The 47262-nt window shown below is 61.9% G+C and carries 43 protein-coding genes (1 of these 43 running past the window's edge); 20 read left to right on the top strand and 23 right to left on the bottom strand.

The genetic code is table 11. The features are described from left to right. The coding region (locus FN060_RS23090; protein WP_280514323.1) for a TCP-1/cpn60 chaperonin family protein at nt 1-218 on the bottom strand (218 nt) is incomplete at its 3' end. 48 nt (nt 219-266) lie between these two features. Then, nucleotides 267-581 (bottom strand): co-chaperone GroES, encoded by a 315-nt coding sequence (groES, locus tag FN060_RS10395; RefSeq protein WP_052642052.1) that lies wholly within the window; start codon nt 579-581, stop codon nt 267-269. A 20-nt stretch (nt 582-601) separates the two neighbouring features. Here groES and FN060_RS10390 point away from each other — a divergent pair, with 20 nt between their 5' ends. Both FN060_RS10390 and FN060_RS10385 read left to right on the top strand, forming a co-directional pair. Then, a complete protein-coding gene (locus tag FN060_RS10390; protein WP_183949641.1) occupies nt 602-757 on the top strand; it encodes a hypothetical protein in 156 nt (51 codons plus the stop codon). 102 nt (nt 758-859) lie between these two features. Next, the gene (locus FN060_RS10385; RefSeq protein ID WP_142587969.1) at nt 860-1132 is read left to right on the top strand and encodes an usg protein; all 273 of its coding nucleotides are present in this window, start codon (nt 860-862) and stop codon (nt 1130-1132) included. 30 nt (nt 1133-1162) lie between these two features. Here FN060_RS10385 and FN060_RS10380 read toward each other — a convergent pair whose 3' ends face one another. Beyond that, a complete protein-coding gene (locus FN060_RS10380; protein ID WP_142587968.1) occupies nt 1163-1465 on the bottom strand; it encodes a DUF982 domain-containing protein in 303 nt (100 codons plus the stop codon). A gap of 348 nt (nt 1466-1813) precedes the next feature. On the opposite strand from FN060_RS10380, the gene FN060_RS10375 reads away from it, so the two are divergent. Then, nucleotides 1814-4702, top strand: a complete 2889-nt coding sequence (locus FN060_RS10375; protein WP_183949649.1) for a hybrid sensor histidine kinase/response regulator — start codon at nt 1814-1816, stop codon at nt 4700-4702. Here the strand turns inward: FN060_RS10375 and FN060_RS10370 are convergent. After that, entirely contained in the window at nt 4699-5193 is a 495-nt protein-coding gene (locus tag FN060_RS10370; RefSeq protein WP_142587966.1) for an MgtC/SapB family protein, read from the bottom strand. The genes FN060_RS10375 and FN060_RS10370 overlap by 4 nt on opposite strands. Before the next feature lie 94 nt (nt 5194-5287). Beyond that, nucleotides 5288-6544 (bottom strand): AGE family epimerase/isomerase, encoded by a 1257-nt coding sequence (locus FN060_RS10365; protein WP_142587965.1) that lies wholly within the window; start codon nt 6542-6544, stop codon nt 5288-5290. Nucleotides 6545-6694: 150 nt separating this feature from the next. Here FN060_RS10365 and metH point away from each other — a divergent pair, with 150 nt between their 5' ends. Continuing rightward, the gene (gene metH / locus FN060_RS10360) at nt 6695-10468 is read left to right on the top strand and encodes a methionine synthase (RefSeq protein WP_142587964.1); all 3774 of its coding nucleotides are present in this window, start codon (nt 6695-6697) and stop codon (nt 10466-10468) included. Between the two features lie 33 nt (nt 10469-10501). Here metH and FN060_RS10355 read toward each other — a convergent pair whose 3' ends face one another. The 5 genes from FN060_RS10355 to FN060_RS10335 all read right to left on the bottom strand — a co-directional run bounded on the left by FN060_RS10355 (nt 10502) and on the right by FN060_RS10335 (nt 15471). Beyond that, nucleotides 10502-11557: an ABC transporter ATP-binding protein gene (locus tag FN060_RS10355; protein ID WP_142587963.1), complete on the bottom strand. Its 1056-nt coding sequence runs from the start codon at nt 11555-11557 to the stop codon at nt 10502-10504. 12 nt (nt 11558-11569) lie between these two features. Beyond that, nucleotides 11570-12361 (bottom strand): ABC transporter permease, encoded by a 792-nt coding sequence (locus FN060_RS10350; RefSeq protein WP_077546657.1) that lies wholly within the window; start codon nt 12359-12361, stop codon nt 11570-11572. Continuing rightward, nucleotides 12358-13233: an ABC transporter permease gene (locus tag FN060_RS10345; RefSeq protein WP_142587962.1), complete on the bottom strand. Its 876-nt coding sequence runs from the start codon at nt 13231-13233 to the stop codon at nt 12358-12360. Before FN060_RS10345 ends, FN060_RS10350 begins: the two co-directional genes overlap by 4 nt. 116 nt (nt 13234-13349) lie before the next feature. Then, nucleotides 13350-14456, bottom strand: coding sequence for an ABC transporter substrate-binding protein (locus FN060_RS10340; protein ID WP_142587961.1), 1107 nt, complete (start codon nt 14454-14456; stop codon nt 13350-13352). A gap of 127 nt (nt 14457-14583) precedes the next feature. Continuing rightward, nucleotides 14584-15471 (bottom strand): MurR/RpiR family transcriptional regulator, encoded by an 888-nt coding sequence (locus FN060_RS10335; RefSeq protein ID WP_142587960.1) that lies wholly within the window; start codon nt 15469-15471, stop codon nt 14584-14586. 163 nt (nt 15472-15634) lie between these two features. Here FN060_RS10335 and FN060_RS10330 point away from each other — a divergent pair, with 163 nt between their 5' ends. The 8 genes from FN060_RS10330 to FN060_RS10295 all read left to right on the top strand — a co-directional run bounded on the left by FN060_RS10330 (nt 15635) and on the right by FN060_RS10295 (nt 24403). Next, nucleotides 15635-16429, top strand: a complete 795-nt coding sequence (locus FN060_RS10330; protein ID WP_142587959.1) for an N-formylglutamate amidohydrolase — start codon at nt 15635-15637, stop codon at nt 16427-16429. Between the two features lie 67 nt (nt 16430-16496). Then, nucleotides 16497-17006 (top strand): TRAP transporter small permease subunit, encoded by a 510-nt coding sequence (locus tag FN060_RS10325; RefSeq protein WP_142587958.1) that lies wholly within the window; start codon nt 16497-16499, stop codon nt 17004-17006. Next, nucleotides 17003-18328, top strand: a complete 1326-nt coding sequence (locus FN060_RS10320) for a TRAP transporter large permease (protein WP_142587957.1) — start codon at nt 17003-17005, stop codon at nt 18326-18328. The genes FN060_RS10325 and FN060_RS10320 overlap by 4 nt, the downstream gene beginning before the upstream one ends. A gap of 102 nt (nt 18329-18430) precedes the next feature. After that, entirely contained in the window at nt 18431-19477 is a 1047-nt protein-coding gene (locus tag FN060_RS10315; RefSeq protein WP_142587956.1) for a TRAP transporter substrate-binding protein, read from the top strand. 69 nt (nt 19478-19546) lie between these two features. Beyond that, entirely contained in the window at nt 19547-20917 is a 1371-nt protein-coding gene (locus FN060_RS10310) for a glutamine synthetase family protein (protein ID WP_142587955.1), read from the top strand. A gap of 40 nt (nt 20918-20957) precedes the next feature. Next, nucleotides 20958-22343: an aldehyde dehydrogenase family protein gene (locus FN060_RS10305; RefSeq protein ID WP_142587954.1), complete on the top strand. Its 1386-nt coding sequence runs from the start codon at nt 20958-20960 to the stop codon at nt 22341-22343. Further along, nucleotides 22340-23485, top strand: coding sequence for an iron-containing alcohol dehydrogenase (locus FN060_RS10300; protein ID WP_142587953.1), 1146 nt, complete (start codon nt 22340-22342; stop codon nt 23483-23485). The genes FN060_RS10305 and FN060_RS10300 overlap by 4 nt, the downstream gene beginning before the upstream one ends. 201 nt (nt 23486-23686) lie before the next feature. Beyond that, nucleotides 23687-24403 carry a ParA family protein gene (locus FN060_RS10295; protein WP_142587952.1) on the top strand — a complete coding sequence of 239 codons (717 nt, stop codon included), beginning with the start codon at nt 23687-23689 and terminating at the stop codon, nt 24401-24403. Between the two features lie 50 nt (nt 24404-24453). Here the strand turns inward: FN060_RS10295 and FN060_RS10290 are convergent, their stop codons facing one another. Then, nucleotides 24454-25845 carry a L,D-transpeptidase gene (locus FN060_RS10290; RefSeq protein WP_142587951.1) on the bottom strand — a complete coding sequence of 464 codons (1392 nt, stop codon included), beginning with the start codon at nt 25843-25845 and terminating at the stop codon, nt 24454-24456. Between the two features lie 164 nt (nt 25846-26009). Between FN060_RS10290 and FN060_RS10285 the strand changes: the two genes are divergently transcribed. The 3 genes from FN060_RS10285 to FN060_RS10275 all read left to right on the top strand — a co-directional run bounded on the left by FN060_RS10285 (nt 26010) and on the right by FN060_RS10275 (nt 27661). After that, complete coding sequence (locus FN060_RS10285; RefSeq protein WP_142587950.1) at nt 26010-26849, top strand: DUF4432 family protein; 840 nt, start codon at nt 26010-26012, stop codon at nt 26847-26849. 74 nt (nt 26850-26923) lie between these two features. Then, on the top strand, nt 26924-27262 hold the full coding sequence (locus FN060_RS10280; RefSeq protein ID WP_142587949.1) for a protein tyrosine phosphatase family protein: 339 nt from the start codon (nt 26924-26926) through the stop codon (nt 27260-27262). A 57-nt stretch (nt 27263-27319) separates the two neighbouring features. Next, nucleotides 27320-27661 carry a RidA family protein gene (locus FN060_RS10275; protein ID WP_142587948.1) on the top strand — a complete coding sequence of 114 codons (342 nt, stop codon included), beginning with the start codon at nt 27320-27322 and terminating at the stop codon, nt 27659-27661. Between the two features lie 59 nt (nt 27662-27720). Here FN060_RS10275 and FN060_RS10270 read toward each other — a convergent pair whose 3' ends face one another. The 4 genes from FN060_RS10270 to FN060_RS10255 form a co-directional block, all read right to left on the bottom strand. Beyond that, nucleotides 27721-29370 carry a thiamine pyrophosphate-binding protein gene (locus tag FN060_RS10270; RefSeq protein ID WP_142587947.1) on the bottom strand — a complete coding sequence of 550 codons (1650 nt, stop codon included), beginning with the start codon at nt 29368-29370 and terminating at the stop codon, nt 27721-27723. Continuing rightward, nucleotides 29367-30572, bottom strand: a complete 1206-nt coding sequence (gene caiB, locus FN060_RS10265) for a succinate--glutarate CoA-transferase (RefSeq protein WP_142587946.1) — start codon at nt 30570-30572, stop codon at nt 29367-29369. Before caiB ends, FN060_RS10270 begins: the two co-directional genes overlap by 4 nt. After that, on the bottom strand, nt 30569-31546 hold the full coding sequence (locus FN060_RS10260; protein ID WP_142587945.1) for a DMT family transporter: 978 nt from the start codon (nt 31544-31546) through the stop codon (nt 30569-30571). The genes caiB and FN060_RS10260 overlap by 4 nt, the downstream gene beginning before the upstream one ends. Before the next feature lie 99 nt (nt 31547-31645). After that, entirely contained in the window at nt 31646-32578 is a 933-nt protein-coding gene (locus FN060_RS10255; protein WP_142587944.1) for an alpha/beta fold hydrolase, read from the bottom strand. An 88-nt stretch (nt 32579-32666) separates the two neighbouring features. Here FN060_RS10255 and ettA point away from each other — a divergent pair, with 88 nt between their 5' ends. From ettA to metF, 3 genes are all read left to right on the top strand, one after another. After that, the gene (gene ettA, locus FN060_RS10250; protein WP_142587943.1) at nt 32667-34316 is read left to right on the top strand and encodes an energy-dependent translational throttle protein EttA; all 1650 of its coding nucleotides are present in this window, start codon (nt 32667-32669) and stop codon (nt 34314-34316) included. Nucleotides 34317-34467: 151 nt separating this feature from the next. Then, nucleotides 34468-35469 carry an ArsR/SmtB family transcription factor gene (locus FN060_RS10245; RefSeq protein ID WP_142587942.1) on the top strand — a complete coding sequence of 334 codons (1002 nt, stop codon included), beginning with the start codon at nt 34468-34470 and terminating at the stop codon, nt 35467-35469. Nucleotides 35470-35482: 13 nt separating this feature from the next. Further along, the gene (metF, locus tag FN060_RS10240) at nt 35483-36376 is read left to right on the top strand and encodes a methylenetetrahydrofolate reductase [NAD(P)H] (RefSeq protein WP_142587941.1); all 894 of its coding nucleotides are present in this window, start codon (nt 35483-35485) and stop codon (nt 36374-36376) included. A 402-nt stretch (nt 36377-36778) separates the two neighbouring features. Here the strand turns inward: metF and FN060_RS10235 are convergent, their stop codons facing one another. The 5 genes from FN060_RS10235 to FN060_RS10215 all read right to left on the bottom strand — a co-directional run bounded on the left by FN060_RS10235 (nt 36779) and on the right by FN060_RS10215 (nt 41866). Beyond that, nucleotides 36779-37711 (bottom strand): DMT family transporter, encoded by a 933-nt coding sequence (locus FN060_RS10235; protein WP_142587940.1) that lies wholly within the window; start codon nt 37709-37711, stop codon nt 36779-36781. Between the two features lie 82 nt (nt 37712-37793). After that, the gene (locus FN060_RS10230; protein ID WP_142587939.1) at nt 37794-38978 is read right to left on the bottom strand and encodes a lytic murein transglycosylase; all 1185 of its coding nucleotides are present in this window, start codon (nt 38976-38978) and stop codon (nt 37794-37796) included. A 91-nt stretch (nt 38979-39069) separates the two neighbouring features. Further along, nucleotides 39070-39852, bottom strand: a complete 783-nt coding sequence (locus FN060_RS10225; RefSeq protein ID WP_142587938.1) for a glycoside hydrolase family 25 protein — start codon at nt 39850-39852, stop codon at nt 39070-39072. Nucleotides 39853-39953: 101 nt separating this feature from the next. After that, complete coding sequence (locus tag FN060_RS10220) at nt 39954-40622, bottom strand: class I SAM-dependent methyltransferase (RefSeq protein ID WP_142587937.1); 669 nt, start codon at nt 40620-40622, stop codon at nt 39954-39956. Then, nucleotides 40619-41866, bottom strand: coding sequence for a BtaA family protein (locus tag FN060_RS10215; RefSeq protein WP_142587936.1), 1248 nt, complete (start codon nt 41864-41866; stop codon nt 40619-40621). The genes FN060_RS10220 and FN060_RS10215 overlap by 4 nt, the downstream gene beginning before the upstream one ends. Nucleotides 41867-42007: 141 nt before the next feature. Here FN060_RS10215 and FN060_RS10210 point away from each other — a divergent pair, with 141 nt between their 5' ends. Continuing rightward, a complete protein-coding gene (locus FN060_RS10210) occupies nt 42008-43345 on the top strand; it encodes a serine hydrolase domain-containing protein (RefSeq protein WP_142587935.1) in 1338 nt (445 codons plus the stop codon). On the opposite strand, the gene FN060_RS10205 is transcribed toward FN060_RS10210, so the two are convergent. The 3 genes from FN060_RS10205 to FN060_RS10195 all read right to left on the bottom strand — a co-directional run bounded on the left by FN060_RS10205 (nt 43346) and on the right by FN060_RS10195 (nt 46365). Beyond that, the gene (locus FN060_RS10205) at nt 43346-44389 is read right to left on the bottom strand and encodes a lytic transglycosylase domain-containing protein (protein WP_142587934.1); all 1044 of its coding nucleotides are present in this window, start codon (nt 44387-44389) and stop codon (nt 43346-43348) included. Nucleotides 44390-44481: 92 nt separating this feature from the next. Continuing rightward, nucleotides 44482-45117: a LysE family translocator gene (locus tag FN060_RS10200; RefSeq protein WP_142587933.1), complete on the bottom strand. Its 636-nt coding sequence runs from the start codon at nt 45115-45117 to the stop codon at nt 44482-44484. Between the two features lie 36 nt (nt 45118-45153). Continuing rightward, nucleotides 45154-46365, bottom strand: a complete 1212-nt coding sequence (locus tag FN060_RS10195; RefSeq protein WP_077546628.1) for a pyrophosphate--fructose-6-phosphate 1-phosphotransferase — start codon at nt 46363-46365, stop codon at nt 45154-45156. Between the two features lie 403 nt (nt 46366-46768). On the opposite strand from FN060_RS10195, the gene FN060_RS10190 reads away from it, so the two are divergent. Continuing rightward, nucleotides 46769-47262, top strand: partial view of a J domain-containing protein gene (locus tag FN060_RS10190; RefSeq protein WP_052638734.1) — the 5' portion only. Its footprint extends 247 nt past the window's final position; the window shows 494 of its 741 coding nt (coding positions 1-494); it begins with the start codon at nt 46769-46771; its stop codon lies off the right edge, out of view.

Here is a 47262-nt window from a genome sequence, read left to right as displayed (position 1 = left end):
ATCTGGGCGCCCATGTTCTCGAACTTGTCTTCCAGTTCGATTTCCTTGGCGACGGAGACGCCGTCCTTCGTGATGCGCGGGGCGCCGAAGGACTTGTCGATCACGACATTACGACCTTTCGGGCCAAGCGTCACCTTCACGGCATTGGCAAGAACATCGACCCCACGCAGCATGCGTTCACGGGCATCGATGTTGAATTTGACGTCTTTAGCAGCCATGGTTCACTCCTCTATAGGCAGCTGGTTATGACTGAAACTACGGCGCCCTCAGGCGGCCTTCTTCTCGGCGACACGCGCCTCGATCACACCCATCACATCGCTTTCCTTCATGATGAGAAGGTCTTCGCCGTCGATCTTGATCTCGGTACCTGACCATTTTCCGAACAGGATGCGGTCGCCGACCTTAACGTCGAGCGCCTGGATCTGACCCTGCTCGTTGCGTGCGCCGGGGCCGACGGCGATCACTTCGCCTTCCTGCGGCTTTTCCTTCGCGGTATCGGGAATGATGATGCCGCCCTTGGTCTTCTCCTCTGAGTCGACGCGGCGCACCAGAATGCGATCATGAAGCGGTCGGAACGTCATGTTTTCCTCCTGGACAAACAATGATGATCAATTTCCCCCTGCCGGACCGGACGACCAATCCGGACAAGTGCCGATCCTCTGCTGTAGCAATCGGCGGCAATCGATTTGGTTGGGCATTTTCAGGGATTCAAGAGGCTTCAACAAAAAAATCAGCACTCGGTGATCGCGGCTGCTAACGCTATGTAAAGGAACGTCTATTCCGTCTGACAGTTACGGTTTCTGTTGATCGGAGGGCGCATTTGCGGCAGCCTGTCATGCAGTTGTAACGGAGATGAAGAATGCGATTTTCGTCTGATCTGGAATACCAGCTGAACGGTTACGGCCTCACCACCGCCCACATCCTCTATCGCCTGCCGGATTTTGGCTCGGTGCTGCAGACGTATGTCTGGCAGGACTACGACCTGGCGCCCGATTTCCCCGAAATGCGCAAGTTCCTCGATTTCTGGGAGAGCAATCTGGAAGGGCCGCTTCATTCGATCCGCTACACTCATAAGCGGCTCATCGGACCTCAGGAGTGGAGACAGATCGACGGCGAGTTTAAGCTGCATTGAACGGAGGGACCGCTCCAGCGGCCCCAGGAATCAGACGGGCTGTCTCGCGTCTGCCGGTGCGTCGGTCAGGATTGCGGGCAGGTGATCGTCTTCGTAGGCGAGCAGTCCATGTCTGCGCGCGAAGGCCATGAAGGCCGTTCGCGCAGTTTCAGCCTCGATCTCACCGGCCAGAGCGGCACGGCAGGCCTTCAGGGCAAGCGAATACAGGCGGTCCCTTTGCCAGGACGGGCGATCGTTCAGGAACGCTGTGGCGCCGAGCACACTCTCGATCTGGGCGGGATAGCCGAGGCCGACGACAATCGGTACAGGGGCAAGAAAGCAAAGGTCACGCATCTCTCCTCCTCGGGTCATCAAGCTTCTATGTCAGCAGGTAACCGGATTGTCTTCCTGCTGGATCGCTGTGCAGTGGTTCCAGTAGGTGGTGGTCGGGGCGTCCCTTCACTAACAGGAGGACGCTCTTGAGCAACGTTGATCTGCGGGCTGCCCAACCCGAATCTACCGCCTGCGGACCCAAACCGCCTGAAAATATCGGATAAAGCCTGATTTTCTTCAAGATCGCGAGCAGACGATTTTAAGATTTTGCCGCTCGAATGAATCGGCAGCTTAGCCATGGTCGGCAGCGCAATTGTCATCCCCGGCGGAAGCTATATAACCAGTACGTAATCTGGCATGGGAATGGGTATGTTTCGGCGGACTGACCTATCGAATTTCGATCTGAACGAGTTGTTCAATCTCTCTCCCAATCCCTACGTCCTCCTGGACCGGGATCTGCGTATGGTCGGTGCGAATAACGCGTATTTGGCGGCAACCGCGCGGTCCGAGGAGGAGGTCATCGGTCACCTCATGTTCGAGGTGTTTCCCAGCGACCCGAATTCCGGGCACGGAAAGATGCTGCGGGATTCCTTCGCCAGGGTGTTGGCAACCGGGGATGTCGACCATCTTCCGATGATCCCTTATCCCATTTCCGGTCCGGATGGACTGATGCAGAACCGGTATTGGAGTGCCACTCACACGCCGATCAAGGATGCCGAAGGCGCCGTGCTCTTCATTCTCCAGCACACGGTCGACGTGACTGAACTGCATACCCTTCGGCAGGGAGCGAGTGCTGCCGAAGACTGGAAGATGCAGACCGACCTGCTGCGCCGGGTGGACGCGGTTCAGGGGCAGAACCGTATTCTGGGGGAGGAGCGCGAGTACCTCCGCAAGCTGTTCGAGCAGGCGCCCGGATTCATGGCAGTGCTGCGTGAACCGGAGCACATCTTTACGATCGCCAATCGCTCCTATCGTGAACTGGTCGGTCGGGAGGACCTGATCGGCAAGGCCGTGCGGGATGCGCTTCCGGACATCAGCGGGCAGGGCTTCTACGAACTGCTCGACCAGGTCTATACGACGGGGGAACCTTATGCCGCCAACGCTGCACGTGTCGTGCTGGATCGGGGGGCGCTTGGGCCGCAGGAGCGCTATCTCGATTTTGTCTACCAGCCGATCCGAGATGCTGACGGCAAAGTGTCTGGCATATTCGTTCAGGGACACGACGTCACCGCCCTGAGACTGGCCCAGGAGACGGCCAAGGAAAACGAGAACCGTTTCCGAACGCTTGCACAATCGCTCCCCAACCAGGTCTGGACGGCGAGACCTAACGGCGAGGTAGAGTGGTGCAACGACCAGGTCTACCGCTACAGCGGTATGCAGAAGCTGCATTTCGATGCCAATAACCGCTCCGCCATGGTCCATCCCGACGATGCCGAGCGAGTCTCGGGTGAATGGCAGCAGTGTCTGCGCACCGGCAAGCTCCTTGAGGTGGAGTTGCGACTGCGCCGCAATGACGGCGTCTACAGGTGGTTCATCAGCCGAGCCGCGCCGTTGACCAACAGCGACGGCGACATCATCCTCTGGGTGGCTACCAACACCGATATCGAGGAACAGAAGCAGACTGAGTCCCATCTCGAATATCTGGCGGAATCGCTTGGTCAGACTATCGAAGCGCGCACCCAGGAGCTCGAACGCACGCAGGAGGCGCTGCGTCAGAGCCAGAAGATGGAGGCGATCGGCAACCTCGCCGGCGGCATCGCCCATGACTTCAACAATCTGCTGCAGGTCATCACAGGCAATCTCCAGCTCCTCGGCCGCGACCTTGCCGGAAACGAGGTTGCCGAAAGACGCGTCTCAGGCGCCCTGGCGGGTGCCGCCCGCGGCGCGCGGCTCGCGTCCCAGTTGCTCTCCTTCGGACGCCGACAGCCGCTTGAGCCGAAGGTCATCAATCTCTCGCGCCTGATCCGCGAGACGGATCAGCTGCTGCGGCGGAGCCTCGGGGAGGCGATCGAGATCGACACCATTGTCGGTGGCGGCCTGTGGAACACGCTGGTGGATCCGAGCAATGTCGAGAACGCCCTTCTCAACCTCGCAATCAACGCCCGGGACGCGATGGATGGAGAGGGCAAGCTGACGATCGAACTGGGCAATGCCTTTCTCGATGACGAATATGCGCGCAACGCCTATGACGTGAAGCCGGGGCAATATGTGATGGTTGCCGTCAGCGACACCGGGTGCGGCATGACGCCGGATATCCTGGAAAAGGTCTTCGATCCCTTCTTCACGACCAAGCCCGATGGCAAGGGCACCGGGCTCGGTCTCTCCATGGTCTATGGCTTCGTCAAGCAATCCGGCGGGCACATCAAGATCTACAGCGAGCCGGGCAACGGAACCACGGTGCGGATCTATCTTCCTCGATCGCTGGAGGCAGAGGATGTGGTTGCCGACAGTCTCGTCGGTCCCGTCACTGGCGGAACGGAAACAGTGCTTGTCGTGGAGGATGACGAGGCGGTACGCGAGGTCGCGGTCGGGCTGCTGACCGAACTCGGCTACAAGGTGCTTCGAGCCAAAGACGCGGACAGCGCACTGGCAATCGTCGAGAGCGGAGTGGCGATCGATCTGCTGTTCACGGATGTGGTGATGCCCGGCCGCCTCAAGAGCCGCGATCTCGCTCGCAAGGCGAAAGAGCGCCTGCCGATGCTCGGCGTACTCTTTACTTCCGGATACACCGAGAATTCCATCGTTCACGGGGGACGGCTCGATCCTGGCGTCAATCTGTTGAGCAAGCCCTATACGCGCGAGGCTCTCGCCAGGAAGCTGAGGCAGGCGATCGAGCAGGGTCGGGAAGAAGGTGCTTTGCGCAACCAAGTGCCGGAACCGAATCCCGCCGCAAAGGATGCTCCGATCAACGTTCTTCTGTGCGAGGACGAGGCGCTCATCCGAATCTCGACCGCGGATTTCCTGCAGGATGCGGGAATGAACGTCATCGAGGCAGGTACTGCAGGCGAAGCGATCGCCGCTGCGGCCGGCCAGCCGATCGACGTGCTGGTCGCGGACGTGCACCTGCCCGACATGAGCGGAGTCGAGCTGGTGCGGGAGGTCAGGCAGCGCTTGCCGACGCTGCCGGTCATATTCGCAACGGGGGACCGCAAGGTGTCGGAAATGGACGGTCTGGAAAACACGGCCCTCATCACCAAGCCCTATGACTATGAGACGCTAGCAAGCCAGATCCGGTCAATGGCGTCGGCACGGGGCTAACCTGTGTCTTCTTCCTTGATGCCGACCGCGATCTCGGTCTTGCGTAGCAGCCAGAGGACAACGAGGCCGGTGATAGTGGCGATGACGGCTACGACCCACATGCCAAGCCCGACCGTAAGTCCCACACCGGCGGAAAGCCACATGCTTGCGCCGGTGGTCAATCCGCGGACGGACCCGCGGGTATAGACGACAACGCCGGCGGCGAGAAATGCCACGCCTGACGTCACTGCTTCCACAAGACGTATCGGATCCATCTGCGTATCGGTATCGCCCGTGCCTATGTTTTGCAGCATGTGCAGCGTCACCAGGGCATAGATGGTGGCGGCAAGGCCAATGAGCATGTTGGTGCGAATGCCGGCGGTATTCTTCCGGATTTCGCGTTCCAGGCCTATAAGACCGCAGAGAAAAAGGGCGCCGAAAATTCGCAGCAACAGGATCCGGATGTCGACGGGTGAAGTGTAGGAGAATTCGGCGGCCAGAACGTCAGTCATCGTGGGCGGTACCCGTCATGCAATCGTCATCCGACAACTGACGATGGGCGGGGAGGTTCCGACGCAAGGGCAGCCGGTCGATGCCGCCTTGGCTCTACAGCCTGCCTCCGGTCTCCTGAATTGCGCGGACCAGGCTGCCGGTCGCGGGAAAGAGCGGGATGAGGCAGGCCTGCAGTGCGTGGTAGATGTCACCCTTGCCCGGGAAGAGGGTATAGGAAGGTTCAAGATCCTCCGAAAGTTCCTCGTGCCAACCTCCGTTTGCGTGGTCGATGAAGCGGTTGGCGATCATGCTCCAGACCAGCCGATAGGTATCTTCGTAGAAATCATCGGCCGGCAGCTGCTCGTTCAGGAAATGCGCAGCTCCTGCCGCCTCGCACATCGGCCACCAGAGCTTGCTGGTCTTGGCCGGCCGGTCGTCCCAGTCAAGCGTGTAGAAGAGCCCGCCACGTTTCTTGTCCCACCCCAGTGACATGGCCTGCACGAAGAGCGAGTTGGCGGCCTCGGGCATCCAGCCATGCAGCTTGCCGCCCAATGACCAAAGCTGCAGCAGAAGCCGCGACCATTCCATCCAGTGACCGGGGGTCGTACCAGCGGGACGGAACATTTCGTTCCGGTGATAGTAGTTCCGGTCGATCTGCCATTCTGCATTGAAATGCTCCGCCACGCGAAAGCCAACGCTTCCAGCGGCGCGGCGGATGACCAGATCGGCAATGCTCTCGGCCTTCTCCAGATAATGTCTCTCGTCGGTGACTTCGAAGGCGGCCATCAGCGCCTCCGTGAGGTGCATGTTGGAATTCTGACCCCGATAGTCTCCGCCATCGATGAGCGACCAGTCGACTCCGAACTCCTCGGCAATCGCCCCATGTCGGCTTTCCCAGAAACGGGTATCGAGGTTTTCCGTTACGTCGGCGAGCATCTGGTCAGCCAGGGGATGGCCGGCAGCCTTTGCGGAAGAGGCCGCAAGCAGAACGAAGGCGTGTCCGTAGCCTTGCTTGGTATCGTCGACGGGCCCATCGTCATTCAACGACCAGAAGTAGCCGCCGTTGCGCTGGTCGCGGTGCTGCTGCCACAGGTAGCGGATGCCGTGATCGATAATGTCTCCGGCACCTGGCCGACCGAGCAGATAGGCGATCGAGTAGCAGTGGACCATGCGGGCCGACGTGTGGATGCCGCGTGTCGCGTTCTGCGGATCAAGGGGAAGACCCTCCGCTGTCAGGTCATGGAAGCCGCCCTTCGGATTGATGGCACGATACTGGAAGAAATCCATGAGCGCATCGGCTTGGCGCAGGAGCCACTGCCGATGGTAGTCGCGCTTCGCCCACGTCTTCGACATCGCCGCCTGATCGCTCATGAAATCCTCCGGAAGCCAAAGATGTGGCCGCGAAGGTATAGCGGGAGCGGGCAGGGCTGTCATCGCGTTTGTAGGCGAAAGATGGTGTCGTCTGTTTGACATAAAGATATCTTTATGCGCTTATGAGGAAAGCCTATAAAGGAGAGATGCATGTTCGACGAGCTTTTCGGTCCGGAGGCTGCACCGCGTGACGGAAAGGAAGTGCTTGCCGCTCTTCAAAAGGCCGCCCGCGAGCGCATCCTGGTTATTGACGGGGCGATGGGCACCCAGATCCAGGGGCTGGGCTTCGACGAGGATCATTTCCGGGGCGAGCTGTTTGCGGGCTGTGCCTGCCATCAGCAGGGCAATAATGACCTGCTGATCCTTACCCAGCCCAAGGCTATCGAGGAGATCCATTACCGCTATGCCATGGCCGGCGCGGACATCCTGGAGACCAATACCTTTTCCTCCACGCGCATCGCCCAGGCTGACTACGAGATGGAGGGGGCCGTCTACGACCTGAACCGCGACGGTGCACGCCTCGCGCGCCGGGCGGCGCTGAGGGCGGAGAAGGAGGATGATCGCCGTCGCTTCGTTGCCGGCGCAATCGGTCCGACGAACCGGACGGCCTCCATTTCACCGGACGTCAACAATCCCGGCTATCGGGCAGTATCGTTCGACGACCTGCGGATCGCCTACGGCGAGCAGATCGACGGCCTGATCGACGGCGGCGCCGACATCATCCTCATCGAGACGATCTTCGACACGCTCAACGCCAAGGCAGCGATCTTTGCCTGCGAGGAGCGCTTCGCAGAGAAGGGCGTCCGCCTGCCGGTGATGATTTCCGGCACGATCACCGACCTCTCCGGGCGAACGCTGTCGGGACAGACCCCGTCGGCATTCTGGTACTCGGTGCGGCACGCCAACCCCTTCACGGTCGGCCTCAACTGCGCGCTCGGCGCCAATGCGATGCTGCCTCACCTGCAGGAACTTTCGGCGGTGGCCGACACCTTCATCTGCGCCTATCCGAATGCAGGCCTTCCAAACGAATTCGGCCAGTATGACGAGTCTCCCGCGGACATGGCCGGGCAGATCGAAGAGTTTGCCCGGGAGGGGCTGATCAACGTCGTCGGCGGTTGCTGCGGCTCGACCCCCGAGCATATTAAGGCCATTGCCGAAACCGTGTCGCGCTATCCTGCCCGCGAGGTACCGAAGCACAGGCCGCTGATGTCGCTGGCCGGGCTCGAGCCCTTCGTGCTGACCAAGGACATCCCCTTCGTCAATGTCGGCGAGCGGACCAATGTCACGGGTTCCGCCAAGTTTCGCAAGCTGATCACAGCCGGCGACTACACGGCGGCGCTGGCCGTTGCCCGCGACCAGGTGGAAAACGGCGCACAGGTCATCGACATCAACATGGACGAGGGGCTGATCGATTCCGGTCGGGCCATGGTGGAGTTCCTCAACCTCATCGCGGCCGAGCCTGACATCGCCAAGGTCCCGGTGATGATCGACTCCTCGAAGTTCGAGATCATCGAGGCCGGTCTGAAATGCGTCCAGGGCAAGGCAATCGTCAACTCCATCTCGCTGAAGGAGGGAGAAGAGAACTTCCTCCACCAGGCCCGACTGATCCGCAACTATGGCGCCGCCGTCGTCATCATGGCGTTCGACGAGGCGGGGCAGGCGGACAGCTACGAGCGCAAGGTCGAGATCTGCCAGCGCGCCTATAAGCTGCTGGTCGAGACGGTGGGCTTCCCACCCGAGGACATCATCTTCGACCCGAACATCTTTGCGGTGGCGACGGGCATTGAGGAACACAACAACTATGGCGTCGACTTCATCGAGGCGACGCGCACCATCCGCGAGAAGATGCCGCTGGTCCACATCTCCGGCGGCGTCTCCAACCTTTCCTTTTCCTTCCGCGGCAACGAGCCCGTGCGCGAGGCGATGCACGCCGTTTTCCTGTACCACGCCATCCAGGCGGGCATGGACATGGGCATCGTCAATGCAGGGCAGCTTGCAATCTACGAGAATATTGACGCCGATCTTCGCGAAGCCTGCGAGGATGTGGTGCTCAACAGGCACGACGACGCGACGGAGCGGCTCCTCGAGATCGCCGAGCGCTATCGCGGCGCTGCCGGCAAGGAGGCGAAGGCACAGGATCTGACCTGGCGTGAATGGCCTGTCGATAAGCGTCTGGCACATGCATTGGTCAACGGCATTACAGACTTCATCGAAGCGGACACGGAAGAGGCGCGTCTGCAGGCCAAGCGCCCACTCGATGTGATCGAAGGGCCGCTGATGGCAGGCATGAACGTCGTCGGCGACCTGTTCGGGTCCGGAAAGATGTTCCTGCCGCAGGTGGTAAAGTCGGCTCGCGTGATGAAGCAGGCGGTCGCGGTGCTCCTGCCTCACATGGAGGAGGAGAAGCGACTGGCCGGGGGCGATCAGCGCCAGTCTGCTGGCAAGGTGCTGATGGCGACCGTGAAGGGTGACGTCCACGACATCGGCAAGAACATTGTCGGCGTTGTTCTCGCCTGCAACAACTACGAGATCATCGATCTTGGCGTGATGGTGCCGGCGACGAAGATTCTGGAAACGGCGGTTGCGGAAAAGGTCGATATCATCGGCCTCTCCGGGCTCATCACGCCGTCTCTCGACGAGATGGTGCATGTGGCGTCCGAGATGGAGCGGCAAGGGTTCGACATCCCGCTGCTGATCGGTGGCGCAACGACCAGCCGCGTCCACACGGCTGTCAAGATCCATCCGCGCTATGAACGTGGGCAGGCGGTCTACGTCACCGATGCCAGCCGTGCGGTCGGCGTGGTGTCTTCGCTGCTCTCGTCTGAAGCGAAGGCCGGCTACGTGGACACCATCCGGGCCGAATATGCCAAGGTCGCGGCTGCCCATGCCCGCAGCGAACTGGAAAAGAAGCGTCTGCCGCTGGCACGGGCGCGCGAAAACGCCGAGAAGCTGGACTGGACGAACTATCGTCCGAAACGCCCGAGCTTCCTTGGGACGCGCAGCTTCGATCACTACGACCTGGCGGAACTGGCCCGCTATATCGACTGGACGCCGTTCTTCCAGACATGGGAGCTGAAGGGACGGTTCCCGGCGATCCTTGAAGACGAGAAGCAGGGCGAGGCGGCCCGCCACCTGTGGGCCGACGCACAGGCGATGCTGGCGAAGATTATCGAGGAGAAATGGTTCAGGCCGCGTGCGGTGATCGGCTTCTGGCCGGCCAATACGGTCGGCGACGACATCCGGCTGTTTACCGACGAGACGCGCGCACAGGAACTCGCGACCTTCTTTACGCTCCGCCAGCAATTGTCGAAGCGCGACGGACGACCGAACGTCGCCCTGTCCGACTTCGTTGCACCCTTGGGCAGCGGTATCGAGGACTATGTCGGTGGTTTCGTGGTCACGGCCGGCTTCGAGGAGATCGCCATCGCCGAGCGTTTCGAGCGGGCGAACGACGATTACTCTTCGATCCTGGTGAAGGCGCTTGCCGACCGATTTGCAGAGGCCTTTGCCGAACGCATGCACGAGCGGGTGCGCCGGGAGTTCTGGGGCTATGCGCCGGACGAGAACTTCACCAATGAGGAACTCGTCAGTGAAGCCTATGGCGGTATCCGGCCGGCACCGGGCTATCCAGCTCAGCCGGACCATACGGAGAAGGATACGCTTTTCCGTATTCTTGACGCCGAAGCCCATACGGGGGTGACCCTGACTGAAGGCTATTCGATGTGGCCCGGTTCATCGGTCTCCGGCCTCTATATCGGTCATCCGGATTCCTACTACTTCGGCGTCGCCAAGGTGGAGCGGGACCAGGTGCGGGACTACGCTGCCCGAAAGGATATGGAGATCGCCGCCGTAGAGCGCTGGCTCGGCCCAGTTCTGAATTATGTGCCGACCGGATCTGGGGAGGCGGAGGACGAGGCAGCCTGATCATCAGCCGGGCCAGGCGGGTGGTGGACGGTCTTAGTCCGCCACCACGAGCAGGTCCTGCGCCGAAAAGTTGAGCGTCACCTGCTCGCCGGGTGCCGGCATTCTGAGATCCGGGGCGTTGAACATGTCGAAGGATATGGCATTGCCGCCGACGTCGATCTTGGTGCGGACGACCGAGCCGAGGAAACTCGATGAGAGGACGGTTCCCTGTAAGGCACTGTCGCCGCCCTCGGAGATCGAGCCGGCTTCGGGGCGCAAGGCGAGCAGGATTGGCTCGCCGGCCTTGTGGTTCCCGGGCATCTCCCGCAGCTTGACGACCTGGTCGCCGATCCGCACCGTCTGCGCCGCCGGATCTTCCACCTTCGCGTCGATCATGTTGAGGGTGCCGACGAAGGAGGCGACGAAGCGAGTGGTCGGGCGATTGTAGATTTCCGAGGGCGTGCCGATCTGGTCGGCGCGGCCGGCGTTCATCACGACGATGCGGTCGGAAATCGACAGGGCCTCTTCCTGGTCGTGCGTCACGAAGACCGTGGTGATGCCGAGCTGCCGCTGGATCTGGCGGATCTCCTCGCGCAGCGAGATGCGGATTTTCGCGTCGAGCGCCGATAGCGGTTCGTCCAGCAGCAGGAGTTGCGGCTTCGGCGCCAGCGCCCGGGCCAGCGCCACGCGCTGCTGCTGACCGCCCGACATCTGGTACGGGTAGCGGTCGGCGAGGTGCTCGAGGCGGATCAGCGCCAGCATTTCCTTCACCCGCGCCTCGATCTGAGCCTTCGGCGTGCCTGCCACCTTGAGCCCGAAGGCGACATTGTCGAAGACGTTCATATTGGGGAACAGCGCGTAAGCCTGGAAGACCATGCCGATATTGCGCTGGTTCGTCTTCAGCCGGCTCTGGTCCCGGCCGTCGATGCTGATCGTTCCGCCGGTCGGCGTTTCGAATCCGGCGATCATGCGCAGGACCGTCGTCTTGCCGCAGCCGGACGGGCCGAGGAAGGAGACGAACTCGCCCTTGTCGATCGACATGTTGAAGTCCTTCACCACCTGCACGGCGCCGAAGCTTTTCTGGAGGTTGTCGAGAACCAGGAACGACATGCAGTAGGATCCTTAGATGCGCGAGGGCGCCGCCTTGCTGAAACGCGACACGAGCTGGATGAGGCCAAGGCAGCCCCAGGTGATGGCGAAGGCAATGACGGACAGGGCGAACGGCTCGTAAGCCTTGTTGGCGCCGATCCGCTGCAGATACGGGCCGAACGCCGGGCGGTCGAGGAGGGCCGCCAGGGTGAACTCGCCGATGACGATCGCAAAGGTGAGGAAGGCACCCGAAAGTACCGCTGGAACCACGTTCGGAAGGATCACCCGGCGAAGGATCGTGAACCAGCCGGCGCCGAGGATCTGCGCGGCTTCCGTCAGGGTGGCGACGTCGATGGTTCTAAGCCCCGTATCGACCGCCCGGTACATGTAGGGCAGCGCCAGGATGGTATAGCCGAAGGCAAGGAGCGCGTTGGTGCCAAACACGGAGCCGGTCAGCGGCAGCCAGCTCGAAGTGTTGTAGAGCCGGATATAGCCAAAGACGACGACGATCGCCGGTATGACGAGCGGCAGGAGCGTGACGAATTCCACATAGGGACGGGCCCAGGGCATCTTCAGACGAACCCAGAATGCCGTCGGCACAACGATCAGGATGCCGATGGCGATCGTCACCAGTGCCATCACCACCGAATAGGTAAATGTCGCCTGGAACTGCGGGTCAGCGAAAACTTGCCGATAGGCATCGAAGGAGTAGACCCCTCGTCGTGCCTTCAAGGAAAACTCGAAGAGGCCGCCGAGCGGCACAAAGAAGTAGAGGAGGCCGAAGATCAGGACCGCCCAGCCGATGATGCGCGCCCCGATACTCATTTCAGCCACCTTTCGGCGCGGATGCGCAGCCAGATGTAGACCACGTTGGCAACGGCCGTGACAACGATCATCCCGAAGGCCATGGCATAGCCGAGGTTCGGATTGCCGAGCACATCCCCCCGAATCTGCGCGAAGAGCTGGATGGGCACAATGTTGAGGCTCGATCCGGTGAGGGCGATGGCGGTCGCGACGGCGCCGAAGGCATTGGCAAAGAGCAGCGCGAAGGTGCCGAGCAGCGACGGAAAGAGGATCGGCAGCGCAACCATCCGCCAGTACTGGAGGGTAGAGGCGCCGAGCACCTGTGCAGCCTCCCGCCATTCCCGGCGCAGCCCCTCCAGGGCGGGGGTGATGATGAGGATCATCAGCGGGATTTGGAAGAAAAGGTAGGTGACGGTCAGGCCCCAGAAGCTCAGGATGTTGAAGCCAAGGTCGCGTTGCAGGACGATCCCGAAGTTCTGGCGGAGCAAGACGGTGACGAGACCAACCGGACCAAAGGTCGCCAGGAAAGCGAAGGCCAGCGGCACTCCGGCGAAGTTGGAGGCGACTCCGGAGAAGGTCATCAGCGGGGAGCGGACCCAGCGAGGCACGGCGCCGAAGACAACGGCGACGGCCATTCCGAAGCCGATGAGGGATCCCAGCGCGGCGGAGGCGGCGGAGATCTTTATCGAGATCCAGTAGCTTGACGGGATTGTCCCGCTGTTGAGGTCGATGATGTTCTGCAGCGTGAACGACCCGTCACGCGTCTGGAAGGCGCCGATCACGATATGCATGGTCGGCATAAGCAGGAACAGCGTTACGAAGACCGCAAAGGGCGCCAGGCCGAGCCAGGTCAGTGGCAGGTGCAGCTGGGTTGCGGGAGAGCTATTGGTCATCGGCGCGGTCGTCTCCCTCGGCTCGGCTGTTGATCTGTGGCGAAAATACGGCGAGTGCCGTTCAAATGGCAAGCCCGGCCCGAATGCTTCGGACCGGGCCAATCAGTGGATGCGGATTACTGGACGTTGGCGCCGACGACGCTGTCCCAACCACCGGTGACGGCGGCCTTATTGGCATTCTGCTCCTCGACCGTCGGGAAGACGGCCGCTTCGTAGCTTTCAGCCGGCGGCAGGGCGTCCATCAGTTCCTGCGGGATTTTGCCGGCCTTTGCCATGGCGTTGAAGCGTGCCGGGTGGCAATAGCCCTTGAGCCAGAGGTTCTGGCCCTCGTCCGAATAGAGGTATTCCATCCAGAGCTTGGCAGCGTTCGGATGCGGCGCATAGGCCGAGATGCCCTGGACGTAGACGCCCGCAAGTACGCCCGTCTTCGGAACGACGACTTCGACCGGCGGATTGTCCTTGAGTTCGTCGCGCCATGCGAGGGCGTTGTAGTCCCAGGCGACCGCGATCGGCGTGGCGCCCTGAGCGATCGTGCCCGCCTTTGCAATGACCGGTACAAAGTTGCCGGCCTTGTTCAGTTCGGCGAAGTACTCGAGACCGGCCTTGCCGGATTCCTCGCCAGCCTTGGCACCTTTGGAAAGACCGGCTGCAAGCACGGCGAGAATGGCCTGGTTGGAGGCGCGCGGGTCACCGGCGAGGGCGACCTGTGCGGCGTAATCCGGCTTCAGGAGGTCGGCCCAGTCCTGCGGCACCGTCTCGACCATGTCCTTGTTCACGATGAAGGAGAGCACGCCGTAATAGTCACCGTACCAGTAGCCTTCGGCATCCTTGATTTCGTCCGGGATTTCGTCCCAGGTGGAGACCTTGTAGGGCTGCAGCAGGCCCTCTTCCTTCATCTGCGGGCCGAAGGCGAGCCCCACATCGATAACGTCAGGGGCCTGCGGGCCCTTGTTGTCCTTGTTTGCCTTGATGGCTTCCACTTCATCGGCCGAACCGGCATCGGGGTTCAGTTCGTTGACCTGGATTTCCGGGTACTTTGCCTTGAAGCCGGCGATGACTTCGCCATAGCCGCACCAGCTGTGGGGCAGCGCGATAGTGGTCAGCATGCCTTCCTTCTTGGCGGCTTCGATCAGTTCCGCACTGGGCTCGGCATAGGCCAGGCTCGTCGAGGCGATGACGACGGCGGTCGTCAGAGAGAGAAAGCGGTGGGTCTTGTTGAGCACGATATCCTCCTGAGGTTTGGTCGTGTGGCGGCGACTCGTAGAGCCGGTTCATGTACGGTATGTGACAGTCTGCACAGGTGAGTATTCGCTGATAAGTGTCCTGCACTGCAGGCTTTTCGCCGGCCGTTCATTCCAGCTTGTGTCGGTGCGGACGGCGGAAAAGTCGCGATTGCTCGAAGAGCTCTTCGAGCGAGGTCATGCGTTCGCGCGTCCTGTCCCAGGTGGCGCTCTGCACGGCTTCGATCAGTGCCTCGACGAGAAAGAGAGTCACGACCGAGGAATCCCAGGCGCTGGGCGCTTCTATCCGGGCGCGGAAAGTGTGTTGGGCATGTTTGGCGACCGGCGAGCCCCAGATGTCGGTGATCAGGATGATCACGACGCCGTTCTGCCTCGCAACTTCCGCCAGGGTTGCCATTTCCTGCTCGTAACGGCGGATGTCGAAGATCACCAGGACATCGCCGCGGTTCATGTTCAGCACATGCTGCGGCCAGGAACTGGAATTGTTCGAGATCAGCGTCGTCCTGGGGCGGATGACCTGCATGTGGGTGAAGAAGTATTCCGCGAGCGCCCCGGTGATGCGACCACCGACGAAGTAGATGCTGCGATCAAGGTCGCCCAGCAGTGCTGCCGCGCCTTCGAATGTCTTGGTATCCAGGTCGGAGAGGGTGTCGCGTAGGTTGGCAGTTACCGCTTCCGCGAAGCGATTGAGGATGTGCGTACCCGGTGCGTTCAGCGCCCATCGATCATGCTTGGTAATCGGATTGGAGATCGTTTCCTCAAGCTCGTGGTGCAGGTGGGACTGGAATTCCGGATATCCCTTGAAGCCGAGCTTCTGCACCATGCGGGCAACTGTGGGCGTGGAAACGCCTGCGTTCTCCGCAATTGTCGTGATGCTCCCGAGGCCGGACACCGGATAATTCTCCAAGATCCTGTCGGCCAGCTGCCTTTCGGCACGCGTCAGGCTGTCGTAGCGGGTGCGGATGACATCCGAGACGGTGCGTGCGGCGGTTGGCACTGATGCTGTTCCCTTCCGGTCTTCGCCGGTTGACAAGATTTAACTCTTCTTTCCGCCGGCGAGTCAATGCGCGTGATGAAGAGAAATTTTCAGAGCTGCATTGACGGAGGAGGGAAGATGAAGAATTCTCTTCGGCGTGTTCCACACTTGCGCTCCGGACGACATGCTGGCCGAAACAACATTCTTCACGGAAAATGACGGCGAGCCAGTCGCAATCGAAAACGCCCGGGGACGGGGCGACGTGCTCCTCGTTTGCGAGCATGCTTCGCGCAGACTGCCGAAACGCTATGGGACGCTCGGCCTATCTGAAGACGCGCTTGTGTCGCACATCGCCTGGGATCCGGGTGCGCTCGCGGTTGCGCGGCTCATGTCGAAGCAGCTTGACGCCACACTGATCTACCAGCGCTTTTCCCGGCTTGTCTATGACTGCAATCGCCCACCGGAATCGCCCGCCGCCATCCGCGACGTCAGCGAAGTCTTCCGCATTCCGGGCAATGAGAACCTGTCGGAGGCGGAGAAGTCGCTGCGCACCACCTCGCTCTACCTGCCTTTTCAGGGCGCGATCCGCGACGAGATTGCGGCGCGACGGGCGAGGGGGCTGCAGACGGTGCTCGTCACGGTTCACAGCTTCACGCGCGTCTATTTTGGGCAGGAGCGGGCAGTGGAAATCGGCATCCTCCACGATACGGACAGCCGTCTGGCCGACAGGATGCTGCAGGCAACCGGAGGGACGTCCCCTTACCGACTGGAACGGAACGAGCCTTATGGCCCGGCAGACGGCGTGACGCACACGCTCGAACTTCATGCCTTGCCTGCCGGACTTTTGAACGTGATGATCGAAGTCCGCAACGACCTGATCGCCGACGAGGCTGGCCAAGGCGCGGCGGCAGACTTCCTCAGCAAACTGCTGAGGGAGAGCATTGGAACGCTGACCAAGAACAACAAGAATGGCGGCTGACGAGGTGGAACGGACTGGGAGAATGAAAGGGTGTACGATCACAACATGCTAGCAGCGGCGGGCGCCGATGCCTGACGTGCTGAAGACTTACGTGCGCGTTGTCGACCGCTTCAATCGCGGGGTCGGCCGCGTGACCATGTACCTTATCTTCGTGATGATGGGCATCCTCCTTTGGTCGTCCATGTCGAAGGCATTTTTCCTGCCTTCGCTCTGGACGCTGGAGATGGCCCAGTTCGTGATGTCGGCCTATTTCCTGCTTGGCGGCGCCTATTCGCTGCAGCTCGACTCGCATGTCAGGATGGACCTTGCCTATGGCCGGTGGTCGCCGCGGACGAAGGCGATTGTCGACGTGGTCACCATCTTCATGCTGTTCACCTACCTGTTCTTCCTCCTCTATGGCGGCATTTCGAGCACCAACTACGCGATCCAGTATAACGAGACCAGCTACTCGTCCTGGTCGCCGTACATGGCGCCGATCAAGATCGTGATGGTGATCGGCATCTTCCTCACCCTCCTGCAGGCGACCTCGATCTTCATAAAGGATCTGGCAGTTGCGCTGGGGAGGCCGCTTACATGAGTGCTGAACTGATCATCCTGTTCATGTTCTCTTCCATGCTGCTCAGCATGCTGACGGGTCAACGCGTCTTTGCCGTGATCGGATTCGTAGGCGTCGTGGCTGCGGCCATTCTGTGGGGCAATGGCGGTTTCGAACTTGGCTTCTCGGCTGCGATGAAGCTGATGAAGTGGTATCCGCTCCTGACGCTGCCGATGTTCATCTTCATGGGCTACCTCCTGTCGGAGTCCGGCATTGCGGAAGACCTCTACAAGGCCTTCCACGTCTGGATGGGCGGTCTTCGCGGCGGCCTCGCCGTCGGCACGATCGGCCTTATGGTCATCATCTCGGCGATGAACGGCCTCTCCGTTGCCGGCATGGCGATCGGCGCGACGATCGCACTGCCGGAACTGCTCAAGCGCGGCTACGACAAGACTATGGTGACCGGCGTCATCCAGGCGGGCAGCTCGCTCGGCATCCTGGTGCCGCCAAGTGTGGTGCTCGTGCTCTACGGAATGATCGCCCGCCAGCCGGTTGGCCAGCTCTGGCTTGCTGGTGCCTTTCCAGGCCTGCTCCTGGCTGCCCTGTTCATCATCTACGTCGTCATCCGCTGCCATCTGAACCCGGCACTGGGTCCAGTGCTCCCCAAGGAAGAGCGGAACATTCCGCTGTCGGAAAAGCTGAAGCTGCTTCGCGCAGGCGTCCTGCCGTTCCTTATCTTCTTCCTGATGATGGGGCTTTTCCTGATGGGCTATACCAGCCTCGTGGAAAGCTCCGCGGTCGGCGCGCTGTCCGCTCTGGTTGTGGCCGCCGTGAAGGGACGGCTCGGCAACGGCGTCTTGACGCGGACGATCGAGCAGACGCTCGGCATCACCTGCATGTTCATGTGGATTATCCTCGCCGCACTCTGCTTCGGCGCGGTCTTCGACGGGCTGGGCGCGGTGCGCGCGATCGAGGGACTGCTGGTCAACGATTGGGGCCTTTCGCCCTGGACGATCCTCATCCTGATGCAGCTGTCGTTCATCCTGATGGGCATGTTCCTCGACGATACGGCCATGCTCGTCATCGTCGCGCCTCTCTACATCCCGCTGGTCGGCAAGCTCGGCTTCGACCTGATCTGGTACGGCGTCCTCTACACGATCACCTGCCAGATCTCCTACATGACGCCGCCGTTCGGCTATAATCTCTTCCTGATGCGCGCCATGGCGCCGCCGGAGGTTTCATTGGGAGACATCTACCGTTCGGTCTGGCCTTTCGTCATCATCATGATGATCGGGCTCGCCATCATCATGGCGTTTCCGCAGATCGCACTCTGGCTGCCGGAGCATGTCAATGTTCGCGGCTAGCGCACTCGGAACATCAACAAGAGAGCCCGGGCAACGGGCCGGCTTCGCACCGGACAACTTGGTGCGGCGTGACTGTATCAATCATCAACAGAGGGAACAGACATGACCAACAGAAGACAATTCCTGAAGACGGCGGGTTTGACCGCCGCGGCAGCCGCACCAGCCATGCTGGCCGCACCACATGTTAAGGCGCAGGCGCCGATCCGCTGGCGGCTGCAGACCTATGCGGGCCCGGCGCTTGCCGAGCACGTGATCAAGCCGGCAATCGACTCCTTCAACAAGATCGCCGAAGGCCAGATGGAGATCGAGCTCTACACGGCCGACCAGCTCGTTCCCACGGGCGAGCTTTTCCGCGCCATGCAGGCCGGCACCATCGATGCTGTCCAGTCCGACGACGATTCGATGAACTCGCCGGTCGATATCAAAGTCTTTGGTGGCTATTTCCCGTTCGCCTCTCGATACAGCCTGGACGTCCCGACGCTGTTCCACCAGTACGGCCTGAACGAGATCTGGGACGAGGCCTATAGCGAAGTCGGTGTGAAGTGGCTTTCTGCCGGTGCCTGGGACCCGTGCAACTTCGCCACCAACAAGCCGCTGAAGAGCCTTGAGGACCTCAAGGGCCTGCGCATCTTCACCTTCCCGACAGCCGGGCAGTTCCTCAACCGCTTCGGCGTCGTCCCGGTCACACTCCCGTGGGAGGACATCCAGGTCGCGATGCAGACCGGCGAGATCGACGGGATCGCCTGGTCCGGCATTACCGAGGACTACACGGTCGGCTGGGCCGACGTGACGAAATACTTCCTCACCAACAACATTTCCGGTGCCTGGTGCGGGTCGTTCTTCGCCAATGCCGATCGCTGGAACGAGGTGCCGGACAATCTGAAGGAGCTCTTCAAGCTCACCATGGATTCCTCGCACTACTACCGCCAGCACTGGTACTGGGGCGGCGAAGCCAAGCTGCGCGTCGAGGGCACGAAGCTTGAGCTGACGACCATTCCCGACGAGGAATGGAAGACGGTCGAGGCGGAAGCCCTGAAATTCTGGGACGAGATCGCCGCGACAAGCCCCCGCGCTGCCAAGGTCGTGGAGATCCTCAAGAAGTATCGCGAGACGATGGAGAAAGCCGGACCTCCGTACCGATATAGCTAAATCAGCCGGGGACGGGGCCGCTGTGGCGGCCCCGTCCCTCCTCCGATCTTCGTCCCGATGGAAGCCTCCATGACCGCCACCTACACATTTGATGACCTGAAACGCGATGTCGCGGATGGTCGGATCGATACCGTACTCGCCTGCCTCGTGGACATGCAGGGCCGCCTGATGGGCAAGCGCTTCCAGGCGCAGTTCTTCGTTGAAGGCGCCTATGAGGAAACCCACAGCTGCAACTATCTGCTCGCCACCGACATGGAGATGGAGACCATTTCCGGCTACAAGGCGACGAGCTGGGAAAAGGGCTATGGCGACTATACGATGAAGCCGGACCTTTCGACGCTGCGGCGCATTCCCTGGCTCGAGGGAACCGCCCTGGTCCTCTGCGACGTTCTCGACCACCACACCCATGAAGAAGTACCGCATTCGCCCCGCGCCATCCTCAAGAAACAGGTGGCCCGGCTCGAGGCCATGGGCATCAAGGCCTTCATGGCGACGGAACTCGAGTTCTTCCTGTTCGACCAGACCTATGAGCAGGCCCACGCGTCCGGCTACCGCAATCTCAAGCTCGCCAGCGCGTACAACGAGGACTACCACATCTTCCAGACGAGCAAGGAAGAGGAGGTGATGCGGGCAATCCGCAACGGGTTGCAGGGCGCCGGCATCCCGGTGGAGAACTCGAAGGGCGAGGCCTCGGCCGGCCAGGAGGAGATCAATGTCCGCTACGCCGATGCACTGACCATGGCCGACCGCCACGTGATCATCAAGAACGGCTGCAAGGAGATCGCCTGGTCGAAAGGCAAGGCGATCACCTTCCTTGCCAAGTGGAACTACAATGCCGCCGGTTCCTCCTCCCACATCCATCAGTCGCTCTGGAGTGCTGACGGCAAGACGCCGCTCTTCTTCGACAAGGATGCCGAGCACGGCATGTCGGAGACGATGAAGCACTACATTGCGGGGCTGCTCGCTCATGCCGGCGAGATCACCTACTTCCTGGCGCCCTACATCAATTCCTACAAGCGCTTCATGGCCGGCACGTTCGCGCCCACCAAGGCGATCTGGTCAAAGGACAACCGCACGGCCGGCTATCGCCTCTGCGGTGACTCGACCAAGGGCATCCGCATCGAATGCCGCGTCGGTGGCTCGGATCTCAATCCTTATCTTGCCATGGCCGCGCTCCTTGCAGCCGGCATCGACGGGATCGAGAACAGAATGGAGCTCGAGCCGGCCTTCGAGGGTGATGCCTATGGCGGTAAGGACATTCGTGAAATTCCGCACACGCTGCGCGACGCGACGGCGCTGATGTCCGGCTCAGCCATGCTGCGCTCCGCCTTCGGTGACGACGTCGTCGACCACTATACCCGCGCCGCCCAGTGGGAGCAGGAAGAATACGATCGTCGCATCACCGATTGGGAAGTGGCGCGTGGCTTCGAAAGGGCCTAGTGCTCGACCGACAAGATCATAAACGACAGGAAGTGTGATCATGACCATGATCCAATGCATTTCGCCGGTCGACGGCTCGGTCTATGCCGAGCGACAGGCCATGGGTTTCGAGGAGGCTGCTGCGGCCGTTGACCGTGCCCGCAAGGCGCAGAAGAGCTGGGCCAAGCGGCCACTCGAGGAACGCGTCCAACTCGTCCTGAAGGGTGTCACCCGGCTGAACGAGATGGCCGAAGAAGTGGTGCCCGAACTCGCCTGGATGATGGGCCGCCCTATCCGCTATGGCGGCGAGTTCAAAGGCTTCAACGAACGCTCCAACTACGTCGCCTCGATCGCCGCCGATGCGCTGGCGCCGATGGTGGTGGAGGAGAGCGCGAGCTTCGAACGCCGCATCGAGCGCGAGCCCCATGGCGTCGTCTTCGTCATCGCCCCCTGGAACTACCCCTACATGACGGCGATCAATACCGTGGCGCCGGCGCTGATGGCCGGTAATACGGTCGTCATCAAGCATGCCTCGCAGACGCTGCTGGTCGGCGAGCGGCTGGTGCGCGCCTTTGTTGAGGCAGGCGTGCCGGGGGACGTCTTCGTCAACCTCTTCCTCGACCATAACACCACCTCGGCACTGATCGCCGCCGGCAAGTTCAACTTCATCAACTTCACCGGCTCGGTGGAAGGCGGACGCTCCATCGAGCGCGCAGCCGCAGGCACCTTCACCGGGCTCGGCCTCGAGCTCGGCGGCAAGGATCCCGGCTACGTCATGGAGGACGCCGATCTCGATGCGGCTGTCGACACGCTGATGGATGGCGCCACCTACAATTCCGGACAGTGCTGCTGCGGTATCGAGCGCATCTATGTGCACGAATCGCTCTACGATCGGTTCGTCGAGAAGTCGGTCGCCTGGGTCTCGAACTACAAGCTCGGCAATCCCCTGGAGCAGGAGACGACGCTCGGGCCGATGGCGAACAAGCGTTTCGCAAAGGTCGTCCGGGAGCAGGTGGCGGATGCCGTTTCGCGCGGCGCGAAGGCGCTGGTCGATCCGAAGCTCTTTCCGGCCGATGACGGCGGCGCCTATCTGGCGCCGCAGGTTCTGGTGGATGTCGATCACTCCATGTCGTTCATGACCGAGGAGACCTTCGGTCCGGCCGTCGGGATCATGAAGGTGAAGACTGACGACGAAGCGATCGCGTTGATGAACGACAGCAAATACGGACTGACGGCATCGCTCTGGACGCAGGATGCGGAAAGGGCGGGGCGGATCGGTCGCGAGATCGAAACTGGTACCGTCTTCATGAACCGCGCCGACTATCTCGATCCGGCGCTTTGCTGGACCGGCGTCAAGGAGACCGGCCGTGGTGGCTCACTCTCCGTCCTCGGCTTCCATAACCTGACCCGACCCAAGTCCTACCATCTGAAGAAAGTCACGAAATGAACATCGTCGCGAACTGGAGCTATCCGACCGCCGTCAAGCTCGGCCGGGGCCGGATCAAGGAACTGGCCGACGCCTGCAAGTCGCTCGGCATGAAGAAGCCGCTTCTGGTCACCGACCGTGGACTTGCTTCAATGGCGATCACCAGTCATGCGCTGGATGTTCTGGAGGAGGCGGGCCTCGGTCGTGCTATTTTCGCCGACGTCGATCCCAATCCGAACGAGAAGAACCTGGAAGCAGGCGTGACGGCGTTTCGCGATGGCGGGCACGATGGCGTGGTGGCCTTCGGCGGCGGTTCGGGCCTCGACCTCGGCAAGGCGGTTGCCTTCATGGTTGGCCAGACGCGGCCAGTCTGGGATTTCGAAGATATCGGTGACTGGTGGACGCGCGCCAGCACCGAGGGCATCGCACCCATCGTTGCGGTACCGACGACCGCCGGCACTGGGTCGGAAGTCGGTCGCGCCTCGGTGATCACCAATTCCGAGACTCATGTGAAGAAGATCATCTTCCACCCGAAGTTCCTGCCCGGCGTCGTGATCGCCGATCCTGAACTGACGGTCGGCATGCCGAAGATGATCACGGCCGGCACCGGCATGGACGCTTTCGCCCACTGCCTGGAAGCCTATTGCTCGCCCTTCTACCACCCGATGAGCCAAGGAATTGCGCTTGAGGGCATGCGGCTGGTCAAGGAATTCCTGCCGCGCGCCTACAGGGACGGGACCGATATCGAGGCGCGCACCAACATGATGTCCGCTGCGGCCATGGGGGCTGTTGCCTTCCAGAAGGGTCTTGGCGCGATCCATTCGCTGTCGCATCCGATCGGTGCCGTTTACAACACGCATCACGGCATGACGAATGCGGTTGTCATGCCGCCGGTGCTGCGCTTCAACCGGTCGGCGATCGAAGAGAAGATTGAGCGTGCGGCCGCCTATCTCGGTATCAGCGGAGGCTTCGACGGCTTCTACGACTATGTCCTGTCGCTCCGGGCGGAACTCGGCGTACCGGAAAACCTGACGGCTATGGGTATCGGTCAGGGTCGAATCGACGAGCTCGCCGCCATGGCGATCGAGGATCCGAGCTGCGGCGGCAATCCTGTGCCGATGACGCTGGAGAACACTCGGCAACTCTTCGTCGACTGCTTCTGAAGCCGATCCGCTTGGCCGATTCGCAAAGCCCCGAAGCCGATGCTTCGGGGCTTTTTCATGCCGCCGCGACAAATCATCCCTTATATCGTCGACTGCTAAATTTACCCTTTGTTAACCATGATTAAGCAAGGTGGCGTCAATGCACCATGCCTCCCAGGTGCGCATCTGAGCGATGCGGCTCATGCCCTTCAAGGATCGAGAATGCCCGTAATTTCCTTTGCCAACGCCAAGGGCGGTGCCGGAAAGACCACCGCAGCACTTTTGCTCGCCACCGAACTGGCCGGTCAGGGCCACCGCGTGGCAATCATCGACTGCGACCCGCAGCAGTGGATCACCCAGTGGGCGGAGATTTCCGGCCCGCTCCATAACCTGGAGGTGATCTCGCAGGTGTCCGTCGCGTCCCTGCAGTGTCATTTGCGAGAAATGCGGGATCAGGTTGATTTCTTCGTTATCGATCTAGCGGGTGCGAGGGACGCACTTGTAACGACCGCGATCGGCCTGTCCGACCATGTCATGATCCCCGTCCAGGGATCGGCAATGGACGCCAAGGGCGCGGCGCAGATTCTCGACCTCTTGGCCATGATGAAGGAAAAGGCCAATCTTGCCATTCCCCATTCCGTTGTCCTCACCCGCGTCACGTCCATGGTCACGACCAAGGCGCTGCTGGCGATCAAGGGGCTTCTTGCGGCCCGCGGCGTGAACGTCCTGAACACGCCCATCGGCGAACGTATCGCCTTCAAGGAGCTCTTCGAGACAGGGGGTACGCTGCGTACCCTAGATGCAGCAAAGGTGAGCAACCTCGACAAGGCGCGGGAGAACGCCGCCGCCTTCGCCCAGGAGGTGGTGCGCCTGATGCCGGCAAGGGTTGTTCGGTCGGGAAAATCGCGGCTGGTCGCCTCAGGACGCTTGGCAGCCTGAACTGACCGTAAGACCTGCTCCCACGAAGAAGGCGCCAGAGGCGCCTTTTTCTATTCCACGAACTCGACGCTGACGCCGGGCTTGACCATCTTGGCCAGTTCGGTTGCGTCCCAGTTGGTCAACCGGATACAGCCGTGGCTGTTGGTCTTGCCGATCTTCGACGGCTCCGGCGTACCATGGATCCCGTAGCTCGGCTTGGAAAGGGCGATCCAGACCGTTCCGACCGGCCCATTCGGGCCAGGCGGAATCTGCAGGATCTTGTCGTTGTTGCCCTGCTTGAAGTTGACCTTGGGATTGTAGGTATAGCCCGGGTCGAGCGCTACGCGTTCCACCGTATGGGTCCCCGTGGGCGAGGGGGTGTCGGTCGAGCCGATCGTGGCCGGATAGGCGGCGATCAGTCCGCCGTCTTCACCATAGGCGAAGACCTGCTTCTTGCTCTTGTCGGCGACGATGCGAGTGACGCTATCCTTCTTCGGCTGTCCGGGATTGACGACCTTGATGATCGTGCCGGGGATAGAGAAGTCCTTGCCCGGATTCAGGGCCTTCAGGTAGCTCTCGTCCATGTGGAACTGCTCGGCGAGCTTTTCGCTGGTCGAGGTATAGGACATGGCTGGCATCTGGGCCTTCTGCCCGTAATCGTCCGGAATGGATGCGACGAAGGGGCCCGCCGCATCGGCAGCGGTGATCGTGTAGTCGACCATCGGCAAGCCGCCGGAATAGGCGAGCCGTTGCAGGATGTCCTCGGAGTTGTTGGGATCGAGCGTTTCGCCCGTCATCTCCTGCCAGGCGGCGATCGCCTTGTTGACGTTGTCGCCGAGATGACCATCGATGACGCCGGGAGAGATGCCTTCCCGGTCGAGGAAGACCTGCAGGGCGGCAATCTCCGCCTGCGGCTTCTTGGTGACCGCGATGATAGGCTTCTCCGTTTCCATAGGCTGGGCCGGTTGCCGATCGCGCTCGATAGACGCGAAGTCATCCTGCGGTTCATCCGGGAAGGGCTGATCCTCAAGAGGTAGCCGGGTAATGGAGCCGCGATCCGGCACCGTGCCGGTTATTTCTCCGGGCTCGCCTGGACGATATTCGCGGTAATCCCGGTATCCTGCTTCGTCGCGGTAGCGGCGATAGTCCGAGGGTGGCGGCGGGTACCGGTCGATGCTGCGCGAACCATAGCCGTCCCGTGACACTTCGGTGGCGATCACCTCGCCATATCGGTCGATGAGTATCCGGCGGCCCGAGCGGTCGCGGGTGATCACGACTTCGCCCTGTTCGGGCACATAGTCCAGGATGCTGCCGTCGGGTGCGACGAGAAGCATATCGCTAGCGTATGGATCGTAGATCACCTGGGCGGAGACCACCGAAGCGCCCTGCGCCACCAAGGCTGCAATACCGAGACCAGCAGTGAGAAGCCGTTTCACGTTGTCACCGACCTTCTTGTTGAACATGAATGAAATCACCGAACAGGATAAACGTTCCGGCCGGTACTTCGCCTGCCACAGACAAGCGAATTTTGACGCTAGTGTGAAAAAGGTGAATTCGTGGTGAACGTGACGTTAACATTCGATCACGTTCTGGTAACGGAGTCGTTCTCGGATCTTGGAGAAGTGAAATGAAGGTCTTTTCCGCAGCTGCTGGTCCTCGCCTCTTTCTCGACGACAGCTCCGTCCTCGACATCGGCTCCTGTTTCATCGGCAAGATTGATGTCGCTCCGGGGCGGGCGATCCCGGATGATGGCGATCCGAGGATAGATCATTCCCTTGAGGGTTTCCTTTTCACCTGCGGCCCCGACCACATCCGCCATCCCGAACCGATCGAGGGTCGAAAGGATGGGAGCAGGTACCCGTTGCATGGCTCCTTCTCCTCGCATCCGGCGCAGATCCTTTTCTGGGATTGCCAGGACGGGGATGCCGAGTGCCGGGCGACGGTTCCGGTCGCTCTTGCCGACGGGGGGCACGCGCTCCTCGAACGTCACTGGCGCATCGACGGCGAGAGCGGAGAGGTATGCCTCTCCGATCGCCTAACCAACACAGGAACAAAGTCGTTTCCGCCGTTCCACATGTATCACATGAATATCGGAGCCTGGCTGTTTGATGGTGAGGTCAGACTGAGCGGCAAGATGCTGGAAAACGACAGCCTTCCGTGGAATTTTGGGGAGGATCCGGGCGGTGTGTTCTGCGTTTCTGCGGCGCAGGATGGAGGAGACTGGGCTGAGATCGCGCTGGGACCGATCGCGGCCATCGGCGGACTCACCCTCAAGGTGAAGTTCCGGACAGACACGCTGCCGTGGCTGCAGATATGGCGCAACCAGCAGGCACCGGCACACGTGCTGGGCATTGAACCGGTCTCGCACCGCTGGGTCGGTCGCCACGAACTGGCAGAGCGCGGGGAACTGCAGCCGCTGAGACCTGGCGAGAGCATCGACTACGGCCTTCGCTTCTGCTTCGCCTGAGCCCGGCTCGATTGACGCCCTGCCGGCTGCGGCGTAAGGGATCACCCAAGACAACGAGCCGGAGGAACGAGCCCATGGATATCCGCCAGATCAACGACGAATACGCCGTGACCGGACAGATCCGGATCGAGGATCTCGAAGAGATCAAGGCGATGGGGTTCAAGTCCATCGTCTGCAATCGGCCGGACGAGGAGGAACCGGGCCAGCCGCGCTTCGCAGATATTGCCGCCAAGGCGGAAGAACTTGGCCTTGAGGTGAAGCACGTACCGGTGGGCCGCATGGGCGTCGACGCGCAGGCGGTTAACGGCATGGTGGACGCGCTCGATGAAATGCCGCGGCCAATGCTTGGCTATTGCCGCTCCGGCGCCCGCTCCACGGCGATCTACGAAAAGAGCCAGCATCTGCGCGGCTAGTCTTCCCGCGGCCGGTTCCTCCGGCCAGTCTTCAGCTCGAAACTTCCAGGAGCATTTATGAGCATCAAGCGCATCGAACAGGGCGCCCGCATGAGCGGCGCTGTCGTCCACGGCAACACCGTCTATCTCTCGGGCCAGGTCGGCGAGGGCGAGACGGTCAAGGAGCAGTGCGAATACGCATTGCGCGAGGTCGATCGCCTGTTGGCTGCCGCAGGCTCCGACAAGTCGAAGATCCTGCAGACGCTGATCTATCTCTCCGACATGTCCTATTTCGCCGAGATGAATGCTGTCTGGGAAGCCTGGGTCGATCCGGCCAATACGCCGGCGCGCGCGACCAGCGAGGCGAAGCTCGCCGCACCGAAGTACAAGGTCGAGTTCACGGTCACCGCCGCCGTCTGAGCCGTGACAATCCGAATCCGGAAGCCGGCGCATCTGTCTGATGCGCCGGCTTTTTCGTATCAGGCCTTTTCGCGGATCTGCGTCAGCGTCCGGGTCGGCGTGATCGCCTCGGCATCCAGCTTGATCTCGATGATCGAAGGTTTGCCGCTCGCCCGCGCGCGTTCGAAGGCTGCAGCGAAGTCTTCGGTCTTCTCGACCAGTTCTCCATGCCCGCCATAGGCCTTGGCAAAGGCGACGAAGTCTGGGTTCACGAGGTCGGTCGCGCTGACGCGACCGGGATATTCACGCTCCTGGTGCATGCGGATCGTGCCGTAGGTGCCGTTGTTCACCAGCACTGTGATGATCGGCAGGTTGTAGCGAACCGCGGTGATGAATTCCTGGCCGTGCATCATGAAGCAGCCGTCCCCGGCAAAGCAGATCACCTCGCGCTCCGGGAAGAGCTGCTTGGCGGCCACCGCGGCAGGCAGGCCATAGCCCATTGACCCGGACGTAGGAGCAGCCTGGGTGTTGAACTTGCGGAAGCGGTGGAAGCGGTGCACCCAGGTGGCGTAGTTGCCGGCGCCGTTGGCAAAGATCGCGTCTTCTGCGGTGTTGGCGTCCAGCCATTCCATGATCGGGCCCATCTGCACCGGTCCTGGTCCTGTCTTCGGCGGTGTCGACCATTTCAGGTAGGCGTCATGCATGGCCGACTTGCGCTCGGCCCAGAGCGGGGCTGCCGGTGGCTCGAGTCCTGCCAGCGCCGCGGTGAACTCCGCAGGCGCAGCGCAGATCGCCAGATCCGGGCGGTAGACGCGACCGAGTTCCTCGGGGTCAGGATAGACATGGACGAGTTTCTGCGCCGGGTAGGGGATATCGATCAGGGTGTAGCTTGACGACGGCATTTCGGACATGCGTGCGCCGACGAGGACGAGCAGGTCGGAGTCCTTGATTTCCTTTGCCAGGGCCGGATTGATGCCGATACCGACATCGCCGGCGTAGCTCGGGTGCAGGTGGTCAAACAGCATCTGGCGCCGGAACGAGCAGCCGACCGGTACCTTGAAGCGGCTGGCGAACTCCTGGAACCCGGCCACGGCTTCCTCGGTCCAGCGCGTGCCGCCGAGGATGAACATCGGTCGCTGCGCTTCCTTCAGCAGGGCGTCGAACTGCTTCATCTGGCTGGGGCCGGGATGGGCCTCCACCGGCATGTAGGGCTGCGCCGCGGGAGCCTCGACCTCATCCACCAGCATGTCTTCCGGCAGGGTCAGCACGACAGGCCCGGGGCGTCCCGAGGTTGCGACGGCGAAGGCACGCGTGACGAATTCCGGGATGCGGCGGGCATCATCGATCTCGCCCACCCATTTGGCGAACTCAGTGAAGGCACGGCGGTACTCAACCTCCTGAAAAGCTTCGCGCTCGCGGGCGTCACGCTGGACCTGTCCGATGAACAGGATCATCGGGATCGAATCTTGCCGGGCGATGTGCAGGCCGGCAGACGCATTGGTGGCGCCCGGACCGCGCGTGACCATGCAGATGCCCGGTTCGCCTGTGAGCCTGCCCCAGCAGTCGGCCATCATCGCAGCGCCGCCTTCCTGACGGCAGACCAGCGTCTCGATGCCGCTTTCATAGAGCGCATCGAGGACCGCCAGGTAGCTTTCCCCCGGCACGCAGGACACGCGCTTGACGCCGTTTGCCTTCAGCGCCTCGACGATCAGTTGGCCACCCGTCTTCATCGTTTCTTCCCCTTCATTTCGATAGAATCCAGTTCCGCCAGCACGGTGGCGGTATGTTCGCCAAGCCCGGGGCTCGGCCGGTCGTAGCGCAGCGGCGTTTCCGATAGCACGATCGGGCTGCGTACGCTCGGGATGACCGTGCCGTCCGCTGCCTGTAGATCAACGCGCAGTCCGCGCGCCTTGATCTGCAGGTCGTCGAACATCTCGGCGATGGTGTTGATCGGACCGGCCGGCACGGCATTTTCGCCGCAGGCTGCAAGCAGGTCGGCCTTGGTCCATTTTTCCGTCTCGGCCAGGAGATTGCGCCGGACCTCGACCCGGTTGGCGACGCGGGCCTTGTTCGTGGCGAAGCGCTCGTCGTCGGCGAGGTGTTCCACGCCGAGAAGCGTGCAGAAGCGCCGGAACTGCCCGTCATTGCCGACCGCGAGGATGATGTGGCCGTCGGCGACGGGGATCACCTCATAGGGGCTGATGTTCGGATGTGCGTTGCCAAGGCGGGAAGGGGCGGTGCCCGAGATCAGGTAGTTCATGTTCTGGTTCGCGAGCACGGCCGACATCACGTCCAGCAGCGCCATGTCCACAAGCTGGCCTTCGCCCGTCTTCATCGCGTGGATCAACGCCGCCTGGATGGCGGTGACGGCATAGATGCCGGTGAAGATGTCGGCGATCGCCACGCCCGCCTTCATCGGCTGGCCGTCCGGTTCGCCGGTGATCGACATGAAACCTGACATGCCCTGGACGATGTAGTCGTAGCCGGCCAGGCTGGCATAGGGACCATCCTGGCCGAAGCCGGTGATGGAGCAGTAGACGAGCTTCGGGTTGATCGCTTTCAGGCTCTCGTAATCGAGGCCGTATTTCTTCAGGCCGCCCAACTTGAAGTTCTCGATTACCACATCGGCGGTCGCCACGAGGCGGCGAACGATCTCCTGTCCTTCCTCCGTCTTGAGGTCCACCGCAATCGAGCGCTTGCCGCGGTTGGTCGAGTGGTAGTAGGCGGCCGAAAGGTTTTCGCCGTCCTTGCCTTCCACAAAAGGAGGACCCCAGGCGCGCGTATCGTCGCCTCCGTCGGGGTTCTCGACCTTAATCACGTCGGCGCCCATGTCGGCCAGCATCTGTCCGGCCCAGGGGCCGGCGAGAACGCGAGCGAGCTCGATGACGCGGATTCCGGCGAGCGGCGGTTTCTTCTGGTTATTCTGGGTCATGGTGTGCTGATCCGGGACGCGACCGAGGTTTCTGCGGCCGTTACGGGTTTGGCTGCGACGCGTCGTTCGCGCCAGATGATGTAGAGGCCGGATCCGATGATGATCGCGATGCCGAGCCATTTCACGGCATCCGGAAAGTCGCCGAAGACGAGCCAGCCAAACAGGGTTGCCGAGACAATCTCGAAATATTGAAGCGGTGCAAGCACCGAGGCCGGCGCGACACGATAGGCGTAGACAGCGAGAATGCCGGAAAGCGCTGCGAAGAAGCCGACGCCGACCAGCCAGAGAAGGACGGTGAGGTCGGGGATCGAGGGAGCCAGAAATTCCACTTCCGCAATGTCCCCCGCCAGAAGCAGCAGGGCGCAGATCGGGATGCCCCAGAGCGACATCTGGAACTGCATTGCCCAGGGGTTCTCACGCGGTGCGAGCGCCCGGGTCATCAATGCAAATACCGCGACACAGAAGGCGGTGATGACCGGCAGGACGGAGATCAATCCAACCTCTTCAAAGCTGGGGCGGATCACGATCATCGCTCCGATAAAGCCGATGCCACAGGCGGTATAGCGTCGCCAGCCGATCGTCTCGCCGAGGAAAATGCTGGCAAGAATGGTCAGGATGATCGGTTCGACGAAGAAGATGGCGATCGCGTCTGCAACCGGCATGACGGCGAGGGTGGCAACGAAGCAGATCATGGACAGGGTGATGATCGCGGCGCGGACTGCATGGTAGGCACTCATGCGCCACGAGAAATTCCGCCAGAGCCCGTTCCACAGCACGATCGGCAGCATGAACAGGGCCTGGAACAGGAAACGCGCAGCGGTAATCATCGTGGGTGATGTCGTGCCGGTCGCGAGCTTGGAGAAGATATCGATCAGAGGTGCCGCCAGCATGGCCAGCAGCATCAGCAGGAGGCCGTTCACGATTGCCGTCGTGGGTGCGGATGGCGTGGCGAGGCCACCGGCCTGTGAGGTCATGCTTTCCACTCTTGCGCAATGCGGAGCGCCCGACGCCGCTGCCGCGCATAACCTATATCCAACCAGGAGAGGGAAGGCACTTGAGGAAATGTCATTAGTTCATTCCGTTTGAGAGGCGACTGCGGCCCGCGCCCAGTTCACGAAGTCGTCCATCGCCTCCCGCCGGACAATCTCCTTCAGCGTTTCATGACGTGTGCCAGGCCAGATCCGGCTGGTGACCCGCTGGAAGCCGTTCCGGTGAAATTGGCCCTCAAGCCACAGGACTTCCCGGCCTTTGTTCGTCGCGGGGTCATCTTCCCCACCGACAAGATGGATGGGGAGGCCACGAGGCAATCGACCAAGAACGGTAGGCCCCCGGAACGTGAGACGAAGGATATCGAGCCAAAGCGATATGCTGGCGTCGAAGCCGCAGAGAGGGTCGGCGAGATAGGCATCGACCTCAGCGGGGATGCTGTTCAGCCAGTCGGATTCGGTCCGCCAGTCCGGTATCGAGCGGCCCCAGCTTCGAAAGGTCGCTCTCGGGAGAATGGCACTCGGGACGTCGGCCCCCATCAACGCCTTTTCGACATGCAGCACGAGCTGCGCGAAACGGCCAGTCACCCCTTGGTTGAAGTTGGAATTCCAGATGGCGAACCCCTGGAAACCTTCCGGGTGATCACTGGCGACGTTCAAGGCGATGAGGCCTCCCATGGAATGGCCGAAGAGGATTACCGGGAGGCCGGGATGAGCATCCGTTGCGAGATTGCGCATCGCCCAGACATCATCCAGGGCCTTGGCAGCGCCATCCCGCACGGCAAATCGGCCCCTGACGGCATCTGGTGCCGTCGTTTCACCATGCCCACGGTGATCATGGACATAAACGTGGAAGCCGTTGGCGCCCATTGCATGCGCGAAGTCGCCGTATCGACCGGAATGCTCGACCATTCCGTGGCAGATCAGGAGAACGCCGCATGCCGCGCCGGAGGCCGCCTGGTGACGATAGGCGAGGCTTGCGCCCGTCGGGCTTTCCAGCCTCCTGGTTTCCTCGAACATTCTTGCGCCCCCTTTGCTCGCGCATTGCTCCCGGCGCCCGTTTCGCCTAGATAGCGTCCAAACCCCCAGACGCCGGAGTATTTTTCTGATGGCACGTCAGTTCATTTATCACATGGCCGGACTGAACAAGTCCTACGGCAACAAGAAGATTCTCGAAAACATTCACCTGTCCTTCTATCCGGACGCCAAGATCGGCATTCTCGGCCCGAACGGCGCCGGCAAGTCGACCGTGTTGAAGATCATGGCGGGGCTGGACAAGGAGTGGACCGGCGAGGCCTGGCTCGCCGAGGGCGCCACGCTCGGCTATCTGCCGCAGGAGCCGCAGCTCGACGAGAGCCTCAACGTCTTCGGCAACGTCATGGAAGGTGTCGCCGACAAGAAGGCGATCCTCGACCGCTACAACGAACTGATGATGAACTACTCCGACGAGACGGCGGAGGAGGGTTCCAAGCTCCAGGACATCATCGACAGCCAGAACCTCTGGGACCTGGAAAGCCAGGTCGAGATGGCAATGGAGGCCCTGCGCTGCCCGCCGGGCGACGCGACCATCGATAATCTTTCAGGCGGCGAAAAGCGTCGTGTGGCGCTCTGCCAGCTGCTGCTGCGCCAGCCCGACCTGCTGCTTCTCGACGAACCGACCAACCACCTCGACGCAGAGACGATCGCCTGGCTCGAAAAGCACCTGCGCGAATATCCGGGCGCCATCCTGATGGTTACCCACGACCGCTACTTCCTCGACAATGTCACCGGCTGGATCCTCGAGCTCGACCGTGGCCGCGGCATTCCTTACGAAGGCAACTATTCCGCTTACCTGCAGGCCAAGGCGAAGCGCCTTGCGCAGGAAGAGCGCGAGGAAGGCAGCCGCCAGAAGGCACTTTCGCGCGAACAGGAATGGATCGCTTCCAGCCCCAAGGCTCGCCAGGCAAAGTCGAAGGCTCGTATCCGCGCCTATGACGAACTGGTTGCCGCGGCCGAGAACCGCCGTCCCGGCGAAGCGCAGATCATCATTCCGGTCGGCGAGCGGCTCGGCAATGTCGTCATCGAGGCGGAGAATATCTCCAAGGCCTACGGCGATCGCGTGCTGTTCGAGAACCTGAGCTTCAAGCTGCCCCCGGGGGGCATCGTCGGCGTGATCGGACCGAACGGCGCCGGCAAGACGACGCTGTTCCGGATGATCACCGGTCAGGAAAAGCCGGATACCGGCTCGATCAACATCGGCGAGACCGTCCACCTCGGCTATGTCGACCAGAGTCGCGACTCGCTCGATGGTTCGAAGAATGTCTGGGAAGAGATCTCCGGCGGCAACGACATCATCAAGCTCGGCAAGTACGAGATGAATTCCCGTGCCTATTGCGGTGCCTTCAACTTCAAGGGCGGCGACCAGCAGCAGAAGGTGGGGAACCTGTCCGGCGGCCAACGCAACCGCGTTCATCTCGCAAAGATGCTGAAGGCCGGCGGCAACGTCCTGCTGCTCGACGAACCGACCAACGACCTCGATACCGAAACGCTGTCGGCGCTGGAAGACGCACTGGAAAACTTTGCCGGCTGCGCCGTCATCATCAGCCACGACCGCATGTTCCTCGACCGTCTTGCGACGCACATCCTCGCCTTCGAAGGCGACAGCCATGTGGAATGGTTCGAGGGCAACTTCGAGGACTACGAACAGGACAAGATCCGCCGACTGGGACCGGAATCGGTCAACCCGAAGCGGGTCACCTACAAGCGGCTGACGCGCTGATCTGCACTATAATGCCTGCTGACGGGCCGCCCATGGGTGGCCCGTTTTGTATTTGCGATGTTCGTCAACGATGGCGGACGATTTGAGGGTTGCCTTATTGGCAAGTGAGATATAAACATATCTTTATATCTTGATTGCGAAGGCGACTGTAATGGGGCATTCCCTCGATACCTTGGTGGACGTACTGAAAACTGCCGGTGAACCCACCCGCTTCCGCCTGCTCGCGCTGGTGGCTGCCGGCGACCTCACCGTCACTGATCTTACCGAAATCCTTGGCCAGTCGCAGCCGCGCATTTCCCGGCACCTGAAGCTGCTCGCCGAAGAGGACCTGATTGAGAGATACCAAGAGGGAGCCTGGGCCTACTTCCGGCTCAAGCGGGAGGGCACGGCGGCCGCGCTCGTCCGGACGTTGCTCACTGCAGTTTCCATCGACGACCCGATTCTCGCACGTGACCGGGAGCGCCTGGCGACGGTGAAGCAGGCGAGGGCGGAACGGGCGCAGGCCTATTTCAGTCGCAATGCCGCCGAATGGGACGAGTTGCGTCGTCTGCATGTCAGCGACGCCGTCGTCGAAAAGGCACTGCTGAAACTGGTCGGACGCACGCCGGTGGATTCGCTGCTCGATCTCGGAACCGGCACGGGTTGGATACTCCAGCTGCTTTCCGACGTCTATCGCCGTGCCGTGGGCATAGACGCGAGCCGAGACATGCTCTCCGTCGCCCGGGCCAACCTCGACAAGGCGGGCATCGTGAAGGCGTCGGTGCGGCAGGGCGATATTCTCAATCTGCCGCTCGACGGGCAGGACTTCGACCTCGTCACGATCCACCAGGTCCTTCACTTTCTGGACCAGCCGGAGCGGGCGATCGCCGAGGCGGCGCGCGTGCTTCGGCCTGGCGGCCGTCTGCTGATCGTCGATCTTGCGCCTCACAATCTCGAATACCTGCGCGATGAACATGCTCATGTCCGGCTCGGCTTCTCTCACGAGACGATGGCCGAGTGGCTAGAGAAGGTCGGGCTCGATGTGCAGGAGGTTGTCGATCTTGCAGCCGACCGGCAGGGAGGCCCGTCGCTGACCGCGACCGTCTGGCTCGCCAGGGACTGTCGCTTGTTGATCGCCGACGCTCCCGCCGCCAAGGAAATGACTCCGGCCTGAAAGGACTGCCGCCATGACACCGCCGCTCCCGCCGCAGAAATCCTTCGGGCTTTCGTTCGAGTTCTTTCCGCCGCGCTCAGCCGATATGGAAGGCCAGTTGTGGGACGCCGTCCTCGACCTCGGCGCCTGGAACCCCGACTTCGTTTCCGTCACCTACGGAGCTGGTGGCTCCACCAAGGCACCGACGCTTTCGGTCGTTCGGCGTCTCATTCGCGAGACCGCTCTTCCGACGGCCGCGCACCTGACCTGCGTGGATGCCTCCCGGGAGGAGACGCGCAGCGTGGTGGATGAATTCCGCGCCGCCGGTGTGCGCCGGATCGTTGCCCTGCGAGGCGATCCTGCCAGCGGCGTCGGGACCGAGTATAGGCCGCATGCAGACGGCTATGCCAATGCGGCCGAACTGGTGGCGGGATTACGGGAGATCGGCAACTTCGACATCTCGGTCTCCGCCTATCCGGAGAAGCATCCGGAAAGCGCCGACCTTGCCTTCGACATCGAGATGCTCAAGCGCAAGGCGGATGCCGGCGCGGCGCGCGCGCTGACGCAGTTCTTCTTCGACAACGATGTCTACGAGCGCTATCTCGAGAAGGTGCGGACCGCAGGCATCGATATGCCGATCGTGCCGGGAATCATGCCGATTCAGAACCTGACGCAGCTGAAGCGTTTCGCGGGACGTTGCGGGGCCTCGGTTCCTTCCTTTCTCGACAGGCGTTTCGAGGGCTATGACGAAAGACCGGAGGATCGCGCCAAAGTGGCCGCAGATGTCGCTGCCGAACAAATCGATGATCTACTCAATCGCGGTGTGACCGACTTCCACATCTACACGATGAACCGCTCCGGCCTCGTAAACCAGGTACTGGAGCAACTGGGCCGGGCGCGGCGCGCCCAGGCGGACGCCGCGGCATAAAAGAAAACGCAGCCCAGGGGAGCTGCGTTTTCGAGAGGCCAAATTGTTATACAGGTGTCACGGATGCCAGATATGTCCCGATGCGGAGAGATTGTGGCGCTCAGATAAAGAGCATGGAAGCCACGAACACAAACGCTGCACCGACTACCAGGACATTAAGAGAGTATGCACGTCCCATGTCTGCCTCCTTGTGCTGACAGAGGGAGTGTATGTCGGAGTTTCCGCTCTTGAAAAGACTTTTCTGTGTTGCGGCGCAGCACGCGCAGGGCGGAATCTCAGGGAAAACTGAGCGAAGCGGTTGATTTTGCTAGCTGATGTCCGCGTTAATATTGATGGATAAATCGTAAAATTTCGGTCGCCGCCTGTTAACGAACGATACAGAGTGTGAGCACGGGAAGCGTCTCAGTTGCTGTGCCGGCTGCGGCGTGACCTCCCTGGGGCCTCCAGAATCCGTCCATCGAGGACCAGGAGGCCGAGTGCGATGAGGACGAGCCCAGCAAGGTCCGTCAGGGCGAGTCGCTCGCCGAGAAAGAGCGCGCCGAGGAGGATTGCGCTCGGAGGAACAAGGAGCGTGACGAGTGATGTGTTGGTGGCGCCGGCGAGGGTAAGGATCCGGAAGAAAAGCAGATAGGCGAAGGCGGTGGATATCAGCGCGAGCGCGAGAATGGCGAGGATCGCCGTCGTGCTGGGAACGGGAAGCGTCCAGGGCTGGTCGGCGAGAAGGGCAAGCGGCAGCATCATGAGGGAGGATGCGGTCAGCTGCCCGGTTGCCGTAACCGGAGCCGGTATCTGACGGAAGCGCTTGCCGAATGTGCCGGCAACTCCGTAGCAGATCGCCGCCAGGACCGGCAGCGTGAGTGCCCAAAGCGGCGCATGCGCGGCAGACGTCAAGGCGGGACCGAGCAGAACCGCGGTTCCGGCAAGGCCGGTAAGGCACCCGACCATCTTCGCCGTGGTGAGCTTTTCGTCTGTGGTCCAGCGGTTGGCGATCAGGACCGTCCAGATGGGCGTGGTCGCGTTGAGAATGGAGGCGAGGCCGGCACCGATCTCCGTTTGGCCGAAGAAGATCAGCGTGTGGGGCAGCGCGTTGTTGATGAAGCCCATGATCGCGAATTCGCGCCAGTGGCTGCGCAGTGTTGCGTAGAGACCGAAGCGCCCGCGCAGGTAAATGTGCAGGGCCAGCGCCGCCAGCGACAGCCGCAGGAGGACGAGCGTGAAGGGCGGCACTTCCAGCACGGCGATCCGCGCGAAGAAGAAGGACCCGCCCCAAATGAGCCCGAGAAGCATCAGCAGGGACCATGAGGTCGTCGTCAGGCGAGGGGCGGAGGAGGTCATCGAGATTTCCGTTCGTGTCGACAAACGCATAGTGGCGCCGGTCTAGCGGCGCCACCCAATTCTTGCGAGCGGGGAGGTTTGATCAAAGAGCCTGCAGCAGCTGTTGTGTCGGCCAGCCATCGGCCGGAATGCCGAGCCTCGCCTGCTCCTTCTGAACGGCACGGCGCGTACCGGAGCCGAGGATGCCGTCAACCTTGCCGACATCGTGCCCGAGGGACTGCAGCTTGGTCTGAAGGGCCTTCATCGCCGCGTCGTCCAGTCCCGCATCGGGATTGCCCTTCTGGTAGTTTGGCGCGCCCATCAGCCGGGTGGCGAAATAGGCCGCCGAGGTGGTGTAAATGAACGACTGATTCCACTCGAGATAGATGTTGAAGTTGGGGTAGGTCAGAAAGGCCGGGCCATTGCGCCCCTGCGGCAGGACCAGTGCCGCCGGCAGGGAGGCGACCCCGGTATTCCCATCTCGCGGCTGAACGCCCATTGCAAACCAGTCGGAAGCCGGCACCTCGTTGCCGAGGCCCGTCTTCTCCCATGGAAGGTCGGCCGGCAGGGTGACTTCCTGTATCCATGGTTCGCCACGGCGGAAGCCGAGGCTCTGGATGAACTTCGCGGCCGTCAGGATAGCGTCCGGAGAACTTTGCTTGACGTTGACATGCCCGTCGCCGTCGCCGTCCACGCCATAAGCAATGATATCCTCGGGCAGCATCTGTACCTGGCCGATCTCACCCGCCCAGGCTCCGGTATTGGTTGCCGGATCGAGATCGCCGTGCTGCACCATCTCGATCAGCGCGAGCAATTGAGGCCGGAACAGCTCCGGGCGACGGCAGTCATGCGCCAGCGTCACCAGCGCGTTGCGGGTGTTGAAGTCGCCCTGGACGACCCCAAAGTCGGTTTCCATCGCCCAGAATGCAGCAATGACTCCAGGGGGGACGCCGAACTCCTGCTCCGCACGCTGAAAGATATCTGCGTACTGCTTGATCTTCTGGCTGCCGATATCGAGACGCGCCTTGCTGACCGTTCGCTGGGAGAATTCGAGGAAAGTCTGCTTGAAGACGCCCTGCGCCCGGTCGCGTGAAAGCACCTTCTGGTCGATCCGGGCGCCGGAAAGCGCGCGGTCCGCGACGTCGGCGGGAATGCCTTTCGCCACCGCTTCCGCCTTGACGCCCTCGAGGAAGACGCCGAGGTCTCCGCCGCAGCTCTGGGCGGCTGCAGGCAAGGCGATGCCGCTCGACATGAGGGCCGCGAGGATCAGGCTTCGGACAGACGACATTCGGGTTCTCCATGCAATGAGTGGTGTCATCGTCTCGGCAATCATTGTGACGGAAGCACGGCGCGGGTAGCGCCGGGGTCCGAGCCCATCGTCAGTCGGTCACCGAAGCGACCCAGGCCTGCCAATTCTTCTGCGTTCCCGCAAAGACGTTGATGTCCGTATTGCCATTGACGCCTGGCACCACGCCGGTGGCGGTGTACTGCCAGAACGCCCAGGTTCTCGACGCATAGATGTCCTCCGGGTGCGCCGCGGTGGAGCGGACCCAGAAGTGGTAATCGTCGAAATGGCCGACGAGATTGTCCCGGTGGAAGTCGACGGTGGTGTAGATGATCGGCCGCTTGCCGTAATGGGCCTCGATCCGGTCCATGAAGCGCTGCAGGGAGGCACGGACCGTGGCGGGCGGCGGTCGCAGCTTACAGGTGGGGGAGGCGTGGTTCCATTCTGCATCCAGAACGGGGGGCAGGCGCACGGCTGACTTGGGCACGTTGCGGATGAACCAGTCCGCCTGTTCGTCGGCAGTCGAACAGAAATAGTAGAAGTGGTAGGGCGCGTGCGGAAGGCCGGCAGCAGCCGCGCCACGCCAGTTGCGCTCGAAACTCGAATCCACCCGGTCCTTGCCTTCCGTGGCCTTGATGAACGCAAAGGCGACACCGGACTTCCGCGCTGCGTGCCAGTCGATCTCGCCGTTCCACTTGGAAACGTCGATGCCGTGAACGTCGTGCAGGTGCGGGTGCCGCTGTCCGAAATCGACAGGATCGTTGTCCCCGAAACGCGGCTTCGCGATCGAGTCCGTACTGAGCGCGTCATAGGCGACGACCGTGCAACCGCTGAGCAGGAGCGCCGCCGTCAGGAGCACGAGAGGGAGCCGGTACATGCGCATTCCGTCTGCTTTGTCAGGCGGCGCCGGAGCGGTCCTGCGGTTCTATTCTCGCGCCACATAACGCCGCAAAATGCGTCCGCTGGCAAGGGAGGTCGTCAGCCGCCGCGCTTTCGCAGGATCGCGTGCCAGGCATAGCCGCCGAAGATCTCTTCGAAGATCATGTCGGCGTCGGCTTGCTCCAGCCTTTCCTCCAGTGCCCTCTGCAAACCGGCGCGGGGCGTCACGTGGAAGCGTCTCAGCCACCCGACGAGGAACGACCGGAACCAGCGGGGAAGACCTTCCTGCTGGCCGAAATCGACGATGTGCAGGGAGCCGCCGGGGGCAAGGGCCGCGATGCCGGTATCGATCGCGCCCTCCCAATCGGGGATCATCGAGAGGGCGTAGGAGATCAGCACGCGATCGAAACCATCCGTACCGAAGTGAGCCGGGCTGAAACGGGTGGCGTCGGCGCGCAAGAATCGGGGATGGATAGCCCTGTCCTCGAAGTATCGGCGGGCGCTGGCGAGCATCTCGGCGGAGATGTCGAGCCCGTACAGACGGGCGTCAGGGTAGCGGCGATGAGCGGCAAGGAGGTTGCGACCGGTGCCGCATCCCACCTCCAGCAGTCGCCCCCTGGAAGGCAGCTGCAAACCTTCGATGGCCCGGTCACGGCCCAGGAGGTAGTATTTGCGCGTGAGATCATAGATGTGCCGCTGGTGGCGGTACATGCGATCCATGCGCACGGCGTGCGAAGCATCTTCCTGCCGGGCCTCAGTTTCCGTCATCCGCGCAACTCGTAGATGTGGAAGCCTCCGTAGATCGCCGACCGGTCCTGAAGCGTCAGTTCCTGCGACCTGTCGCTCAGATAGGCCCAGCGACCCAGGATCGCGCCGCGAACCCGCCCTTCCGGGATGCTGGGCTCGCCGGCGGTCCGGAAGATCACCCGTGCACCAGGCGCCGCGGTCCGTCCTATTTCCGCCCAGAGTTCGTTCAACTGGTCGTCCGTCATCCAGTCCTGGGCATCGAGAAGAACATACCGATCGACCGAGGCCGCTGGCTTCCTGGTGAGAAGTTCGGTGACGCTCGCATGATGGACAGCCACGCTGTCCACATTCTCCCGGATGGCGAGATAGTTTTCCGGGCGGAGATATGTCGGCGGGCAGCCCTCGCTCTTTTCGGGGTAGCGACGAGCAAAGGCCTGCCAGGCGAAATAATTGTCGCGCAGCGGAAAGTGGCATGCGAGCTTTTCCAGCCGCTGGCGCAGGATCGGTGCCATGGTGCGGTCCTCGCTGCTGCGGGCAAGTTCGTCATACTGCTGCGGAGGGATGCCGAGGCCGAAGAGTGAGCTTTTGCGGCTGGTCAGCCAGCGTATGAGGGGCTTGTCGAAAAGTGGCGCGATCTGCGTATCGAAGAAGAGCCGCTGTTCGCGTAGCGAACGCGTGTTGGAAAATTCGGTCAGGTCTACCCTGTGAAGGCGGGCGAGCAGGTGACCTGTGGCGATGAAGCGCCCGAGCAGGCCGCTGCGATAGATGTTCCGGTCGAAGGCGTCGATGCGGCGACGCCCATTCCAACGGCGCCGTTCCCAGTAGGAACGGGTCTGCGGATCGAGATTGGGTGCGAGAAAAATGTCGAATGATGCGCTGTTGCTGCGAACATTCTCCATTCCGAACATCCGCACGACGTCGGCCCGCGAAGGCAAGTGACGGAAGGCCGCAAGCTTCAGCCTGGTGAGCGCGATGTGATGCAGGTTGAGATCCACCACATCGATCCGGCCGGGTGACCGGCTGAGATAGGCGAGGACGTTGCAGCCACCGGAGCCGATGGTGACGAGGCGATGGCCCGACGTCAGCTCCATCGCCGCCATGTCCACGTCCGGGTCTTCCCAGATCTGCGGGTAGACGAGACCGGAGAACAGAATGCCGAACAGTCGCTCTGAAAAGCCCTTCCGGCTGAGGGGGCTGTGCTGCAGGAGCGCGTCCCTGAGCCGCTTGTTGCGAACATAGCCTGCGTCGTGAGTTACATGGGCCATCTCTATCCCCACCCTTGGCGATGCCGTCCAATAGCCCGCGCGTGCAACAGGTAGATGACGACTGTTGTGGCTAACTTCCGAGGCCCCTTTCGCCGGAGAACGTTTGCTGCTTGCATGTCGCGGCAGAAGAGGAGGCGGTGGATGCGACGTCTGCGCCAGGTGGGGAAGATTGTCGGTGTGCTGGCTGTCCTTGTGGTGGCCGGCGTCGCGCTCTGGCTTTACCTCGCACCACCGGCCTTGCTTCGTGTGGGAGCCGGATACTCGGCCAAGATCGTCTGCTCCAACCTGCTTATTGCCGGACGCGACGCCGAAGATGTGCTTGCGGTTGATGTCCAGGCGCCCGGGCATCCGCTGCTGCGGCTGATGGAAGTGGATCGGACGGAGCGGCGGGTGAGGGCGTCGTTGCTCGGTCTGTTCGCCGGCAACGAGGCGGTCTACCGCGATGGGCTCGGATGCGCGGTGGCGCCAGAAGGCGAGGTCTCCAACCTTTCCCTGCCGAACCCGACGGCTGCGCTATCGGATGCACCAACTCCCTGGCCCGCCGGAGAACAAGTTGAGTCGGATCTGGCGATTGCGAGGCTTCTCTCTGACAGTGCTTTGACTGGCCCAGGTATGCGGGCGGTCGTCGTGGTCAGGAGCGGAAAAGTCGTGGGAGAAGTCTATGGGCAGGGCTTCTCGCCTGAGACGCCGCTGCTCGGCTGGTCGATGACGAAGACGGTCAATGCGGCCATCGTCGGCACGCTGATCCGGCAAGGACGCCTCTCGCTGTCCGACAGGGCGCTCCTTCCCCAGTGGCGCGGCGACGAACGGGGCGAGATCACGCTCGCGCAGTTGCTGGCCATGGAGGACGGTCTGGCCTCGAATGAAAACTATGGCGCTGTCACCGACGTGACGCGCATGCTGTACCTGGAGCCGGACATGGCGGCCTTTGCCGCCGATGCGCCGCTGGTGGCCGAGCCGGGCACGCGCTTCAACTATTCCTCCGGGAGCGCCGTGCTGATCTCGCGCATCTGGATGGACCGTGCCGGAACGCCATCTGCGGCGCTGGCCTATCCGCGCGAAGCGCTCTTCGATCCGTTGGGCATGGAGAGCGCGGTCATGGAAACGGATGCTAAGGGTACGTTCGTTGGCAGTTCCTACATGTATGCGACGGCGAGAGACTGGGCCCGTTTTGCGCTCTTCCTGCTTCAGGATGGCGTCTGGGGCGGCGAGCGCCTGCTTCCGGAGGGATTCGTCGCCCGGATGTCGGAGCCCAACGCCACTTCGGAGGGGCGTTACTCGATGATGCAGACGTGGCTGGCGGGAAGAGATGCGGCGGGACTGCCTGGTGACACCTTCTTCCTGCAGGGACATGACGGCCAGACGATCGCAGTGATGCCTTCGCGCAACATCGCAGTGGTCCGGCTTGGGCTCACGCCGCGGCGCGACGGCTATGAGGTCCTCCGCCTGGTACGAGAGGTTGTCCGGCTCAGCGAATAGCTACTGCTGCAGGACGTGCAGCATGCCCTTGCGCTTGGCGTCGTAGTAGTAGCCACGCGCGTATAGGCGGATCGCACTGTCGTTGCTGTTGTCGGCGACGAGCCAGGCGCCGCGCAGGTACTTTGTCGCGTACTTGATGTTCGTTTCGGCATCGAGCAGGCCTTCTGGCGGACCGGAATAGCCCATGGACTTCGCGGTCGCGTACTTGATCTGCATGAGACCCCAGTAGCCGTTCTTGTGGTAGGCCTTGGGATTGTAGCGGCTCTCCCGGTGCACGACCCGATGGATGAGGGATTCGGGAACCCCATAGATTCCGGCATAGCGCTTGATCAGCGCAGAAATCTCCGGCGGGCTCGCGGACGCCGTCCCGGGTAGAGGTTCGCCGGGTGCGGGCGGGAACTGCGTGCGGGTGTCTACGGCCTGCAGCGTCGCAAGAGCAGCCGGCTGCGAGGGCTTCGCGGCATAGGCGGTCGCGGCGATGTCCGGCCGCGGGATCGGAATCGCCGCCTGCAGCGCCTGCATGTCCGGCGTCAGCTCGTCTTCATCCGCCGCCAAGGCCTGTGTGCGGAGCTCGGACGTCGGGGCGGCCAGCGGCTCGGCGGAGGCGGGTGGCGCAAGCAGGTTCGCGGTTGAAGCGCCGACAGCCTGACCGGCCGGAAGCGCTACCGTCTGCAGGGCAGCGGCAGCTGTTGTTGTGGCGACCGGATTGATGGCGGCATAGGCAACTTGGGGAGCCATCTCCGGCGAAGCCATTGCTGCGGTCTGGATCGAGGCGACGGAAGGGCTGTCGGGTACGGCTATATGGATGCGTCCGGTCTTGGCCAGAGGTGCGTCGGGCATGGCCGCCCCCTCGGAGGCGGCTGCGACTTCGCTAGTCGCCTGCGCGGTATCAAGTGGCGGAGCCGGGGCCCCATCGTCGGGGGAGGGTATGCCCACTCGCGCCGTCTTGCCGGGCGAAGGTTCGACGCTGGAACAGCTGGCAAGCGCAGCCGTCACGGCAAGGGTGGCCAGTGCCGTGCGGCTCAGAAATCGGTTGATCGCCATTGGGTCGCTTCCATCATTCTTGTCGTCCCCGCCGCCCCGACGTCGCCGAACTAACAATTTCATTAACTGATTGCCCTTGGGCGGGCAAGATATCAGGCTGCAATACGCCGATAACCGGCGGTCACGGCACGCCGTGCGATAAATCGCGTGTGCATCTTGTGCGAGGCTGGCCCCGGCAAAGCGGGCCGGCGAATGCGCTCGAGTGCCCAACCGGGATAGATCACATGGACGAGGCATCCGGTTGCCGCTGCGATCAGGAACACCGCCTGCATCTCCATCAGCACAGCCATGTTGCCCGACACCGCTCCAGCAAACTGAACGAGCAGGGCAGCCAGCGCCACGACATAGCGCGCCGTCCTGAGGGGAACGCCCAGCAGATGAACGAATGTCGCGAGCCGCTCCTGTTCCGGGAGGTTGTCATTGGCCGCACGCGGTCCGCGGGCTGCCGGCTCCTGGAAGGACCAGACGGTATAGAGCATAAGATAGGCAAGGCCGAGCCAAGCGAGAGGCTCGACTGCGCCGGGCAGCGCCGTGGCGACAATCAGGATGGGAAGTCCCGCAACTGCGAAGGCTGCACCCAACCCCAGTGACACCGCAGGAACGGTGACCAGTGCGGTCCAGCGGCCCTTGTGCAGGGCGTAGCGGGCGACCAGGCTTGCGAGCGGGCCGGGCAGGAGGACGAACGCCAACGTGGCAGCGCAAAAGGCCATCCATGTCTCGATCGTCATTGCGTCCTCCCGAGGCTTCTGTCGGAGGTAGGGCTATCAGGCGGTCCGGAAAGGCTGACCGATGAAATCCATCACCTCGCCAAACCATTTTGCCGAGAGATCGAAGTGTTTTCCACCCTTAATTCGGGGAAATTCGATCGTCCTCAACCGCCCCTCCTGGCCCTCGTCGTGACCCGTCACGCCGGAGACCTTGTCCAGCGCACTATCGACCGCAAGGTCCACCATGCTCTGGATGAGGCGCAGGTCGCCGGGATTGGCGGGCGCCGAGCGGGCGAAGTAGCCCGACTTCTGGACCATCGAGCGTTCCGCATGGAGAAGGGATGCGAAGTGCTTCTGGAACCAGTTGCCGACGTTGATGGTGTCGATCTTCACGTGGCCGAATGCATCGCGCTTGACCTCTTCGCCGGATGCTTCGCGCTCTGCCACGATCGCGTCGAGGCAGGCGCCTTCGGAGACGAAGAGCGTCACGTATCCGCGCTCGTCCATGATCCGGCGCAGGCGGTCTGCCTCGGCTTCCAGATCGAAGGCCATTTCCGGCAGGTAAATGCCGTCGATGTTCTTCATCGACGTGTTCATCATCAACTGCTCGACATATTCATTGTGCTCGGTACGCTGGATGTACTTGCGCGCCGTGGCCGCTGTCAGCCACCCGCAATGCCGGCCCATGACCTCGTGGATGACAAGGGTCCGCGGTGCGGCACTCTGTTCATTGCTGACATGGTCGAAGAAATGGGCGCCGACCTCCGCAGCCGTCCAGGCGCCCAGGGACTGCCGGATCGGCACGATGTCGTTGTCGACCGTTTTCGGCAGGCCGACCACGGTCAGGTCGTAACCATTGCCGGCGAGGTATGCGGCGAGATCCGCGGCCGTCGTGTTGGTGTCGTCGCCGCCAATGGTGTGGAGAATGGTGATGCCATCTTCCGCAAGGCGGTCGGCTGCGACCTGCAGCGGGTTGGCGCCTTCCTTGACAAGGCCGCGCTTCACGCAGTCCGCCGCATTGGTGAGCTTGACCCGGCTGTTGCCGATCGGCGACCCGCCATAGCGATGGAGCAGATGGGCGCGCTCGCGGATGTCCGTGGTGATGTCGATCCGGTCACCCTTGAGCAGGCCCTGGTAGCCGGAGCGGTAGGCAATCAGTTCGATCTCCGGCGCAATATCGGTGTAGCGCTCGATCAATCCACCGACGGCCGATGACAGGCATGGCGCAAGTCCGCCCGCAGTCAGCATCGCCACTTTTTGTTTCGCCATCGTCTTCTCCCTTCAATCGCCTTCGGCCGCAGTGGGCAATGGATGGAGCAGAGCGAAGGGGCTGTAAAGGGAATTATTCAAGAAAAACCGATATTTCCGCCTGTTCGGCAGGTCTTGCGAGACGGACGTTTCGATCTAATCGATTCAACCCGGGCGGCGGGTAATCCGGCTGTGGATAAACACCGTAGTACATGTTCGAAAGGCAGGCATGTCGCGAAACGCATGAGTTCCACATTGAACACGTAGACCTTCTGCCGAGTGAATAATTAGAAACCGTGCATGAAAGTGAAGCGGCAGCGATTGTAGGAATCAGGCGTACTGTTCGGGAAAGATGAACATAGTTTAATCTTTTCCGGGTACCCGACAATCTTGCACCCGAGCCCGTAATCTGGTCATTTGTCGTATGTTCTTCGATTTTTCCTGCTTCCAGATTTCTTCCCTTTGGGACCGGCTCCTCGGCGCAATCGGCGATACGGCCGGAAGTGCGCTTGGGCGCGTGGTCGAAGCCATACGGACACTCTTCGAAGGTGACCCCGAGACGCGGCGCCAGGTCTCGTTCTCGGTCGCCATCATCGCGCTCTCCGCCAAGATGGCGAAGGCAGACGGCGTGGTGACCGAGAAGGAAGTGGACGCCTTCCGACAGATCTTCGATTTTCCCGAAGAGGAGGCTCGCAACGTTGCGCGCCTCTACAACCTGGCGCGCCAGGACATTGCGGGCTTTGAAGCCTATGCCTCCAAGCTCGCCAACCTCTGTGGCAGCGGTGACGAGAACTGCCCGATGCTCGAGAACGTCATCGACGGCCTGTTTCACATCGCCAAGGCCGATGGCCTGATGCATGAAGGGGAGCTAGCCTTCCTGGCGCGGATTGCGGAGATCTTCCGGATCGACGAAGAGCA

Source organism: Pseudorhizobium halotolerans, assembly GCF_902153235.2.
GTDB classification, from domain to species: Bacteria; Pseudomonadota; Alphaproteobacteria; order Rhizobiales; family Rhizobiaceae; genus Neorhizobium; species Neorhizobium flavum.
Note: the sequence above shows the minus strand (reverse complement) of the source record. Positions and strands in the feature narration are given on the sequence as shown.

Coding starts and splice junctions, on each gene's coding strand:
- groES (WP_052642052.1), bottom strand. CDS start 581: ATGACGTTCCGACCGCTTCATGATCGCATTCTGGTGCGCCGCGTCGAC.
- FN060_RS10390 (WP_183949641.1), top strand. CDS start 602: ATGATGATCAATTTCCCCCTGCCGGACCGGACGACCAATCCGGACAAG.
- FN060_RS10385 (WP_142587969.1), top strand. CDS start 860: ATGCGATTTTCGTCTGATCTGGAATACCAGCTGAACGGTTACGGCCTC.
- FN060_RS10380 (WP_142587968.1), bottom strand. CDS start 1,465: ATGCGTGACCTTTGCTTTCTTGCCCCTGTACCGATTGTCGTCGGCCTC.
- FN060_RS10375 (WP_183949649.1), top strand. CDS start 1,814: ATGTTTCGGCGGACTGACCTATCGAATTTCGATCTGAACGAGTTGTTC.
- FN060_RS10370 (WP_142587966.1), bottom strand. CDS start 5,193: ATGACTGACGTTCTGGCCGCCGAATTCTCCTACACTTCACCCGTCGAC.
- FN060_RS10365 (WP_142587965.1), bottom strand. CDS start 6,544: ATGAGCGATCAGGCGGCGATGTCGAAGACGTGGGCGAAGCGCGACTAC.
- metH (WP_142587964.1), top strand. CDS start 6,695: ATGTTCGACGAGCTTTTCGGTCCGGAGGCTGCACCGCGTGACGGAAAG.
- FN060_RS10355 (WP_142587963.1), bottom strand. CDS start 11,557: ATGTCGTTCCTGGTTCTCGACAACCTCCAGAAAAGCTTCGGCGCCGTG.
- FN060_RS10350 (WP_077546657.1), bottom strand. CDS start 12,361: ATGAGTATCGGGGCGCGCATCATCGGCTGGGCGGTCCTGATCTTCGGC.
- FN060_RS10345 (WP_142587962.1), bottom strand. CDS start 13,233: ATGACCAATAGCTCTCCCGCAACCCAGCTGCACCTGCCACTGACCTGG.
- FN060_RS10330 (WP_142587959.1), top strand. CDS start 15,635: ATGCTGGCCGAAACAACATTCTTCACGGAAAATGACGGCGAGCCAGTC.
- FN060_RS10325 (WP_142587958.1), top strand. CDS start 16,497: ATGCCTGACGTGCTGAAGACTTACGTGCGCGTTGTCGACCGCTTCAAT.
- FN060_RS10320 (WP_142587957.1), top strand. CDS start 17,003: ATGAGTGCTGAACTGATCATCCTGTTCATGTTCTCTTCCATGCTGCTC.
- FN060_RS10315 (WP_142587956.1), top strand. CDS start 18,431: ATGACCAACAGAAGACAATTCCTGAAGACGGCGGGTTTGACCGCCGCG.
- FN060_RS10310 (WP_142587955.1), top strand. CDS start 19,547: ATGACCGCCACCTACACATTTGATGACCTGAAACGCGATGTCGCGGAT.
- FN060_RS10305 (WP_142587954.1), top strand. CDS start 20,958: ATGACCATGATCCAATGCATTTCGCCGGTCGACGGCTCGGTCTATGCC.
- FN060_RS10300 (WP_142587953.1), top strand. CDS start 22,340: ATGAACATCGTCGCGAACTGGAGCTATCCGACCGCCGTCAAGCTCGGC.
- FN060_RS10295 (WP_142587952.1), top strand. CDS start 23,687: ATGCCCGTAATTTCCTTTGCCAACGCCAAGGGCGGTGCCGGAAAGACC.
- FN060_RS10290 (WP_142587951.1), bottom strand. CDS start 25,845: ATGTTCAACAAGAAGGTCGGTGACAACGTGAAACGGCTTCTCACTGCT.
- FN060_RS10285 (WP_142587950.1), top strand. CDS start 26,010: ATGAAGGTCTTTTCCGCAGCTGCTGGTCCTCGCCTCTTTCTCGACGAC.
- FN060_RS10280 (WP_142587949.1), top strand. CDS start 26,924: ATGGATATCCGCCAGATCAACGACGAATACGCCGTGACCGGACAGATC.
- FN060_RS10275 (WP_142587948.1), top strand. CDS start 27,320: ATGAGCATCAAGCGCATCGAACAGGGCGCCCGCATGAGCGGCGCTGTC.
- FN060_RS10270 (WP_142587947.1), bottom strand. CDS start 29,370: ATGAAGACGGGTGGCCAACTGATCGTCGAGGCGCTGAAGGCAAACGGC.
- caiB (WP_142587946.1), bottom strand. CDS start 30,572: ATGACCCAGAATAACCAGAAGAAACCGCCGCTCGCCGGAATCCGCGTC.
- FN060_RS10260 (WP_142587945.1), bottom strand. CDS start 31,546: ATGACCTCACAGGCCGGTGGCCTCGCCACGCCATCCGCACCCACGACG.
- FN060_RS10255 (WP_142587944.1), bottom strand. CDS start 32,578: ATGTTCGAGGAAACCAGGAGGCTGGAAAGCCCGACGGGCGCAAGCCTC.
- ettA (WP_142587943.1), top strand. CDS start 32,667: ATGGCACGTCAGTTCATTTATCACATGGCCGGACTGAACAAGTCCTAC.
- FN060_RS10245 (WP_142587942.1), top strand. CDS start 34,468: ATGGGGCATTCCCTCGATACCTTGGTGGACGTACTGAAAACTGCCGGT.
- metF (WP_142587941.1), top strand. CDS start 35,483: ATGACACCGCCGCTCCCGCCGCAGAAATCCTTCGGGCTTTCGTTCGAG.
- FN060_RS10235 (WP_142587940.1), bottom strand. CDS start 37,711: ATGACCTCCTCCGCCCCTCGCCTGACGACGACCTCATGGTCCCTGCTG.
- FN060_RS10230 (WP_142587939.1), bottom strand. CDS start 38,978: ATGTCGTCTGTCCGAAGCCTGATCCTCGCGGCCCTCATGTCGAGCGGC.
- FN060_RS10225 (WP_142587938.1), bottom strand. CDS start 39,852: ATGTACCGGCTCCCTCTCGTGCTCCTGACGGCGGCGCTCCTGCTCAGC.
- FN060_RS10220 (WP_142587937.1), bottom strand. CDS start 40,622: ATGACGGAAACTGAGGCCCGGCAGGAAGATGCTTCGCACGCCGTGCGC.
- FN060_RS10215 (WP_142587936.1), bottom strand. CDS start 41,866: ATGGCCCATGTAACTCACGACGCAGGCTATGTTCGCAACAAGCGGCTC.
- FN060_RS10210 (WP_142587935.1), top strand. CDS start 42,008: ATGCGACGTCTGCGCCAGGTGGGGAAGATTGTCGGTGTGCTGGCTGTC.
- FN060_RS10205 (WP_142587934.1), bottom strand. CDS start 44,389: ATGGCGATCAACCGATTTCTGAGCCGCACGGCACTGGCCACCCTTGCC.
- FN060_RS10200 (WP_142587933.1), bottom strand. CDS start 45,117: ATGACGATCGAGACATGGATGGCCTTTTGCGCTGCCACGTTGGCGTTC.
- FN060_RS10195 (WP_077546628.1), bottom strand. CDS start 46,365: ATGGCGAAACAAAAAGTGGCGATGCTGACTGCGGGCGGACTTGCGCCA.